Here is a 57,671-nt window from a genome sequence, read left to right on the forward strand (position 1 = left end):
TTACTCATCCCCATGGCCCTGGCTGCCTCTTTAACATGTAAATCGATACCGATAATGCCCGTATAAGTATTTCTGATGATCGGTAGCAAAGCATAAATCAGCAGGGCCACAATCGCTGGTTTGGCACCGATGCCCAAAACAGGAATCATAAACCCCAGAAGAGCAATACTCGGAATGGTTTGTAATATACCGGCAACACCCAAAACCATTCCTGAAAGTTTCCGCTTTCTCGCGATGAGTATGCCTAATGGTAAACCGACGGCAATAGCAAGGGTTAAAGAAATAAAAGTTAGCCCTACATGTTGTAAGGTTTGGCTGAACAATTTATCAGACTGCCCAGACATAAACTGCCATAAGGTCTGCTGTTGCTCATTCATGCTGTTGTGCGTTTCGATATTGGTTGAATGCCGTTGTTAACTGCCCGAAATTGACGGACTTGACCGTATTGCTCGCGTCTGATACAAACAGCTCATCCCCATCCTTTTTCCGTAATGATTCCATAGCTTCCCAGATACTTAAACCAGCGGTTTCACTTTTTCCCTCGTAATTTATTTCTTCAGGTAGATAACACCAAATATCCTGTATATTAACCACTTTAAATTCTAACACCAATCTTTGTCCGGCAAGAAAATTCTTTGCGATATCATTTATTGGCTGAAATAATAATTCTTTGGGCGTACCGATCTGAACCACCTCACCCTTATCCAACAAACAGATCCGGTCTGCAAGCTCAAAAGCTTCCAGTACATCATGTGTCACCATCACAATCGTTTTCCTTCTCAACTCTTCTAAAGCTTTAAATTCTTTTTGGATACTGGTTCGGGTAAGATTATCTAAGGCTCCAAATGGCTCATCCATCAACAATACCGGTGGATCGGCAATCAGCGCACGTGCCAGACCTACACGTTGTTGCTGTCCGCCACTTAATTCATGCGGATACATTGCTAAGGTACTTTCCGGAAGATGAAGTTTTTCAATAAGCGCTTTTGTGTGGCTTTTAGTTTTTGCCTTATCCCATTTCAACATATCCGGTATAAGTGCAATATTTTCAGCTATGGTATAATGTGGAAAAAGCCCGATATTCTGCATCACGTAACCGATTCCTTTTCGCAACACATCGGGATCCTGGTCGGTTACATTTTTACCATTGATCAGAATCTGTCCTGCGTCGGGTTCAATTAAACGATTGATCATTTTTAAAGTGGTGGTTTTACCACAGCCGCTGGTACCCAGCAATACCAGGGTTTCTCCGCTGGCTACATTAAAAGAGACTTGCTTTACCGCCTGGGTATTGCCAAATTTCTTGCTTATCTCTTTTAATTCAATCATATTATCTATCGAGTTTCATAAATAGGTTATTCAGCGATTCGGTATACGTAGGATGAGCAAGAACGCAGTACCTGATCCTGTCATAAGTGATATCTCCTTCCATGGCCATCTGCAAAACAGACATGATTTCACCGCCTTCCGAAGCCAGAATAGCTGCTCCTAAAATCTTTTTCGTCTCCGGATCTACAACCGCTTTCATCAAGCCCAGTGTCTCGTTGGTTTCTATCCCGCGTGCCACCTGCGACATTGGAATCACCGCTATTTCGTAATTTAATTTCTTTTCTTTTGCTTCCTTTTCCGAAATGCCGATTCTACCCAATTGCGGGTCGGTGAACATGCAATAAGGTACCGGGCGATCCTGAATAGAATATTTAGTCCCTTCAATCAGGTTACGGTAAACAATTGTGTAATCGTTATAGGCAATATGCGTAAAGGCAGGCCCACCTTTTACGTCTCCTAATGCGTAAATTCCTTTAATATTGGTTTCCAGTTTTTCATTCACCATTACATGGCCTTTATCATCCAATTTAACACCACAATTTTCGAGTCCCAGATCAGCGGTTTGAGGTACGCGTCCGGCTGCAACGAGCAAATGACTTGCCGTTATATCCTTTTTAGTTTTACCGGAACGGACTGTTATATGAAGCTGTTTTTTATCCTGATCGATTTTTTCAACCTTTACATCCGTAATAATTTCGATCTTCTCATCAGTTAAAATCTCTGTTAACGCTGAAGAGATGTCTTCATCTTCTTTTGCCAGTATACCCGCTGACTTTTCCAGAATGGTAACTCTACTACCAAAACGGCTAAACATTTGCCCAAACTCCAAACCAATATAATTACCACCAATTACAACTAAATGCTCCGGAACCGTTTCCAAATCAAGGATTGTTGTTGAGGTAAGATAATCAATTTGATCCAATCCTGCTATATCGGGTATAGCTGTTTTTGCACCGGTATTGATAAAAATCCAATCTGCAGTTACCTTTTCTTCTCCGCCATCATTAAGGGTAATGGTTAATTCCTGTTCTGCACTGAATTTTGCCGTTCCGAAAATAAGCTTGAGTCCATTTGTTTCAGTAATTCCTTTTTCTGATGAAGACCTGAATTGTTCTACAATATCATTTTTTCGTTGGACAATCTTCTTAAAGTCTATTTTAACAGATCCAATATCAACGCCTAAAGCTGAAGCTTTTTTAGCCTGGTGTACAGCCTTTGCAGAGGCAATCATTGCTTTGGTCGGTGTACAGCCATCATTGATACAGGTACCGCCAACCAATCTTTTTTCAATAAGAGCTGTTCTTTTACCGGCTTCGGCTAGTTTTTTAGCCAATGGTACACCGGCTTGCCCCGCCCCAATAATTATTGCGTCGTAATGTTTCATTGATGGAATTTGTTTTGTCGTAATAATAAACTACATAAACCAATCAATGTTTGCTAATTAATGATTTATTGTTGATTAACTATTGTAGATTATTTAAAAAAGTTACAAACTATCTTCGAAAATTAGCGTTAAATGAGGTAGGTAATTAAATTGACAAACGTAAAATCCCTAACTCATGCAAACGCAAACAGCAGAAAATACAAACCTTACCGTTTTTATTCAGGATGATACTTCTATTGAAGATAAAAGAGAAATTTTATTGAATGGTTTATTGGAAGATCTGAATAGCCAGACGGAATCTTTTAATTAAATTAGAAATAGCAGCCTGTGCTGTATTCCTTAAAATAGTCTTTCATATTAATTATGGATTTATATCAAATATTGAAATAACACATTTATTTCAGTAATCCTGAAACAAATGTGATTATTTCAGGATTAATAAAGCAGTTTTATTTTTCAAAAGAGTATTTGGAAATATTGTTTTCGGCAAATTAATTAAATAATGAAAAATAAAATGAAAAGATCTTTAATGATAGAATTGAGATTAAAATAACCATTAAAAAAGAAAAGGGCAAACAAATGAATGCTTACCCTTTTCAAATCTAAATTAACGCTCTCGCCACAAAGGTATAAAATCTTTTCGAATCTGTATACAACAAATTTAATTACAGAAAGCCTTAAGATTATTTCACGATCTGTTGTGCCCGCCGAAGGTTATCGGTTGCTTGCAAAATCTTATCTTTTAGATTTGGATTGTAAGCGGGATGAGATTTTAAGAAATCATTTACCACTTGGTTTGCTTCTTTACTGTTATAAGCAGAAAATGATGCTGCTAACCAGGATTGCGGAAAAAAGATGTCTCCTGTTTTCTGTATTTCGGCCAATAAATCCAAACTTTCTTTCAGGTAACGAATAGATGTTTTTTGCCTGATGGGATGATGCAAATAGGATAAAGCGGTGGTTACCCAGGCTTCTTTCTGGCGGTTTTTTCTATCTTTTAAGCCATTAAAAAAAAGATCCCTTTCATTAACATCCAAAGATAATGCAGGCATTAAATACATTAGCCTGTTTTTTCTGTCTTCGTTTTTAGTACGTGCCAACTGTTCTTTTAAGATGGTGTTTGCCGTATCTGTTTTAAGCGCCAGCGTTAAAGCAAGTGCGCTATAATCATCTTCTAACAATTTAACGCCATCTGGCGCTGTTTGCTTCTGCCAGATAGCATACATTCTTTTTCCAGCCTCAGCACTTAAATAAATATTTTGATAAGCATTAAACAAAATCTTCTTATTGTTCGGCATTTGCTGTTGCTCCATTGCGCTCCATATGTTACCTTCCATACTTTCGTACATGGTATTCCGTACTTCACCATTAAGAAAAACCCAATAAATATTCGTAAGATATCCGGTGATCAACCTTAGGTTCATTTCATTTTTCTCAACCGCTAATCCCTGCAGTAATAAGCCTAACAGTTCGTTTGGTTTATTGTCTTTGCCCGAAAGCATATTTTCATAGGCGTTGATATAAGCCGAGGCCCGTTCTAAAGGATCTTTGATGTGAAAAAGATTTGCCATCATCTCTTTCTCAATCGGGAAAAGGCCATATCCCGCGCCATTTGCATTAAATAAAATATATTGGGGTTTATGTAAACCTTTTGCCTCCACTAAATCTGTTTTAGCAGTTTTGGCATTTACCACAAGAATCTTATCACCAGTTGGGTAAACCAGCTTTACCGTAAAAGATTGCGGCCATACCCTCGGCTGTCCCATCTCAGTGTTTTGGCTCAGGCTAAAATGGCTTATTTTATCTTTCTCGTATTCAATATGATAACTAAAAACCGGTCTGCCAGGTTCATTTACCCAAACTTTATTCCAACTCAAGAGATCACTTTTACTGTGTTTGCTTAAAATGGCAATCAGATCGTTCCACGTAGCATTGCCATAACTATATTTTTTCAAATACTCCCTTATTCCCTTTTGAAAATCGTCTTTACCCATCAATAATTCCAACTGGCGCATCATAATCGGGGCTTTATGGTAAATGATATTTCCATACATGGATCCGGCTTCCTGTAAGTTATCCAGTTGCTGCCGAATGGGATTAGCCCCCAAAGTCCTGTCTACCCCATAAGCTGCAGGATAGTGATCCTGCAAAAACTTAAGGTCGAAGGTATTTTTTCCCATTAACTTTTCAGTAACCTTATCAGCCATAAAATTGGCAAAAACCTCTTTCATCCATACATCATTAAACCATTTCATGGTAACCAGATCGCCAAACCACATATGCGCTGTTTCATGCGAAATAAGATTAGAACGCGAAATAAACTGATCTTTAGTCGCACCTTGATCTAAAAACAATGAAGATGCTTTATATTGCACCTCACCCGGATGCTCCATTCCTCCAAACTGAAAATCAGGAATGCTTACAAAGCCAATTTTCTGAAAAGGATATTTAATTGCTGTCCAGTCTTCCAAAAAGTCAAGGGCATCACGGTGCGCAACGAAAACAGAATCTACACTAAATTTAATCTTTGTTGAATCGGTTTCACGGTGTAGAAATTCCATGTTGTGATTTTTCATTTTCCGATTGATGAGTGTGTATTTACCGGCTGTAAATGAAAACAAATAGGTGGGCAGTTTATCAGAACGATCAAAATGGTAAGTAATTGCTTTTTCCTGTACCACAGAATCTTTTTTGACCGCATTAGCCATTACTTTCCAATCTGTTGGAACGGTTAATGAGAGTAAAAAATCAGCCTTTAAATCGGGTTGATCGAAACAAGGAAAGACCGTCCTCGCATGATCAGGTACAAAAAGGGCGTACAAAAAATCTTTGTTTCTATTTAATGATTCATTGCCAGCTATGAATGCGGTTTCAATACGGTTGTTCCCAATCTTTAAATACTCCTTTTTAATTAAGATATGTTCTGCCTTAAAATCGATTGCGATGTTTTTTCCATTCACTGTTACCCGCTTGATATGATCTTCATTTGGCTTAAAGTCAACTTGCAGATGGAGTAACTTATTTAATTTAAAATCAATATTTTCAACTGCTTCAATTGAAGCTTTTTGTTCAGCTGGTATCGTAAAATGAAGCTTATAGCTAATGTTACTGATTGCAGCACTTCTGGCATTTGCCAATGCAAGCGATACCCCTGGTTCTACTATTACTGATTTTGGCTGTTGCTGCGCAAAACAGGTTGCAACCAGCAATGGTAAAGCACAAAAATATTTGACTATTGTATTCATTTTATAAAAATTTATTCTCCATTTATCATTTGTATAATCGTACCATAACTCATCCAAACCATGGTTAATACCACGGCCAGACCAGCCAAAGTTAACCATAACGGCTGCTTGTAACTTGCAATAATCCTGGTTTTGTAAGCTGCAATAAGCGTAATTCCCAATGCGATGGGTAAAATAAAGCCATTTATGGCTCCTACGGTAAGCAGCGTTTTAACCGGTTTTCCAACAAGGAGAAAAATAATGCAGGAGATGGATATGAAGATGGTGATAATTTCCCTGTTAAACTTTAATATCAGCGGGTGAAAACTCTTGATAAAAGAAATGGAGGTATAGGCAGACCCTACCACAGAGGAAATCCCCGCAGCCCAGATAACCACACCAAAAATTTTATATCCTATCTGGCCACTGGCCAGTTTGAAAACTGAAGCGGCCGGATTGGCCGGATCAAGCGTAAAACCTTTGCTTACTACGCCCAAAGCGGCAATAAACAATAACAAGCGCATAATTGAGGCGATGCCGATGGCACTTAACGCTCCTTTATTTACAGCATCCAAATTTTCAATACCGGTTTGCCTGGCATCAAGTAGACGGTGAGCGCCCGAAAAAGTAATGTAGCCGCCAACAGTTCCACCAACGATGGTTAATACAGCAGCAAAACTAAACTGTGTAGGGTTTACAGCCCTTAATGCAGCTTCTGCCAATGGTGGTGAGCTGGTGTAAGCTATAATCAAAGCCAGTATAATTTTAATCAGTCCCATGGTTTTGGCAAAAACATCCATCGCTTTACCAGCTTCCTTGTAAATAAAGATTCCTATGGCCATAATTGCACTAATGACAGCGCCCTGCCCTACACTAATGCCGAATAGCACATTTAGTCCTAAGCCAGCGCCGGCAATATTGCCAATGTTAAAGGCCAAACCGCCTAAAAAAACCAGGAAAGAAATAAAATAGCCTAAACCCGGAAATACCTTGTTGGCGATATCCTGTGCGGGTTTATCGGCTACGGCAATAATCCGCCAAATGTTTAATTGTGCAATAGCATCTAAAATAATGGATAGCAGGATAACAAAGGCAAAACTTGCACCCAACTGCTGGGTAAAAACGGCGGTTTGTGTTAGAAATCCGGGGCCTATGGCAGATGAAGCCATTAAAAAAGCGGCACCTAAAAGTACACTCCAATTGTATCTTGGCTTCATATTAGTGGCGCTTTAATCATAATTCCTTCTTTTTTTAGCATTCCGACTATCAAGCTGGCAAACGCTACCGCATGTTCACCATCGCCATGCAAACAAACCGTTTCTGCCTTAACGGTAATCAGGTTTCCATTTACACTACTTACTTGCTGTTTTAAAGCAAATCCTAACACCTGTTTAACAGCATCTTCATCATTGGTAATTAAAGCATGATCTGCACCGCGCGGGGTAAGTAAACCATTGTCCTGATAGCTACGATCAGCAAAAACCTCTGATGCGGTTGCAATCCCAACTTTTTCCGCTTCTTCAACCATCTTGCTTCCTGCTAAGGCATATAGCATTAAACCCGGGTCGAAATCCAAGATGGCCTGTACAATTGCTTTTGCCAAAGCAGTATCCTTTGCGGCCATGTTATATAATGCCCCATGTACTTTAACATGATGCAATTTACTGCCTGCAGCTTTTACAAAACCAGCCAATGCACCCATTTGGTATAAAGTAAGCTGATAGACCTCATCTGGCGTAATTTTCATTTCTCTGCGACCAAAACCCTGCAAATCCGGCAAACCAGGATGCGCACCTATGGCTACCCCGTTTTTTATGGCTAAACTTACGGTTTGCTGCATTACCGCCGGATCGCCTGCATGGAAACCGCAGGCTATATTTGCAGATGAAATATATTCCATCAGCTTTTCATCATTTGGCATGACATAACTTCCAAATGCTTCCCCCATATCACAATTAAGATCAATCGTTTTCATATTTGAGTATATTTAAGGTTTATGACCTTGGTAATCAATAACAAATCATGCTCACGTTCAAGGTAAAGTTCTTCTGCTTCATCTCTTGAAATTTCAGCAAACTCAATGGTATCACCCGGCTTAAGCTGTGCACATAAAGGCAAATCGACCGCTGCAACCTGCGCAATGCGCGGATAACCACCTGTTGTCTGGCAATCGGCCATAAGCATAACCAGATCGCCACTTCCGGTTACCTGGATAGTCCCCGGAGTTACTGCCGTACTGAGCAATTCTTTCGTAACTTTCCTTACCAATGGCTTTCCGGTTAACTGGTAGCCCATACGGTTACTTCTTAAGTTTACAGTATAAGCGTTCGTTAAAAATGAAAGAATAGATGTTGCATCGAACCAACAGATTTCATTGGCCAGCACAACCCTGATTTCTCGCTTTTTCACAGGTAGTAAACTATTGCGCGAAATGCACCAATTCGGATATATTAACGATCTTTCAACCAATTGCTTTAAAATTTTATTGGATATTTCGTTCAGGTTAGGTCCGCCGACCAAAACATCTGCTTTTTGCAATGCCCTTCCTTTATAACCTCCAAAACCTGCCGTAAGATACGTGCTTTTGCTTTCCATTACATCAGGCACATTCCATCCACCGGCAACAGCCAGATAAGTACGTGCCCCAATTGGATTACTGATCAATTTGATTACCGAGCCTGCTGAAAAAAACAATGGCTTTTCTGCTGGCATTAATTCACCTTGATAAACTAAAAATGCACCATCGCCGGAGTAAGAAATGAGAATGGACGTTTCAGCTTTAAATGATGCATCAGCATAGGTAAACTCAATGGTAGCACAATGATCATCATTGCCAACAGCTTTGTTGGCTAAACGATGTGCCAGCTCATCCATGGCACCAGAAACAGGTACAGCCTGCGAAAGATACCGGTACCTCCCCATGTCCTGAACGGTACTTAGCAGGCCGGGTTTAATGATAGTGATTTTCATATTCTTGTTTCAACATCGCATTAAACTCTTCCTGATCAACAGCTTTAAAACTCACGCGATCTCCACTCTTTAAAAGAGATGGCTGTTTACGGTTTACATCAAACATCTTTAAGGGTGTTTGGCCGATAATCTGCCATCCGCCGGGGGTTTCCATAGGATATATACCAGTTTGATTACCTGCGATACCAACAGATCCCGCTGGAATTTTAGCAGCAGGCAACTCTTTTCTCGGTGTTGACAATCTGTTATCCATCCCCCCCATATAAGCAAAACCCGGCACAAAGCCGATCATAAAGACAGTATATTGGCCAGCGGTGTGAATGTCGATCACCTCGGTTTCAGTAAGGTTATTGGTTTTGGCTACAGTTAATAGATCCTGCCCAAAATTACCTCCATAACATACCGGAATAACCAGGTGATGGGCTATTACATTTGATTTTTCTATTATTATCGCAGCAATTTTATTTAGATGTTCAGATACCTTTTCGAAACAATTCTCGCCGGGAAGATCGGATAATTTTACTGTTAATGGATCATAAAAAACAGTTAAGGTAGTATAAGCCGGAACAGTGGTAATCAGACCAGAAAAAGGATTTTCTAAGAGTAACTGGTTAAAACCGGTAATCAGATCCAGCAAATCATTATCGATTGATGTCCCAAATGTTACGGTTAGCGATTTTTCGCTCAATCCATAAATTTTCAGGGGAATGTTTGTCCCAGAATATCTTTCCTCCTTAATCATGCAAAACGGAAAGATCTATTCATTAATCATCTTCATCATACCGGTAAAATAATTAAACTACCGCTATAAAAATGGCTATATATTATCAAAATCACAAGAATTTCGGCAATGAGATCGCTAAAAATTGGCTGTTTGCAAAAAAAAATAATGGATAAAGCCTAATATTAGCTCATTTTTCTGTCGGTGCAAGGCCTTTTATCAACTGCAAGAGCTCCTGCTGCTCCTCAGCTTCCAATTCAATCACATTATTAAACATTTCAAAAATTTCATCGTGGAGATTAGCACGCATTAAGAGATCAATCAGGCGTACAATGGTTTTCTTTTGATCGGTATTTAAGCTGCCAAATAATTTAGGTTCCAGTTCATACAAAGCTTTAATGAAATCAACCAATGCGGGCTTTCTTAATTCCTTTTCTCTTTCGCTGCTATAAACCGGAAATATTCCATCCTGCTCATAACCTTGAATCAAGTTGTTGGCATATTCTTTTAAAAATGGTTTACGCTTGCTTTTGAGATACTCTGTTAGTGCCTTAACCAAAAACCTGTACTCCGGCGAAGATTTGGCAGCACCAAATATGGCTACCTGCCCTTCATTTTCGAAACTCTTAAAATCGAAATCAAGAAAAAAATCACTTTCGATATATACACTGTGAAAATAATCGTCGCTCTTTTTGTTTAGGGTGGTGTAATCTTTGTAAATTTCTTCTCCACCGGCCAAAAAGTAGTATTTAGACAGTTCTTTATGAAGATTTTCTTTCCAGTGCACATATTTGATCTTAAAAGTAACAGAAGTATCAGGATAAAAAAGCTTGAATTCTTCTATGCTTTTAATATTGCTGCTAAAATTCAATGCTTCGCCATTTACAATAATCGAATAATTTTTGTGTTTATTCAATTCGATAAACCAGCAGAATTCGTTGATTAGAAATGGAAGTACAATGGTTTCCAGGTCTTGCTGGCTGATCTTTAAATTGGAGAAAGATACTGTGGTACCAGTTGCTCCAACCTGGCTGGTAGCGGGAGAAAAATCGGAGCTGTAACTGTTTAAGCCACCTGTATTAATGCGGATCTCGCCATCGCGAAAGCCTTGTTCTGATTGATAGGTGGTATGCCAAACGGCGTCGTGCGCAAAGGTAAAAAAGGTTAGCCTACCTACCCCATTACGCCCATGCATTTTGGAAGTATGCTTTGGTGCTACAATCTGAACGGCTTTTTCTGATTCGAAAAAAGGATCGAATTTTTGTTGTAGGCGGTCGAAATTAATTCCATAACCATTATCAGCTATGGTTAAATGAGTTAAAAGACCTAACGGATTGGCCTCATAATCTAAACGGATGGTATTTGCATTGGCATCAAAACCATTCCAAATATATTCGGCAATCGCCTGTCTTTCATTATAATTTTTAAGTACCTTTTGTATTCCCTTTGAAGTGATATTAACTTTTACCGACATATTTACTAATGTAATTAGCAAATATATTATAAAATCTGATCATTAGCCTTATAATTTGTAAAGCACCATGGAAATTGCTTTCAAGCCATGTGTTAAATAATGGCCACGGAAACACAGAAATCACGGATGAGATTAAAGTTTTTCTGTGTTTTTCGTGCCTCCGTGGCAAACATAATGCTCAGGCATGCGTAGAAAAATTAAGATGATTTAAAAACCTTATAATTTTTGAAAGCCCCAGGGAGATTGCTTTTAAAGCATGTGTAGATAATTGGCCACGGAAACACAGAAATCACGGAGGAGATTAAAGTTTTTCCGTGTTTTTCGTGCCTCCGTGGCAAACATAATGCTCAGGCATGCTTAGAAAATGAAGATGATTTGGAAAAAGTTAAAGGGCATTTCTCCGTGGAAAGGGCACCTTTTAGCTGTTCAAATTATTCAAAGGTGCTGCATGCTTGTGTCAAAATAGTCCGGCAAGCTCAACGGATTATGTTCAACCAAATAGGTCGCTGCTTAAGTAGCGGTCTCCCCGATCGCAGGCGATAAAAACAATAGTACCCTGATCTAATTCACCGGCAAGCTTCAGCGCAGCTGCGCACGCACCGCCAGAACTCATTCCCGCAAACAAACCTTCTTCTTTAGCCATTCTCCTGGCCATTCGGGTTGCTTCTTCCTGCGCAATATCCATTACCCGGTCTACCCTTTTGGGATCAAATATTTTGGGCAGATATTCTTCAGGCCAACGCCTGATACCCGGAATGGATGAGCCCTCTGTAGGTTGGCAGCCGACAATCTGAATATCAGCATTTTTTTCCTTGAAAAATCTCGAACAGCCCATAATCGTTCCGGTTGTTCCCATAGAACTAACAAAATGCGTAATCTGTCCCTCAGTATCCCTCCATATCTCCGGTCCGGTTGTTTTGTAATGGGCCAGGTAATTATCCTGATTGGCAAATTGATTTAACAGATAATATCCTTTTGAAACCCCTTTTTCTTCTGCATAATCCCTGCAGGCTTCTATACTCTCCAACAAGGTTACTTTTGCACCAAAGGCCTCCATGGTTACCTTTCTTTCGCGTGTAGAGTTGGCCGGCATAACCAATTCAATATCTAAATTGTACAAACTTGCAATCATGGCCAAGGCAATTCCGGTATTGCCACTTGTAGCCTCCACCAATTTAGTATCAGGAGTAACTTCGCCACGTTCAATTGCACTTCTGATCATATTGAGCGAAGCCCTGTCTTTAACGCTACCACCTGGATTGTTGCCTTCCAGTTTGGCAAATACGCGAACGCCGGGGTTTACATTCAACTTTTGAAGTTCGGCCATTGGCGTGTTTCCGATCAAATCGATTATTCCTGCCATATTGTACTGTATTAATGGGTTTCTTTATAATTTCTTATGGTTATGATGGGCGAATGATAAGCGGTGGAAAATGCCGGGATACTCTCGGTAAGCCATACGTTTCCTCCGATGATACTATCGTGCCCGATGACGGTTTCGCCACCTAATATGGTTGCTCCGGAATAGATCACCACCCTGTCTTCTACCGTAGGATGGCGCTTACTGCCCGCCAGTGTTTTTTTAACACTCAACGCACCAAGGGTTACCCCCTGGTAAAGTTTAACATAACGACCAATGGTGCTGGTTTCTCCGATAACAATCCCTGTTCCGTGGTCGATATAAAAATACTCGCCTATACTGGCAGCCGGATGAATATCAATACCTGTTTTAGAATGTGCATACTCTGTGAGTATCCTTGGCACAAGCGGTATCCCAAAATTGTAAAGCATATGGGCAATCCTGTAGAAACAAATGGCATAAAAACCAGGATAGGTCCTGATTACCTCGAACCTGCTCTGTGCCGCAGGATCGCCATCGTAAATGGCCATGATGTCGGTATTTAGAATGCGATAAAGTTCCGGTAAACTTTTGAAAAACTGGCCTGCTGCATCTTTGCATGCGCTATTTTTAAGCTGACAGCTCGCTGATATGATGTCATAAAGCTCAAGCTCCAAAGCAGCCACGTAAACCTTTAGTTCGGCAATGGTTGAAAATACCTCAGCAGAATTTTCCGGAAAAAGTACCTGAATAAGCTTTTCTGCCCAAAGCGATATGACTTCATTGGGTGGAATGTTTTGTTGTTCAAGAGGATTCTTGAAAATTTGTTCAAAAAAATGGTCTTCCATAACTGCTGGCCGATCTGCTCATCGACTAAATATATAGATTTAATGGCTAAATGTAAGTTTTGTTTTTTTAAACTGAAACTACAGCCCGGAGTTTATGGATAAATATGGCGGGAAAATAACAAATTAGTCTGAAGTCCTTCGTCTGGAGTCCAGAGTATTTTATCGGTTAATGCTTAGGTAGAGTCAGGTCAATCATGTTGTTATTTTTACGGAATGCTCATGAAAGGGATTTAATCGAGATAAAAGACCCTGAAACAAGTTCAGGGTGACGACTTCCCCGGAATAAGAAAAACGTACTGTTGAAATAAGAAACTTTACTATTGGACTGAATCTTCCCTAAAGACACATAGCGGAGATTTCTATAAAAACAGAAAGCTCCGCTATGGCAGAAAAAGTTATTTAGATTGCTATTGCTTCTGTTCAGATAAGAAAGAAACTAAGGAAGCCAGCTCTTCATATGACAGCGAATTTGCCAAACCTTCTGGCATCATCGAAGTTTCCATTTCTTTTCTCGACAGGATATCGCCCGTTTTAATGGTAAAAACTTCACCGGCAATGTTACGTATTACCACTTTAGCAGCAGTTTCTTCTGTAATAAAGCCCATATAGGTGCGGTCGCCTTTGGCCGTAATCATTACCGAGGCAAAGCCTTGGGAAATGGAAGCATTGGGTTTTAATATCGATTCTGCAATTTGCTCACGATTCATAATAGAACCGATCTGTCCCATAAACGGACCTTTCATTTTTTCGCTTTTGCTTAAGCTATGGCAGGCCACGCAACCCTGGCTATTGAAAATATTTTTTCCTTTTAGCGGATCGCCCGGTAGTTTATTGATGGCCAACAATACATCTTCAATAGACGATTTACCCACCTGGCCTTTTTTGTTTTTGATTTTATTCAGATCAATTTTTGGTTCTTCAACTGCTGCAACCTTTTCTTCTACGTTGAATTCAGGAATATCCATCCTTTGGCGCTCATTTAAATCAACATAAAATTGTTTACCCTTCGCTCCTGCTTTGGTAGCCTCTTCCTTTATAAATTTCTCGATGATTGGAGAACCTTCCCAGGAAACGGCTTTAAAATATGGCCCGTGAGAATCGGGACGTGTACCCCACCACCAACTGGCGTCATAAGCAATTTCCTTTTTATACAAGCGGCCTAAGGTAACCAAAATCTGCTCTTTTAACTTTTCATCTGTGGCTTGTTTATAGTTCTCAATCAGCCCATTAACCGCTTTTTCGGTGTGTATATAACGTAAAGCCCAGAGTGCAAGAGTAGAATTTTCAGTTTTAACCGCAGCAAGCAGTGCATCTTCTGCCTGAAGATCAACCAATGCCCTAACCGCTAAATGCGGTAAAATGATCGCTGAGTTTGGTGTTGCATGAGGTCCTTCAGTACCTTTTGCAGGTGCGGTAAATGAAGCGGGAACTTTGGTTTGTAAAAGTACGTTGGCTACTTCAGCTCTGCCCAAACGGTTTAAGCCAATGATAGAAGCTGCCTGAACGCGAAGATCGGCATCTTTTAAACCCTCTAAAAAAGGTTCAACTGGTACTTTATCTATATAAATTTTACGATCAGCCAACGCCTTTAAAGCAAACTCTTTCATTGCTTTATCTTTGGTAAATTCAATCAGCTTTGCAATACCATTTTCTTTGGTCAGCTGTGCATAGGTGTACATAGCTGCTATACGTACATCAAGTGCTAAACCCTGATCAGAAGCAACTTTTAAAGCTGATGAAACGGCTTGTTTATTGTTACGCGAAATCAATTCTTGCGAAGCTGCCAATCGGCCTACTGCACTATTCGATTTAAGTAGCTCCGTTAGTTTTTTAACAGAAGCCTTTTTAACATCCGGAAAAGCTTTGTAAGTCCAGTTGTTGGGTACTGCGCGAACAACATAACCTTTATTCGGACTACCGGAATAACCTGCGCCATCCCAGGCCGAAAGGTATAACCTTCCTGATCCGTCTACGTCAAGATCTGTAATTTGCGGTAGTTTGATAAATTCTTCATCTTTCTGTGTAAAGGTTGGTCCGTCAGCAGTAACTCTATGAATATAAAGCATACTTCTGCCCCAATCTGCCATCATGGGCACATGGTTATATTGTTCAGGCCAGTTGGGTTCGTCCATAAATAAAGCTCCGGTACCCGATCCTCCACCTAAATCGGCAAGTGCCGGAATAATTTCTTCGGTAAAATTCTGAAATAAAACCGGGTAACCGTATTCGCCAGATTGTATATGGTGCGAGAAACGAACATTCCAGCCTCCGCCATCATTGGTATTTTCCCTGGTAAAAACATTCATATAAGGATCAATAGCCACATCATAAACATTACGTGTACCGTGGGTATATACTTCCATTTCGGTTCCATCCGGACGAACGCGCAAAATTCCTCCACCCAGCATGGTTAGTTTTTTACCTGAACGGTCTACCGCATCGTGGAATCCAAAATCTCCTACAGAGATATAAATCCAACCGTCAATCCCAATCCTGATGCCATTGGTGGCATGATCAGTACCACGCTCGCGGATGTATTTGGCGTTACTGATATGCTCGATGAGCGGTTTTTCGGGGCCATCAGCCTTTCCGTCGCCATCTTTATCTTCAAAAACAACCAGATTCATGCCGGTAGCCTGTTTTGTTTCTTTCGAAAAAGTGGTATGCAATACATAAACCTGGCTACCCTGTACAATAATTCCGCGTGGATTATCCACTTCGGCAAAATCCACGTGTTCGTCCATTTTGCCATCATTGTCTTTGTCAATTAATTTAAGGATATGGCCTTTGCCAGGATCTTTACCTAAAGATCCGATCATATCAACACCCACGTACACTTCGCCGGTTGGCGCTACCGCTAAACAGGCCGGGCTTGGTGTAACATCTGGTCCTGCGAAATTTGTAATGGTTAATTCAGGGGGTGATACGTGCTGTATCTTTGGTTCACTAAAGAAGTTTCTTAATCCAAAAAAAACTAGTGTAAAAGAAATTAAGCTTAAAGAAAATTTAATCATTTGTGTGTGTTATTAATTCTGGTTAGTTTGTGCCAGGTAAACTTACATAAAATATAAATTCCTTATTGCCACATTTTTGTGCTGTTTTGAGATATTTAATTACCTGTGTGGTTAAAATGTAGGTAATTTCTCCATAGAAATCCCAAAGTGAACTTTTTTAACAGCAAAACCCTCTTAAATGCCTGAGATCATAAGATAAATCTATAGAAAAACTGCCAAGCTAAGTAAGCTATGGACTATTTCAAACAAACTATGAGCATTAACATCATGTTCCGGTAAATTATTTCTAAAATAATTCGTTTTTAACAAAAATTTCGTTATATTTACTCAATTCAACATTCATAAAATCAGTACGTTATGAAAAATATCCTTTATTTCTTCCTGACTGCCCTGATCTCCTCCATTGCGTTGTTAACGACAAGGGATTCTTTTGAACCCGAACTGGTGTATAGCACGGTGGTGTTAATATGGATTCTGTACATCTGGTACCATGTTTATGCTGCTGATAAGAGGAATTACAGTGAGTAGTCTTTAACTAGTCAATTTTAAAATCCCTGCTTTAAATGGTTCGGGACGCAGACTCCTTGTGTTTAATTTTGCGATACATAAAGCCACCTGAGCCATTACAATTAGTCTATTTAAACAATTACCAGCTAAGCAGTTAAAATCTTCTAACTAAACGATCCACACCAAGTGACAATTTTATAGAAATTTACGATGAACAACCTGCTCGGGTATAACATGGAAATAGCAAAGATATTCCCTTATGATAGTGGAGTGGCTGGAGAAAGAAATTAAAACACTAAGTTTTGGCTTTTTCGGCACTGTGAATAAACAAACCACTAATGAACTGATAAACCGGTACCTGATAACACAAACTTAACACACCACACATTTCTTCAAGAAGCAGATCTTTATATCTTTAGCGATATGTACTGGTACGAAGAAGAAGTTAAACAACTGGAAAGAGCGCATCGCCTGGACCTTGAAAATCCCGGCGTTATTTTTTATGGCAGCTCATCTATCCGGTTATGGAATAGCCTGGAAGATGATTTCGATTACATGAAGGTAACTAATTTAGGCTTTGGAGGCGCTACCTTAGCGGCCTGCGTATGGTTTTTTGAGCGGATTATGACAGATTATAAGCCAAAGGCACTGGTGGTGTATGCAGGTGATAACGACCTTGGCGATGGCAGAAACCCAGAAGAAATATTTATATTTTTCCAGCAGCTGATGGTTAAAGTGAACCAAAGGTTTGGCATATTGCCCTGTTATTTTATTTCCTTGAAACCCAGTATTACCCGCTGGCAAATGGCCGATCAGTTCAGGTACACCAATAATCTTATTGAGAGCGAAATTATTAAACTGAACAGCCATTGGAAATTTATCGATGTTTTTAAGAAAATGCTGAATAAAGATGGACAGCCAAATCCTGCACTTTATGATCACGACGGTCTTCATCTAAGTGAAGAAGGTTATCGGCTGTGGGCCAGTACTGTTAAAGAGAAATTAGGTTAATTATCACGCTTAATTAATATTGCAATAACATAGACGCATTAATTTTCCCAAAAAGAATTAACGCGATGAAAAGGGAATATCACAAATGGTTCAGTCAAAATCTTCAGCGGGATATGGAGCTTCTCATTTTCGGCCATGCGGGAAGGGCAGTGATCTTTTTCCCCACTCGTATGGCGAGGTTTTATGATTACGAAAACTGGGGAATTATAGCCTCCCTAAATGCGCAGATTGAACATGGTGAACTTCAGGTTTTCTGTGTGGATAGTATAGATGGAGAGAGTTTTTATAACGCTGATGTATTTCCCTCTGTACGGATAGACAGGCATTTACAATATGAAAAATACATCCTTGAAGAAGTATTACCGCTTATCTATCAAAAAAACAATGGCGATTATGTTGAAACCGCCGGCTGCAGTATGGGCGCCTACCATGCCATAAATCTGGCCATGAAATATCCCTGGTTGTTTAAAAAGGCCGTTGGCATTAGTGGAAGGTACGACCTCACCTATAACATCGGCGATTTTAGAGACCTCCTGAACGGATTTCACAGTAATGAAGTTTATTTTAATATGCCCGCGCAATACATCGCGAACTTAAACGATGCCCGGTTGTTATCAGCAGTTAGAGAAATGGAAATTATTCTTGCTGTAGGAGAAACTGATCCTTTTTTAAGGGAAAATCAACACCTGAGCAATTTACTATGGCAGAAAAATATCCCCAACCAGTTTCATACCTGGGAAAGCAACGCACACAGGCCCCATTACTGGCGAAAAATGGTACCGATGTACATTTAGCGGTTTTATATGCGCCTAACTATTTTACTGCCAGGCTAAAATACTGTTTAATATGGATCGTATCTACCGGCGTTTTCGATTTTTCGGCTGCTAAAACAAGGTGGGCATCCAAAAGCCACTTTTCTGCCGAGTTATTGAGATCTGCAATCTTAATACCTTTAACAGTACCTGCGATAGGCAGTAAATTGAAATAGTCGCATGAAGGGCATGAAAAGAGATATTTCACCTTTCCGCCCTGAATATCAGCATCTGTTAGCAGAAACCTATCATCATCCTGCATTGGCACCTGCATGTAAATGCGCGTTGTACTGAAGCTATTACTCTTCGTAACTGAGAAAATCCGGTATTGCCCGGTCTTAATCGTGCCTCGCTCATCGGGCATTTCCGAATAATTCACATACTCAAACCGACAGTTTCCTTCTGTACAAGGGGTTAAATTTTGCGCATCAATAGAAAATTCCACCGGGTTGTTGGTTTTCTTTTTGCATGCACTCGCAATTGCTAATCCGATCAAAAAGATCGCGGTTAATTTAAAAGCGTTTCTCATTATCTATTTTTTCTACCAATACGATGAAAATCTGGCATACGCTACAGTTAGAAGATTATTTTCTAAATAAAATCAGAAACAAATACTATTTAGACATAATGAACAAGCTCATTGAATTTAGCATTGTTAGTCTTGGAAAATTTGTTCTACAATTTAATATAATTGAAGGCTTTTTCTCAGAACGTTAAACCATGAGCAACCGTTATTCCCAAAGGGATTGGGAATCTTAATGCAAGCGCTTTAGGTTTCCTGTGTGCACGAGAACGGTCTTCGATTACATCAGGCTAAGTTTAGATCAAAACTGGTTGTATAAAAACTGGCCTTAACATTAATTGAACAAGAAAATATTAAGTTTGCAGATAAACGGATTAACTTTTAGCACATGAAACAAGGATTATTAATCGATATGGATGGGGTGATCTATAGTGGGGAGGCACTCATCACCGGAGCAGACAAATTCATTAAAAAACTGATCGACGAAGCGATCCCCTTCGCGTTTATGACAAACAATAGCCAAAGAACCCCTTTGGAAGTGGTACGCAAATTAAAGGGTTTGGGAATAAAGGTTGAAGAAAGTCATGTATACACCAGCGCAATGGCTACAGGAAAATTTCTTTCCGATCAAAATCCGAATGGTACCGCTTATGTATTGGGTGAAGGCGGTTTATTAAGCAGTTTGCACGATCATGGCATTACTTTGGTGAATACCGACCCTGAATTTGTTGTATTGGGAGAAGGCAGAAACTTTACACTCGAAATGGTTCAGCGTGCGGTTGATATGATTTTGGCGGGCGCTAAATTTATCACCACCAACAGAGATCCATCGCCGAAAAAACCAGGATGGAATAACCTTGGGATTGCAGCCACCACCGCCATGATTGAAGAAGCAACGGGCAGAAAAGCCTTTGTTACCGGTAAACCGAGTCCGGTGATGATGCGTTCGGCACGTAAATTCTTGGGCTTGGAAACCAGTGAAACCACTGTTATCGGCGATACCATGGAAACTGATATACAGGGCGGCGTACAGATGGGTTACAAAACCATTCTGGTGCTCTCTGGCATATCAAGCAAGGATACCCTGGGACATTATGCCTTTAAGCCTGATATGATTGCAAGTTCAGTTGATGAGATAACATTTCCGCTAAACTGGTGGGAGAATAAATAGTTTGGAGTTGGGAGTTTGGAGTCGAGAGTCTTTAGTCCAGAGTCCTCAGTCAAGAGTCTTTAGTCCAGAGTCTTTAGTCTTAAACTATTTGGTAGTGGAAAAAAATGAAGGGGAACTGGGATTTACAGGCTTAAAAAAACTTAACCGATAGTCTGTTGAAGATACAAAAGGCGTCAGGTCAAACTTAGCAACTGCATCAGCCCGATCAAACCAATGTGATTGGGCTGAATCAATTGCAACCTGCTTATGCACCGGTATGGCCGGCGTTTTTTTATCGTTAAATTTATTTGAATTGATTAACAGCCCGGTTGCTGGTATAACCATCAATAGCGCTACGCAGGAAATCAGTCTCATATCATTTTGCTTAAATCATCATATTACTTGGTTCGCTCTGTTAAACAAATATGATATGATGTTATTAGCTGGATGATTAGCCAGCATTATGAAATTGTTAAAGTTACAATGCAGTTTTAATTCATTATTAAGTATTTAAGTTTTATAAGGTGAGATAATAATGGTTTTATAAAATGGTTCGTGTTGACACGAACCATTGCGATACGAACCAGGCGATTGTTTTATTATTTTACTTCCTCAAACTTCAGTACTACGCTCGTTCTGCTGGCAGTTAAAACCGGGTTGAACCCGATATTCATCAAAAAATCTCCTGTATAAATTCTGTTGGCATCAATTGACGATTTGGTGTCTGGAAATAAGTTAATTTCTCTGATCTGATATTTCTTTGCGGCATCTAATCCATTCAATTTAATGGGATATTTACTGCTTTCACCATAACGGTAATTTACCAGATAGTTAAAAATCACACCTTCCGTTTTTTGCTCATTTACATACAACATCGAAGCGACGCTGCCGGTACGCGGATCTGCCAACCGGTATTGTTCGCCATGCCAGATAATCTCCTTTACTTCGTTATAGTTTTTAATAGCCTCCTGGCAAAATTGAAGTTCTTTCTCAGGTAATTTGCTAACCACAATATCAAAGCCCAATTTACCCATCATGGCTACATCCGTACGGAATTTTATCGGTTGTTTACCCCAATCGGTTACATGATTGGAGGTACTGATTGCCGGATAGAAATAAGAGTATTCCCATTGCATAAATATCCTTTCCAATGGGTCGGTATTATCGCTGGGCCAAAATTCGGTAAAATACTGTAGCGCAGCATAATCTACCCTACCGCCACCGCCAGAGCATAACATCATAGGTACAGTTGGATATTTTGCACGGATGCGTTGTAATACATTGTACAAACCTTTTACATAATCAATGTAAAAATGCGACTGATTTTTCTGGTGAGCGGAATAGGCATTGTAAACTACTGCATTGCAATCCCATTTAATGTTAGCCAGTTTTGGATTTCTGGTAAATAACCCATCAACTACCCCAAATACAAAATCCTGTACCTTTGGGTTCGAAAGATCAAGTTCCAGCTGGTTCCTGAAATAATATTCAGGACGACCTGGCTGTTTCACCACCCAATCCGGATGTTTTTCATATAGTTCACTTTTCGGACTCACCATTTCAGGTTCAATCCAGATCCCAAACCGGGTACCGGCATTATCGGCTTCCTTTACCAATGAGGCAATCCCATTAGGAAGTTTCTTTTTGTTTTCCTGCCAGTCGCCGAGTGCTGCATTGTCGCTGTTACGCGGATATTTATTGCCAAACCAACCATCATCCAGTAAAAAAAAATCGACACCCAGTTTTTTGGTATCTTTAAGCAATTCAGCAAGTTTCTGTTCGTTAAAATCGAAATAAGTAGCTTCCCAATTATTTAAAAGCGTTAGGCGGTTACCTTTACCATCCAATATTTTATAGTTGCGTGCCCAGTTCTGCAGTTTTCTGCTCGCATCGCCCTTCCCCTGGTCAGAGAAAGTATATAAAAACGCCGGCGTGGTAAAAATTTCACCTGGTTTTAAGCTGTAAGGAGATGCATAATTATTCATCCCTGCAATAATGCGCAGGTTATCCTGATAATCGAGTTCCAGGTCAATCTTAAAATTACCACTCCACTCTAAAGCACCGTATAAAACATTGCCTGCATTCTCTTCGGCAGGTTTACCCATCGAAATCATAAAAACGGAAGGCTGAAAAAGATTGGTCCTTGTACCCAATTTGCTATCCAGGGTTTTAATGCCATGGGTAATTTCACTTTGCTCAGGCTGCATTTCCTTCGCCCAATCGCCATGAAATTGGTTAAGCCAAAAATGTGGTGATTTTAAGTGCAGGTTTGCCGAAGCATATTTATTTAATATCACCGTTCCTTTTTCGTTATGCTTAATTTCCGTCCACTGCTCTACCACATCCTGCTTATAAAACGATTTGTAAAACAGGGTTACTTCAAAATTGTATATCGGGTCTTTTAACCTGATTTTCAGCAGACTTACATTATCATCTATTTTAATAACAGTATGATCCACGTACTTCAGATCAAGTGAATTATTTCCATCGGCATGGGTAACGCTAATGGCCGGTTCAACCAGGTTTCTCGAACCTGATGGTGTATAAGCCGAATTTAACTGTCCGGTATAATCTTCTGTCTGTTTGTACTGGCTACTGATCTGTTCATATTCCTGTTTATCAGCCAGTTTTTTTCCAAAAAATATTGTGTTTACATCTTTTTTAGCATCTGCTTGCAAAACCAGCGCATTATGAGCCGTTTCGATAGGTATTATGGCTTGTGCATTAAGCTTGGTTAGCGCAAAAAGGGAAAGCGAAATCGCCAGCACCCCGTGCCTCATATAACCTTGAAATTGATCTGATCTGTTCATTTGTGTTAAATAGTAATTACTGATTTTTATAGATAGAGGATTGGTTAGTTGTTAGGGTTTGAGGGTAATTTAAAGATAAGAGCATCTTTTCCGCCCAGATTGATCGTTTGGTTGTGATGAAGAGACTCCACTTTTCGGGTGATCAGGTTTTCGGCTATATAAGTATCGGTTGGCTTCAAACCAATTCCGGTAAAGTCGATATGAAAAGCTTTTGTAGCATCGCTATAATTAAATATGGCCAGGTATTTTATATTACCAGCCTGTTTTACAAATAATTGCGATGCCGATTTACCCCTGTTGCCTTCTACCGGAACAAATGCCTTTCCATCCTGCAAAACCTTCAATATTTCAGTATTGTTCAATAATCGCTTTGCGGTACCTGCCCATTTGCCGTAAATTGAAAAATCATCGCCGGTAATGCAGGTACCCGTAACAATTGCCGATAAAAACCTGGCAGCATTCTCGCCATCTGACTGATCAGAAAAAACAACATGATCGGCGTCGATATAATCATAGAGGTAAGTTTGCCACCAGCCATTACTTACACTGTTTAAAGTATACTCGGTATCTTTAATGGACTTGAAGGCATCGCAGGCAATTCGTCGTACGTGTACATACCGGCCAGAAGCCAGACTTGGAGAAATTGCTGCATAAACCATCATTTTACCATCAAGCTGTTTTAACAAAAACTCCATTCCGGTTTTATAGGCCTGCATCCCTGTTGTTACTTTTGGGTCGAAAAAATGAGCAGACTCTATTGCCGCATGTCCTAAAAAATCAATCTTGATCATTTCGAAACCACATTCTTTAAATTTCTTAATTACGGATGCCATACGCTGCTGTGTGCCGGGGTGTGTAGGATCTAAAGCCCTGGCACCGTCCAGATCATGGTAACCTGCACCAACTTTTGTCCACATCTCGCCAAAAGTGTAATCTGTTCCTTCGGCTTTTCGGTTTCCACCACCCGCAAAACCCCAATCAACAAAGGGCGCCCAATAAATGCCTGGTTTTAATCCTTTTGATTTGGCATAATCAGCAAAGGCTTTCAGTTGGGCGTAATCGCCCGTTAAACCACCTTTTAAAAGCTTATCCCAATACGAATCAAGGTCGATATATGCTACGCCACCACTCCTGAACGACTTCAAACTATCGGCAAAAAAATTGACTACCTGCCTGGCCTTTTCGAGCGTAATTCTCTCCTGCATCACGCCCCAGCTGTTCCAGCCTACCGGAGTGGCATTATTCCATTTAAAAACAATGGGAGGTTCAGAAATCCTGTTCAGTTTGGCATAAGTTTCCATGCCCAAGCGCCAGTCATCAAAAGCGCCGAAAAATACTTTTGCTGAACTCACCGAATTGCCTTTCAGGTAACCATGTGTCATTTTATCACGGGTAATACTTTCATCCGTAAAACCACAGATCGTTTGTAAGCTGATCTTTTTATCGACATCCATTGCAGTGATGATACCGGTTTTCCAGTCACGGTGTTCAATAGAACCGATCACAAAACCTTTGCGCGACTGATTATGGTATAAAGCCGTAACCTCCGCACTTGGATTGTTCACATTTACAGTTAAAGGCACGGTATGATAAGAAATAAAAGTATCGTTATCGAAAGGCACGAATAAACTGGTAGGCACATCAGCATATTCCTGATTAATGAGGTTGCCATTTAAAGGGACAATGCGGTTAATGGATAAATCAGTACCAACTAATACCAAGTTAATGATAAAATAATTTTTACCATTGTAAGTATAAAAGACTTGTTGCATGGCTGGTAAACCAGGCTGCTTCAGCAGAAAAATGTGTTTGAGCCCATTGCCAAATCTATCATGGATAACTTTTTTACTATAGGTTATATTTTTATAATCCTTCGAGCTAAATAGCTTTTTCTGGTATTCAGCCTGAGAAAAACCTTTTAACAATAGTTGCTTCGCACTTTCTGATACATTGAAGGTACCAGTTTTAAGATTGTAAACTATTTTACCACTTTTACCATAAGGGATAATAACGGCAGAAGCCTTTGTAATGAAAAGGAACAACACACTGAAAATGAGGAGGGCCAGATATCTGAATAAAAATCTAAAAATCATGTGTTGCTAAAGTTTAACTGAAGTTATATTGCTCAATTTTCCATTTATTTTGACTTTCACTTTTTGTGGAATTGCTGAAGCTATTTTGTAAGATGTGATTTTTCCATCTTTCCAGTTCATATCAACAGTAAAGTTACCTCTTGCCTTTAAACCTTTAATTTCGCCGAATGCTTTCCATGCATCCGGAATGGCTGGTAGCAATTCAATAAAACCATCATGACTCTGAATCAGCATTTCTGCAATTGCCGCAGTGGCACCAAAGTTACCATCAATCTGGAACGGTGGTCCGGCTGATAACATATTCGGGTAAACACCCCCACCTGCTCCATAGTTGATATCGGTACGTAGAGTGGGCTTTAAAATCTCCCTGAACAGTTTAAATGCCCGGTTCCCATCCTGTAACCTTGCCCAAAATAATTGTTTATAAGCAATCGACCAACTTGGTCCATCGTCTCCCCTAACCTCAAGTGTTTTTTTTGCGGCTTCGGCTAAGGCCGGAGTCGAAGTCGGGCTGATCAAACCAGCCGGATAAACGCCATATAAATGTGAAATGTGGCGGTGTTGGGGGTCGGTTTCTTTATAATCTTCTAGCCATTCCTGTATGCGCCCGTCATTACTGATTATGCCCACTGGCGGGATCGATTTTAGTTTTTGTTGTAACGAGTCACTAAAGGCAGCATCAAGCTTAAGCAGTTTGGCCGCCGTAATCACATTAGTAAAAAGTTCCCTTACTATCTGGTTATCGATGGTTGGCCCCATTGAAATGCTTGCCGTTTTCCCGTTGGGCAGGTAAAACGTATTTTCCGGCGATACGGAAGGAGAAGTAACCAGCCAGCCTGTTTTTGGTTCCCTGATTAAAGCACTCTGATAAAACGCTGCAGATCCTTTTAAAACCGGATAAATACTTCTCAGGTATTTTAAATCGCGGCTATAAGCGAAATGGTCCCAAAGGTTGCTGCACAACCAGCCCGAACCGGCATTTGAGGCACCCCATGAGGCACTTTCTCCTGGTTCGGTAAAACCCCAAACGTTGGTAATCACGTGGGCAATCCAGCCATCGGCATTGTAATAAGCCCTGGCAGTTTTTGCTCCATGCCGGGTCAAATTCCTGACCAGTTCGGCTAAAGGAAGATTCAGTTCGGATAAATTGGTTGGCTCAATGGCCCAATGGTTCATCTGTACATTAACATCCAGGTGGTAATCGCCATTCCATGGCGTATTGATCTGGTTGGCCCATAAACCCTGAAGATTGGGTGGCAAAAGTCCGACTCTGGTACTGCTAATGCTTAAATAACGTCCAAATTGAAAAAACAAAGCGCTCAGCGAAACATCATTTTTGTAATCTTTGTAAAAACGATCCAGCCTTACATCGGTTGGTAAGTTAGCCGCTTCCCCTTCTCCCAGGTTAATTTTTAAACGGTTAAACAGTTTGCCAAAGTTGGCACTATGCCTGGCCAGTTCTTCACTATAAGCTTTCTTTTTTGCCATCTGCAACTCATTTTTTATCCTTAGCTCAAAATCAGCATGTTTGAAGTCGGTTTCGGCAGCAACATAAATGATGATTTCGGTTGCATCTTTTATTTTGAGGAGATTGCCATCACTGGTAACCGAGCCATCTTTCAGTTTGGTGGTTACGCGGCTCATATACCGCATACCCTTTCCATCGGTTCCGTTATCCAGCTGTCCGAACATCAACAATTCATTCCCCTGAATAGCTATGGTCGCTTTTTCAGGTCTGCTGATGGAAATGTTACAGTTTAATTTTTTAGGCTGATCGGCAGTAATGCGGATAATCGCTACGTCATCATCAAAGCTGCAATAATACGCTCTTTTGTATTTTACGCCATTGAGTGTAAATGCTGTTGTGGCTACTGCTTTATTCAACGACAAAGTTCTTTGGTAAGCCTCAGGTTTCACTTCTTTAAGGCCCGGATATTCATAATCGAGCTGCAGATTGCCCAATGTTTGATATTTACCCCAGGTTGCCCCCCCGGAGCCCTGCCCCTTACAAACGAAATCGCGGTTGACAAGTTCTTGTGCCTCATCATTTTTCCCTGTTAATATCAACTGCCTGATTTTTGGGAGGCTTTTATAAGCTTCATAATTATTGGCATCCTGTTTCCCTCCGCTCCACAGCGCAATATGGTTCAGTACAATATTTTCCTTTGTTATGCCACCATCAGGTGTCATGCCTAATTTACCATTGCCCAGGGGAAGGGTTTCTTCCCAGATTTTAGCAGGCTTATCATACCAGAGTGACAAAGGTTTTTGCTGGGAAAAAACGTTTTTACTGATGAAAAGCAAAAAAAATGCAATACCCGTCAGTTCTTTAAAATTCATTTTTCATTTGTATTTTGTATCTGATTAATCTAAAACCGTCATCTCGACCGGAGCGCAGCGGAGCGGAGAGATCTGCCCCGAGATAAATTTCGACTAGGTAGCACTCCGCTCAAAATGACGGTCCGTCTTGTTTAAATGCTCAATCGAGTCGACCATCCAATAAGCTTACTGTTTATTCCAGAACCTGATTTCGCTCATATTGCTATAATTGCCATCCCCGGTGGTTACATGTTTAATCCTGATGCGAATATAACGAATCGGTTTACCGCCGTTATCCAGATCTGTAGTAACGGCATTTTTACCATCATCAGTCCTGGTCACATCTTTTAAAAGCGTCCAGCCTTTACTCAAGGCTTCAGCAGGCCAGCCGCTGTTGCTTGCTGACAAGGTAGTGGTGGCGTTGGTTAAATCTGCTATTCCCCAAACCTCAAAACGATCAGGATTATTACAGCAATCGCGTCCGGTTTCTTCTATGCGGGATAAATTATTGTAGAGCCTGCCCAAATCAAAACTAATTACATGCGGCATACCGCTATTGCCTGCGCTATGAAAAATATTCGGATAACCCTGCGGGCCGACGCTCCCATCCCACAACTTACTGATACTGGTCCCCGATTCGTAGGTCTGTGCATCTCCCGGTAAATGCACTTCAGCAAAAAGTGAACGGTCGCAGAGTACATAAGTGAAAATCTGAGGAAATGTCGAAAAATCAGCTACCGGAAATACGTCTAAAGCGCCCTTACCTGGAATATACGATGACTTATACAATATGCTGGTCCCTGCTTTATAATCAGTAAGGGTAATGGCAGTATCCTTAGGCAAAAGGATTTTATCAATGCTGGTACCTGAAGTATTGGTGTATCTGACTACAGTATTGATATTAATGGTATCAGGCGTATTAAAATTTAACTGTACTGATCCGTTACTATTCACCACATAAGGGTTTGTGGCATTATATGGCCTGTTTAATAAACCTGATTGGTATAGTGGACCGAAAACCCTCACATTTCTGGCTTCAATTGGAATTGATTTATGTCCCTGCCCATCATAAGAATAAACGGTAAAGGTGTAAGTATATTCCTTTAAATTCGGGATAATTACTTTCATGGTATCAAGCGGATTATGCGTAGTGGCATTAACAACTACCGAATCTGCATTATTATTCCAATACACTACATATTTGGTTACACTCGGATCAGGACTCGTATTCCACCATAACCCGGTTCTTAAATTGCCAGGTTTAGTTATAATATTGGCTACACGGCCCGGATAAACAATCTCGCCATCTTTTAAATACTCTTTAAAGGCAATATCATCTTTGGTACAGCTTATGATTACCATTGCTAACAGCAGTAGCAGACCGCTAATTTTATATATACTTTTCATATCTGAAAATTTATCTTCTTAGATTATAATTAACTATCGGGGATCGCCATAAAAGGCCATTTCCATCGCATGTGCGAAGGTACCGTTAGACCAAGTTGTACTCACCGAAAGGCGGATATAACGCACTTTTGGGTTGGCTAGCGGGAAGTTGAAGCTTACCCCTGCTTTTACGAAATCGTTATCGGCTGTTGTATGCGCCACAGGGGTTGCGCCTGATGGTGGATTAGGATAGTTATAATTACCCATATTGATCCAGTCGCCAATGACAGTACCTTCTGGTGCCGATAAAGGAAGCTGCGCATCACGCGGAGCGACAGCATCAGAACCCCAAACAGAGAATACTTTCGGATTTCCGTGTCCGTAAGCAAATTTATCACTTCCATCCGGCCTTTCCCATAAAATGAAACGGCTTAATTTTGCACTCACACCCAAACCAAAAGTGGCAATAGCAGGCATTGCTCCGCCTGGAGCGGTATGCCAACCGTTTGAGTTACCATCAGTTTTCCCATCCCATAAATAAGGAAGATCCCAACCATAAGCAATTACACCATCCGTAGGGAGCCTGTATTGAAAAAACTTATTTCTATCCAACAGGGTTTCGAAGAAAGGAGTTATGGTTTTATAAGTCGTATCGGAAATATTCCCAAAATTATCAGTAACATAGTAACCAATTTTTTTAGGCACAGGAGCAAATCCCCTTACAGAATAAGCAATTACACCAGCTTTATCATAATGCTGATCAATTACATCGGAGGTATTGTTATCACTTAAGCCAAGCAAAATAATCCCCAGATTACTTTTCGCCGGATTTGTAGCGCTGATTTTAATGCCGCCAAAATCAGGGTCAGCATTAATAGTGGGTTTTGCCAGCAAATATGGCGGAGTATCAGGATTAACCCTCACAACAACAGGATCCGATTTAACTTCTGCTCTGCTTACTGCATACAATGTAACATCATAACCTTGCTTTTTAGCAAAGCCATCAACCATAATCGAATCAGAATAATAGCTGGATTTAGTTTCACGGGTGGTTACGCCATTTATTTTATACCTTGCCAACACATACAAAAGGTTTTTAGAATTTGGCAAAGTATACGTGATATAGGCACCACCGTTAAAATTATCAACTTTAATATTGCTTACTACGCCAGGCTTAGTCATATCTGAAGAAGCAGGATCGTTATAATTTTCCATTTTTTTACAGGCAGTAATACTGGCCAAAACGGAAATGATAAGGGCGAGGTAAATACTGTTTTTAATATGTTTCATATCTTTAATATTTTAAACTACCAGTAAGGATTTTGCACCAGATTAGGGTTCACCACCAGATCATAACTTCTAATCGGCCATAAATAATCTTTTAAGCCGAAAACGGGGATAAATTGTGTAGTTGGACGATAATAATTAATGGCTTCGGCATTATTAATGCTCCAACCTTGTATAGGCGCTGTTAAAACTGCCTGAAGTTCTTTCCATCTTCTTAAATCCCAGCCACTCTGGCCTTCAAAACATAGCTCAATTCTCCTCTCCTGGTGTATAATCTGCCTTAAGCCATCTTTGGTATTAAATTTATTCGGATTTTTAGAAAAGTTTGTCCATGCGGATTGTATGCCTTGTAAACCAGCCCTTTGCCTAACTTTATCTATATAAGTAAATACCTCTGCAGTCGGCCCATTTACTTCGTTTAGTGCCTCTGCATAAAGTAAGTACAAACCAGCCAGCCTGATTAAAGGCAGGCGGAACGAAGATGGCTGAAAGCCGTCGTCATAAACCGAAGCATAACTAACCAGTTTTTTTGGCCAATACCCAGTAATGTTCAGCCTGATGTTATCGCTTGGCGCCGCAAGCCCGCTTCCCCTTGCAGAAACATAATACAACGGATTAACCGGATCGTCCTGGTTATTCCTGCCATTGCCGAACCAGATACTTCCGTCAAAAGCCATGTCTGCATAAAAGCGTGTTTCTCTTGCAAAGTGGCCCTTAATGGTTTCATACCCTTGTTTAATGTAATAACGACTGGCATTATCACCTGTTTTAACCGTGTTCCTACCCGCGTAATCCCACGTTTTATCTTCACTGATCGGCACACCATTAACGGTATAAAAAAGTTCTTGCGTACTTATCGGTGCAGAAAAGGTAGAGGGGTTAGAAAAGTTGTTTACAGCCGATTTTGCGGTAAGCCTCGGTGTAGCAAACCCCTGATAGTTAAACTCCGGGTTTGAGGCCCAGATAATTTCCGAATTCAGTTCCCATTTTTCGGTAACGGCATTCTGTACATCCAACTCTCTTTTTAAAGAATCAGATAGTTTACCTACTGTGGTTGGTGATTGAAAGGTGTATAATTTAACACCCTGTGTTTCTGCCGCAGTAATAGCCGCCTTGGCCGCATCGGCCGCTTTCTTCCATTTCTGCGCATCATAAGCAGCCGGAAATAAACTCAGGCCATCTTTGTCTTTAAAACTGATATAATCAGAATTACCGTTAAAAAGCGGACTCGCTGCTGTTGCTAAAACATCAGCCTTAACCGAAAGTGCAATAACACTTGTTACCCTGCCCAATTCTGTTGCCTGACTGCTGATCACAGCAGGTAAACCTGGGATAGCTTCATCCAATAAGGAAACTATATAATCAACCGTTTCGTCAACCGGTGCTCTTTTTATACGCACTTCATCCGTACTGCTGTTAATTGCCAGATTGGTTTTAATTAACGGTATAGGCCCATACATTTTAAAAAGTACATAGTGATAATAGGCTTTTAAAAATTTGGTTTCAGCAATCCAACGCTGTTTTTCAGCAGCACCCAAATCAATCGGTTTATCAATATTTTCGAGCATGATATTACAGATCCGGATTGAACGCCAAAGGCTATAGCTACCTTCACTGCCATCCCATGCATTTAATCCAGGGTTAGCGGCAGTTTGTGTCCCCCTAAGGAGATTGAAGCCTGTGGGGTTAAAACCCTGATAGTTATCAAGTGTATTTGAATAGATAAGTTCGGATGAAGTGGTAAAACCGGGATTTGAAGCCACATCATTCATGCGCTGCAGGTAAGCATAACAGGAGTACAAATAATTTTCTGCTTCATTTCTGTTTCTAAATGCATAATCAAGGGTACCCAAGTTATCAGGTGTGATATCAAGGTACTTTTTACAGGATACAACAGTGAACAACACCGTCATGATGCAACCGAGTGTAAAATATATTTTTATCTTTTTCATTATAGGGTTACGTTTAGACCAACATTGAATACCTTTTGGATTGGATAGGCAAATCCGTTTCCGCCTTGTTCAGGATCCCACATTTTAAATGGACTCCAGGTTACCAGATTTAAGCCATTAAAATAAATGCGGCAAGAATTAAGCTTGATTTTACTGGAGATACGCTGAGGAAGGGTGTAGCCCAGTTCAACTGATTTTAGTCTCAATAAACGGCCGTTTCTCATCCACCAGGTACTGGTTTGCGCATTGTTTTCGAGATCTGCCGCATTTACTGCCAATCTTGGATAAAGCGCATAAAGGTTCTGGTTTTCAGGCGACCAATGGTTGTCGGAAAAATCTTTAAGCAATTGTGTATTGCCATAAATATATTGTTGGTTGCTTGGCACAAAAGGACTCACTTTAGTTGGATCAATAAAAAACGTCATCCTGTCCTGTCCGGTAAAAAATGCTGAAAGATCGAAACCTTTATATGAAGAACTGAAACCAAAACCATACACTATTTCCGGCGATTGTGGAAAACCAATGTAGGCTTTATCCGCATCGTCAATTTTACCATCATTATTTAAGTCGCGGTATTTGATATCGCCGGCTCTTGGCGGTTTGCCACCGGTTGAAAAAATCTGGGTAGGCGAATTCTGTACCTCCTTATCATCTACAAATAAGCGTTCGGCAATATAACCGTAATTTCTGCTGATTGGCTGCCCTGTAGTATAACGGTATGTTTCAGCCCATTGAGGCTCTTCGTAATTGATGTATTTATTTTTGGCAAAAGTTAAGTTAGAACGTACCGCAAATGAAAAGGCATTTACATTAAACTTATAATCGAGTGATAGATCAATACCTCTTGATCTGGCCTTGCCAATATTCGCGCCGATATCTGGTGACCCAGTATTGGGATCAATAGCCTCCAAACCCAATGTACTAGGTACATTTTTACGGATCATATAAATATTATAACGATCGTTATTATATACTTCTGCAATAATATTCATGTTTTTAAAAAGCGTAGCCTCCAAAGCCAGGTTTGTTTGCCGAGAGGTTTCCCAGGTAATATCAGTGTTTTCGTAACTGTTAATGTACACACCAGGACGCGTAACCCCACCATTATAACCAAATTGGGCATAATTACCGCCACCATTCAAGTTTACGTCAGATTGATAAAAAAAGCGTTGCGATCCGATGGCATCGTTACCTACAAGGCCAAAACTTCCTCTCAGTTTTAAGCGGTTAACGACATTGGCGATTCCACCTGTCCAGAATTTCTCGTTCGAAACAATCCACCCTGCACCTATAGTTGGAAAAAAACCAAACCGGTGGTTCTCCGAAAATCTCTCCGATCCGTTATAGCCAAAATTTGTCTCTAAAAAGTAACGGCTTCTGTATGAATAAGTTAGACGTCCTGCCAAACCTAAATTCCGGTAAGGAAGCGAATATTGTAAAGTGCGGACATTCGTTTTAGGATCTTTGGCATTATTATACAGGTTTTGCTGAGCAGTACCAATCAGTGCACCGCTAAAGGTATGATTCTGCCCGAAAGTATGGTCGTAGTTCACAGAAGCCTGTCCGTAAAGGAAAGTGCTGATGTTAGGATCGCCAGGGTAATAGCTTAAGTATTCCTGGGCGATATTGGGCGCCCCGCTGGTTACCGACGAGTTTAACCAGTTTAACACATAAGTGTTACTTGCTTTATCATATGAGCCAACATTGTAGTAAAATGGTGAGTAAGCCATCGACGAATCAAAATAAGAATACCTATTGGTACTAAAAATCGATTTGAACGAAAGACCCTCGGTAAAAAAATCGAGTTTCTGGTTAAGTTCCAATTGTGCCGACATCCGCGATTCCGTTGAGTTTTTATGTCCACGAAGCAATGCCGCATAAGGGTTATTGTATAAAATACTGTTTACCCCCGTACCACCTGTATTTCCGAATAAAATATGCTGTGCATTTTGATTCGCAGCATCAGCAGGAAAATAAGCAGGGAATAAAACCGGACTGGTGTGCACCGCAATATTATAAAGATCGGTAGAAAAACCTCCATCAGTAGCCAATGGACCATTGTATTCGCTAAAATTACCAGATAAACGCACCACCAGTTCAGTAGTTTTGCCTAAATCAATATTGATGTTGGAACGTAACTGGTAATTACGGAATTTCACGTTATTGTCGTTATTGTTCCGGTCATCCTGGTTAAGCACACCATTATCCAGGTTGTAAGAGCCTGCAATGTAATATCTGGCCACACCACCACCGCCGCTTACGCTCATATTGGCACGCTGTGTGTTGGTCCGCTTTTTGAACAAAAGTCCTAACCAATCAACCGCAGGATAAACATATTCATTATAACCAGGGCTTTTATTAATTGTAGCCTGTGTATTGATAATCTGGTTAGGTGAAAATTTAGGATCCATTCCCCTACCAATAGAAGCTTCATTGAAAAGTTTCATATAGGTAATCGGATCAGCAAGTTCCAGGTTCTGGGTCGATTGCGATGAAGAATTTTCCAATCGGAAACTGATTTTAGCCTTACCTTCTTTACCAGATTTAGTAGCGACCAAAATAACGCCATTTGCTCCCCTGGCACCATACAAAGCTGTAGCACTGGCATCTTTAAGGATCGAAAAACTTTCGATATCATCAACCTGTAAACGTGCAAGATCAGAACTGGTTAACTCAACATTATCGATCAGGATAAGGGGATCCTGTTTATAACCGAAGGTTGTTACCCCACGGATGAAGAACTGTGAGTTATCCTGTCCGGGCTGACCGCTGCGTTGATAACCAATTACACCTGCTATCTGACCAGAAAGTGCATTGGTTAAATTGCTGGAAGGTATTTTAAGGTTGCCCACTTTTACCGTGGTAACTGAACCTACTAGAGCTTCTTTACGCTGTTTTTGCCCCAAAGCAGTAATCACTACCTCTTCAGACAGCATATTTTCTTCGGTTAACCTGACGTTGATTATATTGGCCGTACCAACAGTTATCCTTTGTTCCCTGTAACCTACATAAGAAAACCGAAGTACCTCGCCGGAGGCTACATCAAGCACAAACTTTCCGTTATTATCGGTCTGTGTACCTACGTTAACCTTATTCACTACGGCCACGGTTACGCCGGGCAGCCCCGCCCCTAATGTATCGGTAACCTTACCAGTAATGGTTTTCCTTACAGCCTGGGAATATCCCTTCTCGGGCAATAAAATCAGTAAAAATACAAGCAGCGAACCTATCGTTACCAATGCGTTTCTTACCCTGCCAGACACCGAAAGGTGCCCGTAAAACAAAAATAATTGCTTCATTTGCTAATCAGCTTTTAAATGATGAATTAAAAAATTGTAGATAGATGTTGATCGGCAGGAATTATGCCTGCTCAAGATCATGTAAACCTGCCGTCCATGCTTCAACTACCGAAAGAAGGGTTTGCATTGCTGCACAATAAATGGTAAAATTTCTCATATTTTAGGATTATTTGGTTAATCAAAACTAGTTCAGCTACAGGAATGGTTTAATGTTGTTCATTTCCATTTTAAAGAACAATACGGATTAAATGGCCGTAGACCAACTATACTATCCTATACTATCCTATTTTTTCCGAATGCAATTATAAAACAAAATATTTAACAATCCAAATGGCATAATAAATATATATAAGCAACTGAAATACAGCGCTAAGCAAGCAGATAAGGAGAGAAAATTAAAAAGACAAGTGCCATCATAAAAATGAGTATCATATGATAGTAGTATCTATTCTGCCAGGGAATAATCTCAATTTTGTGATCAAGGACCAAATGGTAGGCATTTTGATTAGGGTATAATTTCGAAATGCCCAGCATCAATAAAACCGTAATGATAAATATGATGGCCAGGGTGTGAAGATAATGCAGATGGATAGAAAACACCCACTCGCTCATTACATAACAGGAAATAAAGAAAATCATCCCGATTTTTGCGGCAACGGGCGGCATCTTTTTTGTAATAAAACCAATAAAGATGATGGTGAAAATCGGCAGGCTAAAAATAGCACTGATTTTCTGCAAGTACTCATAAAAACCATGTTTGGAAAAAATAATAAAAGGCGCAAAAAACACCGCAAACAATGATACCGAAATCTGAAACAGGCGTCCGGTCCGTAGTAAACTTTTATCAGTTAACACCCGGCCCTTTCTCTCCATAAAAGGCTTATATAAATTGAGCAAAAACAAGGTACTTGAACTGTTCAGGCCTGCATTAAAGGTGGTAATGGCCGCACCAAAAAGCACACAGGCTGATAAGCCCATTAAAACAGGTGGCAATACATCCTTAATCAATAAGGGAAATACCTGGTTGGTATTGGTTAAGACCGGATATAAATGAACCGCAATTAAACCGGGAATATTGATCAGCAAGGGGCAGAGTAATTTGGCAAAGCAGGTTAATGCAATGCCTTTCTGGCCCTCCGCTAAACTTTTGGCCGCCAGTACCTGCTGAATAATATACTGCTCCATGCCCCAGTAATAAAGATTTACAATGAGCATGCCGGTAAATAGCGTAGAAAAAGGAACAGCATCCTGATTACTGCCAATAGCATTGAGGTGTTCTTTTTTGGTAGAAAGCACGGTTGAAAGTCCGTTGAAAAAATCGCCTCTCCCAAGGTAACGTAATCCGTAATATGGCAACGCGATAATGAGTACCAACATGCCTGCACTCAACACCGTATCTGAAATGGTAATGGCCTTAAAACCACCCAAAATGGTATAAACGGAACCGATTAATCCCATTATCCATACAAATATCCAGATACTCTCCCAATAAGAAAGGTGAAAACGGGATAGATCGAGCAGGTTGCTAAAGGCAACTGCACCACCATAAAGTACCGAGGGCAACAGGTTAATGATATAACTGAAAAGAAAAATCACCGAAACGAGTGTTTTGGTCTGTTTATCGTAACGTTTCTCCAGAAAATCGGGAATGGTGCGGATACCGGTTTTAAAATAAATGGGAATGAAAAATTCTGAAACAATAATCATAGCCAGAATAGATGAAATCCCCCAGCCAATTACCGACATGTTATTGATGTAAACCGATTCGTTTTCGCCGATAAACTGATTGGCGCTGATGTTGCTGAAAAACAATGAAGCACCAATAATAATGAAGCCGTTGGTTCGGTTGGCAAAGAAAAAACCATTGACGGTTGACCGCTGCGCCTTCCGGGTTTTGAAGTAAGAAATCATGGCGGCCAATACCGTGAACAAGATAAAACTGATAATGGCTAAGGTTCCCACGGGATGGTATTAAAGTGAATTCCTTCTGATCAGTTTATTCTCCATTACCTGCTTAATGGGCTTCAGGCTGAGTACAAATTCGGCAGCCAGGCGGCCCATGTGTGCAAAATCTATAGAAAAGGTGGTAATCCCATCAAAAATGATCTCTTTAACATTATCATCATTGTGTGAAAGAATCCCCAGATCCCTGCCCACTTTTAGCCCTTTTACCTTGGTATCCTTTAACATTTCCCAAAGTTCGAGGTTGTGTATGGTAAAATAAACCTTATCGGGTGCAATACTGCCGGCCTCGTAACTGTTTTTAACCACCCCGTTAATGTTAAATTCCTTAATAAAGCGCTTAAAAGAAGTCAATACTTCGCTGGGTTCGGCAGATGATGGTTTAAAAAAGAAAACAAATTCTGAAAATTCCTTAATTCTTGGTGCCAGTTCTAAAAAAGCATTGTAAGAAGCCTTTTCAAATTCCTGAACAATGTAGGAATACTCACCTTTCAGTTTTACATAACGGTCAACGATTAACAGTTTTTCTTTTGGCAACTGCTCCAGTACATCTTTAGCCTCTTTACTTTCTATTGGTGCAATTACATATAAGCCGTATTGCCCCTTATTGCTGTTGATGATGGATTCAAAAACATTAAAATTATTATGGTGGAAATATACATCAACCTGGATATTATCGCCTAAATGATTACGGAAATTCTGGTAAAAAGTTTCCTGAAAGGTATCGAAAGCGTAAATCAGTAAACATACTTTAAGGTGCTGTTCGGTATCATCAGTGGATACAAAATAGCCCATCCTATTTTTAGACTCTAAAATACCCCTGTTAATCAAATCTTTATACGCTTTACCAATGGTTTCTTTGGCAAAGCCGGTTTCGCGCATCATTTCGTTAACCGAAGGCAACATATCGCCTTTGGTAATTAATTTATGATTAAGGCTATTGATAATTCCCTGCACAAGCTGTTCGTGTTTCGAGAAAGAATTTATGATGCTCAAATCTTTAATTTCATTGAACAGCTTTTCCTTATTCATGTAGCGATATTTGGTTTAATCGATTTATACGCAGTTAATTTGCCCGAAATATATAAATTTAATGGAGATAATTGATAAAAATTTAAGAATGATCGCCCATTCTACTTTATTGTTATCATTAGCTGCTTCACCAACAGAAATTATTTAAGCATTAGTGATCTGCCACATGGTAACATCCGGCAGCACCTAAACAACAGTTATTTAGCATTGGCTAAAACTTTTAGCGACGTCAAAATGTTATTTAAAAAAACAGAAAAGAACATGGGAATTTTAAGAACAGCCATTATTGGCGCAGCAGTATATGCAGGCGTAAAATATATCACGAAAAAAGATCCAATTACCGGACAATCAATCGTTGACGAATTATTAGATCATGCTCCACAGTGGGCCGACAAAGCAAAAGGTTATACTGAAGACCTGAAAAGCAGGGTAAGTAACGCCGCTGAAGATTTGGCGAGATGAATACCTGAGAAAAATAAGGAGCCCGAAGAGGCTAAATATTTATTTCTCTGATCAATAAAAAAGTCCCGATTCAAAACCGGGACTTTTTTTTTAGTGTCAGATGGTAACATCTGACACCACAGATCGGGTGAGATCTTGGGATTAAAAAGCATCAAACCAAAGTTTGGTAGTTAATAAGTCTGCTCCCTGACTGCTTACCGCATTTTTATAATTCTGCCCGTTTAACGATTGCTCTGTTCCGGGATAGATAAAACGTACAGGAATTTTACCATTCAACACCGTATTTACAGAAGCTGTTAACTGTGGATAATCTAACCTTCTCTGTTCTGCCCAGGCTTCTAATCCCTGACCAAATAAGGCTAGCCATTTTTGCTCTCCAATTGATTTTTTATAATTGGTAGCATTATAAACTACTCCAGATTGCCTGATGTATTCTTCAACTACAGTGCCACCAATATTATACTGTAAAAAAGATGCCCTGATGGCCTGCTTGTATAAATCTTCAGCATCTTCGGCAGTGAAACCTCTTGCTGCTGCCTCTGCCCTATCAAAAAGCAATTCTGCATAACTAAAAATTACCGCCGGAGCCTTGGCATCTAAAAAGTAAGCACCAGGTTTAGAAGAATTTGCCAAACCTATTGCACTTGCTTCAGAGTTGGTAGAACCATTTGGAATCCCCACATAAACCTGCGGCGTAACGTTTTCCGTTTTACTGGCATAAACGGGTAACCTTGAGTCGTTTAGTGAAAACAGTTTATCAACAATGGTTTTACTGATCCGGTAATCATTCCTGGTTTCAAATGAAGCGGCTACCGGGTTCTGCTGAGGCGATGCATCATATTTAAATATGGCATTTTCTGAATTGCTGCTGATGTAACCACCACCTTCTGCCTGTATTTCATCAATTACCTGTTTAGCTTTTGCCGGATCTTTATCTGCAATACGCAAGGCGATACGAAGCCTCAATGAATTGGCAAACTTTTTCCACCTGGCAATATTGTTGCTATAAATCACATCACCGGCAATCACCTTTCCTGCAGGGTCTAGAGCCGCTTGCGCAGATTTCAAATCGCTTAAAATACCATAATAAACATCTTTTTGTTTATCGTAAACCGGGGTAACAAACTGTTTTATTTTCCCGGCCTGCGAGTAGGGAACATCGCCATAAGCATCCGTAAGCAATAGAAATGTCCATGATCTTAAGATAAGTGCAACACCTTTATAGTTCGAATTTCCCTGTGCATCTCCCAATTCGATAATTTTATTAAAACCGGCAATACTCTGGGCATAGCCTGTTGACCATAGTGCGGTAAAACTACTGTTTGAGTAAATAAAACGGTCTTCTTCTGTATACTGTACCTTGGCCCATTGCTGCGCAAACAGCAAACTGGAATTCATGTTATTGGTTACGCCCCAATAGGTATCTGCTGTTGCCTTGGTAGTTCCGGTAAGCAAATAATCTGGCTGCGCAATTTCTGGTGCATTGGGGTTAATATTCACCTCATCCAGCTCTTTTTTGCATGATACAAAGGCAATTGCCAAAATGGCCAGTATATATAGTTTTTTATTTTTCATGATGTAAATATTTTAAAATTTAACATTGAGGTTGATACCATAACTGCGGGTGCTTGGATTTGATAAGCTCTCTAAACCCTGACCATTACCAGTATTAAAGGCCACTTCCGGGTCGATATCAACCGTATTGCGATGGATAATCCACAGGTTACGGCCAACAAGCGATACCGAAACGCCTTGTAAACTTAACGGACGCAGCCATTTGGCAGGCAGGCTATAGCTTAATTTCACCTCACGGAGTTTTACATAAGACGCATCGAAAATATTTGCTTCATCTATATTTCTAAAGGTTTTGTAATACTGCTGAGCAGGTAATATCTTCTCGTTGCGTTTGCCATCAGCCGTTACGCCATCAAAAATAATCCCATCATCATACACCGTAACGCCCGTAGGAGCAGTTCCATTTACACGAACTGTTCCATTGGCTTTATTGTTATCTGGATAATAATATGAAATACCGCCATACTCAGCTGCCCTTCCCGGAAGTGTGTAAGCCAAAACGCCGGTATAAGTTCCTGTGGCGTAAGTTCCATTGTAAATAGAACCGCCAAAACTGGCATCAACCAATACACCTAAACTGATACCTTTATAACTAAAAGTATTGTAAACGCCCCCAATCCAATCCGGCGTATATTTGCCCAACACCTGCTTGGTTGGATTAGTGGCAGGTGCGCCCGTAGCGTTAACAATGATGTTGCCATTGCCATCTCTCAAAAACGCTGTCCCGAACAACGATCCATAAGGCTGACCTACCGTTGCAATTACCTGGGCCGAATTTGTGGCCACCACATAATTGGTCAGCAGTTTTTCAGCATCAAGTTCAATTACCCTGCTTCTGTTTGCCGCAAAATTGAAATCTACATCCCAGGTAAAGGCTTTTTTAACAGGGGTGATGCCTAATTGTGCTTCAATCCCTTTGTTGTTGATTTTTCCGGCATTCAATAATTTCGAACTAAAACCTGTACTCTGGCTTACATCAGCAGCTAAAATCTGGTTGTAACTATTGGTATTGTAAGCACTGAAATCAAAACGTAATCTTTTATTCAAGAAAACTGCTTCCAGCCCTAATTCTGTAGAAGTAGTTGTTTCAGGCTTTAAGTTAGGATTCAGGTCGATAGCACCAGTGGTAAGCTGAGGATTACCATAAAACGGCGCACTGAACACATAGGTATTGATTAAGCGGTAAGGATCTGCATCTTTACCCACTTTAGACCAACCACCTCGTATTTTTAAATAGTTAAGGGCTTCGCTTTTAATATCGAAAGCTTCTGTAGCCACAAAACTTCCATTAAATGAAGGGTAAAAATATGACCTGTTCTGTGCAGGTAAAGTAGATGACCAATCGTTACGTGCCGTAATGTTGGCAAAAAGGTAATTTCTGAAACCGATCTGTCCGGATGCATAGACACTGTAGGATTTTAAACGCGACAGGTTATTGGATGAAACCAGGGGATCGCGAGAGTTTTTTAGGTTGTAAAGTCCTGCAATAGCCAGTTTAGGCGCGCTCTGGTCGTTTTGCTCGATGTACTGTCTACGGATATTGCCACCTCCCAATAATTCTAAGCTAAAATCTTCATTTAATTGTTTATTGAAGTTTAAGGTTGCGTCGGTGTTATTTTCGTTTACGGTAAAGGCACTTTCGGTATAAGAACCAAAGGGTGTTCCATTGGTACCATAGGCGATTCTAACCTTACGCCTGTCATTGTAGTAATCCGTTCCAGTTCTGAAATTGAAATCAAGTCCATCTATAATTTTATAATTAAGCGCTAAACTCCCAATAATCCGGTTACGGTTTTGCGACACCGTATTTTCATAAGCTACCCAATATGGATTGCTATAATAGCTATTGTTCCAGTTAAATGTTTTTCCATTTTCATCCAGATAGTTTTTCAGCTGGTTAATATCCACCTGACGGCCAAACCAGGTAAATTGCAACATGGTACTGGTTGATCTTGAACCGCCTGTACCCGGCAAATTATCAGAACTCAACTTGCTGTAATTTGCATTAGCCGTTAAAGTAAGTTTTGGTGTTATTTTTAAAGAGGTATTTAATACGAATGAATTTTTGCCCTGTCCGGAATTAGGCACAATCCCAACCTGTTTCAGGTTATTGTAAGCAATACGGTAATCATATTTTTCGCCTGCATCTGCAACAGATATACTATTATTTAGCGAATATCCGGTTTGAAAGAAATCGCGGACATTATCAGGATGGGCTACGAACGGAACCGCTACGCCTTTTGAAAAAAACTGTGGAATTAATCTGCCGTCCATTTTTGGCCCCCAGCTCTCATCTACCCCATCATTAATGCCTTTACCAGCACCATCCACGTAACTGAACTTACCTTCCGATCCCTGTCCAAAAGCATTTTGATAAACCGGCAGGGTAAGCAAAGTTTCCAGTACGGCATTGGAGTTAACCTCAATGCCCAATCCTTTTTTCGATTTACCAGTTTTAGTTTTGATAAGAATTACCCCTGCGGCAGCCCTCGAACCGTATAATGCTGCTGCGTTTGGTCCTTTTAATACACTAATTGATTCAATATCCTCTGGATTGATATCTGAAATAGCATTTGCATAATCCCTTGCACCTGCAGAATTTAACTGCGAGTTATCTACCGGAATCCCATCAACCACAAATAAAGGCTGGTTATTTCCAGCTATAGAGGTTTCCCCTCTGATGACCACACGTGATGAGCCCATGCTCCCCTGACTATTGGTTACCCTTACACCCGCAATTTTTCCGGCCAGTGCATTGACCAGATTGGACTCTTTAGCTTCAGACAAATCCTGCCCTTTTAACTCCTGAACAGCATAACCGAGTGATTTTTTCTCTTTGGAAATGCCTAAAGCTGTAACCACCACTTCATCTAACGCATTATCGCTCGATTGAAGAATAACTGAAATTGGCCCGTTTTTACTGATCTGTATTTCCTGGGTTTTAAAACCTATGTATGAAAATACTAATGTGCCCTTTTCAGGTGCATTTATCGAAAAAGCACCCTTGGCATCAGAAATGGTGGTTTGTTTGGTTTCTTTGACGAATATGGAAACACTAGGCAGTGTTTCTCCATCTGCTGATTTTACTGTTCCGGTTATAGCGGTATTTTGAGCAAATCCCAGTTGTACAGCAAAGAGCAGTAAAATAAATGCTATTGATTTTAAAAGTCTGATCATGTATATGTTTAATAATTAGTTAATAGATAAAATTTGGGCAAAACGATTCCTAACGGTGAATCACCGTCTTTTATTAAAAAATGGAATGGTTAGATCAAAAACGCCTGTTAAAATGGAACCATCCTAACAGGACTGGCGCATTCGTAAGTATGCGGAAAGGTTTACAAAAAGTGATGCAGCTCGTCTGTTTTTTTCCATTTGAATGATTTTGTTTAATACATATTTCACTTTCAAGAAAGCATTGAGGCAATAAAAAAAGCACCCCTTAAATCAGAAGTGCTCCGTATATGTTAGATAAGGATTATGCAAACAACTGACTTAACTACCCCGGATTCATCCGGGATGGAATTAGCACCATTTCTAAAAATTAGATGGTTGCTAAGGCTTCACAGGGCCATTCCCTCCGCCTTTCTTGATAAGTATTTTAAAATAACTGGGGCAAAGGTATAATTAATTCCATTTATCCTATAGTTTTTATAGATATTTATTAAAATATTTTTTCTTTGACTATTCCATCCTTATATTTGTCGACTAAATTAGTAGATTAACATACATCCCAATGAATATAAAATCCTTATTAACTGCCGCACTGGCCATATCAACCTCCATAACCTTTGCTCAGGATCAGGCAGTTTTAGCCAATAACCAACAGACAAAGGCCAAAGAAAAAAAAACAAAGGCATTCGTTGCGCTGGGCAACTGGCGCGGTGTGGCGAAAGTAAAGGAGGGACTTGAAATCCCTTTCAATTTTGAAATCAATGAAAAAAGTGGTCAGCAGAAATTGTATTTCCGCAATGCGGAAGAAAGTTTTGAAGGTGGTGTGGTCAAACAAACAGCCGATTCAATTTTTGTTAAACTGGATCAGTTTGATAACGAACTGGCATTTGCAATAGATGGCGACCGGTTAACGGGAGCTTTACGCAAACAGGATAAATCCGGAAAACCATTAATCATTGATGCCGAACGCAAAAACTATCGTTTTAAAGCAGACAGACCTGCATCAGCCGACTATTCAGGAAGCTATGATGTAATTTTTACCGCTCCAAATGGCAAAGAAGAAAAAACAGTAGGCCTGTTTAAACAAAAAGGAAACAAACTCACCGGAACTTTCCTCCGTGTAACCGGTGATTCGCGCTATCTTGAAGGTATTGTAGAGGGGAATGGATTTCAGCTTTCGAGTTTCATCGGCTCCTCTCCTGCTTACTACAAAGGAACTTTCGGTGCAGATGGTACTTTAAAGGGCGAGGTTTTAAGCGCAAGAGGCAGCCAGCCTTTTAGCGGGAACAAAAATAAAGATGCAGCCCTGCCTGATCCTTATCAACTCACCTACCTGAAAAAAGGATACAAAACACTCGATTTCAGTTTCCCTGATGTAAATGGTAATAAGATTTCGTTAAAGGATGAAAAATACAAAAACAAAGTAGTGATTTTAACCATTACCGGAAGCTGGTGTCCTAACTGCGTTGATGAAGCTACTTTTATGGCGCCATGGTATAAAAAGAATAAAAACCGCGGTGTAGAAATTATCGGTTTGCATTACGAGCGTTCTACTGAACCTGAATATGCCAAAAAAGTAATGGGCCGTTTCCGCGAACGATTTGGTATCGAATACGATCAGGTTTTGGCCGGAACAGCCGATAAACAGGCAGTATCTGAATCATTGCCTGCACTTGATTCTTTTTTATCTTTCCCAACCACCATTATAATCGATAAACAGGGAAATGTGGCCCAAATCCATACCGGTTTCAACGGCCCGGCTACTGGTAATTTTTTTGATGAATTTGTGAAAGAATTCAATACTGAAATTGATGCGCTGTTGAAGAAATAAGCATCATAACTCACTCACTATATGCCATTCTGGACGAAGTGAAGAATCTTTTAATATAAAATATTAACATTGGTCGGTGAGACACCGACCAATAAAAGAAATTAATAGAATGATCGTCATTGCGAGAAGGCTTTTTCAGCCGACGAAGCAATCTTTTTAATAAGGATAGCCACTAGCTTGAAAGATTTCTTCGGCGATCCTTTACTCAGAACGATTTTTGAGATTTTGATCATTTTTTGGAAAGCAGTTGTAGTGTCTTTTGGTTCCGGCAGTCCTTCTTTTCGCTTCTATCTTTTTGTGAACGTAATTGTGTGATGATAAGCTCTGCAGCAAAAAGGATAGCCGCTACAATAAGGTTTATTGAACAAAGGTCTTTACAGGGAATAAAATAACGTTTCATACTTTGGTTTGTTCTTAACAGTAACCGCGTCTTTAGCCCCGGGCGAAGCGGCATACCTCAAGCGCAGCGAGGGGATATAGCGAAGCACGGGAACAATCTTTAATCGTCGCGAATGGCCCTGCGCTCCAAAAAATGTATCACTATTTCTATTTAAACATTGGTCGGTGAGGCGACAACTAATAGAAATTCTTAAATTATTTCTTAGCTGTCATTCTGAACGCAGTGAAGAATCTTTAACGTAAAAAGGCGTGAAGTTTCGTTTTTGGAAAGCAGGTGCAGTGCATTTCGGTACCGGCAGTCCTTCTTTCCGCTTCTATCTTTTTGTGAGCATACCTCTATAATAAAAAACCGCCGCAACAAAAAGGATAGCCGCTGCAAAAAGGTTTATTAACAAAGGTCTGTACAGGAAACAAAACAACGTTTCATACTTTGTTGGTTGTTCTTAGCACTAACCGCGTTTTTAGCCCCGGGCGAAGCGGCATCCCTGAAGCGCAGCAAAAGGATATAGCGAAGCACGGGAACAATCTTTAATCCGTCGCGAATGGCCCTGCGCTCCGAAAAATGAATGGTTTAGTCTTTGGTTGGTGAGACACCGGCCAATAGAAAAATTTAAATGAAGGTCCTTCGACAGGCTACCATTGACGTTATTTTGTAATTACCTATTAATGAGCAGAATGCGGCATCATGCATTTCCGTATAGCTAGGCCATAGCACCGTATCACCGTTCTACTTAAAACCGGCCTAATAAATTTTTCGGACTGCACTGTTCTAGCCATAACACTGGCTTTGAAAGAAAAATTTTCAGCCGGCATTTTTTGTTACTTTTTGATGCCAAAAAGTAAGAGCCCTTCGGCGGCGGTGAGCCGAGGCAAGAATTGTGCGAAGGAAAAAACGTCAATCATATTGATTTTTATATCATAAATTATCCCTCAGGATGACAGTTTTCAGTTAATTTAATACAGGCTATCTCACATGCTTTAAAACAAAATCAATAATTGTTTTCTTTGGAACCACAACCGTAGTTGTGCGACTAAACCTGGCAATATTGATTCCGTAAAAATGACCTTCCCAATCAAAAACAGGCGATCCACAATCGCTGGCTTGAATAGCGGCATCATGTGTAAAAATAGCATTGAAACCATCTCTTCGCTCTGATTTCCCTCCTTCAAATTTGTCTGCCGGGTGATTGGAAAGGGATTGTCCCCTTCCGTCAAGCTTGAATGTTTTGCTCATTTTACCAGATGCATGCTCCCATTCAAAGGTAACTTCGTCACCTGCCCAATATTTTAAGATTTCGGGAGCAAATTCATTCGCTTTTCTAATCATTTTTCCATTAATGCTGATGAGTTCATCGCCAACTTTTATCCCTGCTCTTTCTGCCGGGCTACCTTCTTTAATTAAGGAAAACTGTACAGGACTAGAATTGTATACCACCATGGCGCCTAAATAAGGCTGACTATTTATTTTTGGTAAGTTAAACAACTCACTACCTAAAACACTACGCATTACCTTGCCAGCGGGAGTCATACTATAAAGCAGTTTACCCATTTCTATTTTAAGGGTATCTGCACTGGCAAGATTCAAATCAATTCCTCCGTTTATATACTGTTCAAGCGCAAATAAGACCAGATCATTTTCCTGATCTTTTCCAATGACCTGAATGGGAATTTTGGTTCCATTCATCTCAAATTTTGCCTCTTCGCCAGCCATCGTATTTTTACTCAGCAAAAACTGTTTTTTAATGCCGCCTGCTGTTTTAACATTTAACAAACAGCCATCAATTTGCTGCTGTTGTCCCTTAAGTATGCTTGTAATAAGGAAACAGGCATTTATCAGTTTCGGAATACCAAAATCAGGATGTAAGGCTTTTTGTCTACTTTCTTTCTGCAGTTGCGGAGACAAAGAATCGACTTCAACAAAATTCGTTTCTTCAGGAAAAGAAGTGTAAAGCACTTCGCTTTTCAAGGCTGTCCAATAACGGCGATAGAGATCAACAGGAATTTCGAAATTCATATCTTCTGAAACATCAATGGCGCTGTGCAGCCCGATTACGCGGCCATGATAATCAAACAAAGGTCCGCCGGAATCACCCGGTTCCATTTTGCAGGTAGAGCGGATAAAACCATATTCATTTTTCACTTCTGCAACATGGCCCAATCTTAAGGTTGGCAGGGCCTGGTTCAGGCTTTCGGGGTAAGAAATACTGATGCAAGGTTCATTTTTGATTAAACTAGCCGAATATCCCATCTCCGCAAACGGATAGGTACCTTTTTCGGTAATTTTCATCAGACCGACATCGGGAATCCCCGGACTTTTTTTATCCTCTATTTTACCCAGTGCTATGGCGATGCATTCTTTTCCGGACGGAAAAAAAACTTTATAATTTTTACCTGGCAAAATGGTGTGTGCAGCCGTCAGGATGTAACCGTCTGCACTTACTACCACGCCACTAAACTGGGCACTTGTTCTTTGGTTCTGCTGTACATCAAAACCCCACATCCGCACGCTGGCCGGGTATGCTTTTTTAACTGCCCGGGTAATGGTACACTGAAATTTCGCTACCTGCTTCTTTTGAGCAGTAACATTTAAGCTAAACAGCAACCCGAAGGTTGCTGTTATGGCCATTAGATAGTTATTCATTATTTTTTATGATTTTGGGCGGTGGCTTAGTTGAAAATTTCAGCAAGCTTTTTGTTTAACGGTTCGCCACGAAGACCATTTCCGATAATCTTGCCCTGTGCATCTACCAGAAAACTGGCAGGTACTGCACGTACTCCATACAAACGGCCCACTTCGTTGTTCCAGCCTTTCAGGTCAGAGACGTGGATCCAGTCTAAACCGTCTTTTTCTATCGCTTCCAGCCAATTCTCTTTCACATGATCCAATGAAACCGAAATAATCTCAAAGCCCTTATCTTTATAAGTTTGATATTGCTTCACCAGGTTCGGATTTTCTGCCCTGCATGGACTGCACCAGCTTGCCCAGAATTCAACCAATACCACTTTTCCTTTAAAACTGGCCAACGAAACGGGCTTGCCAACCACATTGTTCTGGGTAAAAAGAGGTGCTGGATTTCCGATAGCAGTGATGCCACTTGCAGCAATGCGCTGTGCCAATTCTTTACCCATATCAGTTTCCCGGTATTCTTTGTTTAATGCATTAAAAATCGGTTGAACTTTGGCCACATCTACCTTGCTTCCTGCTGCTTCTGAAAGTGCCACCAACGCGAAATAGGAAGTCGGATGTTCTTTAGCAAATTGAAACTGTTTGTCGGTTCTGTTCTGAATATTTTTTCTGAAACGCAGATCTACCGCTTTCATATAGGCGGTATCTTTCTGCTGCTCGGGCGTTCCTCTGTTAAAATCGATATTAACCGCTTTGGTAAGCGCCATAATGGTACCGCCAATGGCTTTATTATAGGCATCGTATTCCTGGTATACCTTTGAACCCGTAAAAACAGCATTATCTAACGAATCTTTTGAACTAATGGTAACCTGCTCTTTCCCAAAGTAAAAGTAAATCACATCACCCGTATAAACGGCCTTGTTTTTACCCGCACCAGTATGATCTAGGGCCATGCGGGCATAGGCATTACCTGAAATATGTCCGGAAAATTTGAAACTTCCGTTAACCAGCGCCACAGAATCTTCATGACTGACACCATTATCCATGTAATCGATATAGGCTTTTGCCGGTGCACCGAGCGTTCCTATTTTGCCGGTTAAACTAAAGTTTGGCGTTTGCGCCCAGCTCAAAGCTGGGTATAAAAGGGCTAATAAAACTATTTTTATATTTTTCATTTGTATTTTTTTTATAATTCTGTTAGGTTGTATTGTTAATTTTAATCAATTGAAAGTGTTAGTTTGAGCTTAGCCTGTACTGAGTTTGACGAGGTATAGAAATGCCTAGAAATACATTTAAACATTTCCTTCGACAACATAACATTGACAGAAATCCAATAGAGTAGCCGTCATCTCGACCGGAGCAACGCGAAGTGGAGAGATCTTTGGAACAGATTATTTAATCAAATTTAAAAGATTTCTCCGTTACGCTACCGATGAAAATCGGTTAGCTTCAGTCGAAATGACGATACTATTCATTTAAATTTACCCGTCAATCATATTTATTTATATAATAAATTACTCAGGATGACAATGCTATATTATAAAACATCCTCAAGGACAAAGGTTATTTTCTAATTGCAACATCTACCGGGCTGCCTGGAACACCTTCAATCTTCTTAATAAATGCACCATTCATTCCAGTTGCGATATTCAAAAAAGTAACGGTTTCTTCTGTTCCTACCATTAAGCTTTCTTCATCCTCGCTAAGTTTTAACATCGAAATTGTTTTTCCTGCAAAACTGGTCGCAAGTTCCCTTAATTCCTCATTTACGGGGTTATAACGATAAACTTTACTGCCATTGGCCATATAGATAACACCATTTTTAGCGCCGCTCCATTTGGTATTTTCATTAATCAGGTCCTGGCGTACAAATAAGCGCTTATGTTGCGGGGTAAAGGTAAATGGCCCGTTAAACTGGACGTTAAACTTGAGTTCATAGATTTTACCATCTGTTCCTTTGCAATAAGCAAAACAATCAGCGTTGTTCAGTTGCTCCAAATGAACCAGGTCCATCCCCACATTCAGCGGATCAAAAACACTGGTAGTTACTGAATATTGGGTACCAAAATACACCGGGGCGCCATACAGATTAATCCGCACAAACTGTTTTCTATTGCGGTCAAATCCGATAAAATAAGTGGCTGACTGCGTGAAACTCATCACAAAAGATGGAGCAAGTTCATAATCACCATCAGCAGGTAAACCGAACATACCGTAAGTAGCTGCCTGATCCCAGGTGCTGGTGGTACCCCCATAAAATTTACCATTCACAACGCCCATCATTACGCCTTGCGGATGTGAGATCAGTGAACCCACTTCCAAATGGTCTGGTGACGTAAAGAAATTATCCTTTAACGTATTTGGATATTTAGGATCCTCCTGCATGGTATTGGGCTCCAGCCTGATGCCGCCGTTTTTGGTAATGATCCAATAACCTAACAAAGTACCGCCGGTAAATGTATTCCTTAGCAGGAACAAATTGGTAGGGTTTGTTGGCAAATCTTTCCCCTGCATGGCCCGGTACAAACGCGCCTGTACACTACCATCTGGCTTTACAAACGAAAACTGAGTGATTCCATTTTCAATGCTTAATACGGTTGTGCCTTTGGCAAATTCAGTTCCTCCGTCAATGTAAAATTTATGGAAATACTTCATCCCGTTTGCTTTGTTGTAAACCGTAAGGCGGGCAGGGTACCTTTTGGCCTGCAAACCGAAAATGATCCTTAACGCAGGGCCGGTATATAAAACATCATTCCCCTCAATTACGCTAATTCTCCATTGAAGCTCTACATTTGCTGCATCAACACCTTCTATTTTGGGTTTGATGATTAAACTGTCGCCAACATTAGCGGTGTAAACAGAATCGAGATTGGCCACTTCAGGCGCTATCGGCATATCGATATCGTAATTGCCCAGGTCTTTATGACATGCGGCCAAAGAAAGTACACCAGTGATGAGTATGATTAATTTTTTAATGTTCATGTTCTTCGAATTAAATAACCTCATTACCATTTTCATCTATAAAATAATATTTACCGTTCTGCATGTTTTTTCTTAAGAGCGTTTTTTTAGCCGGATTGCTTTTATTGTAGAAGTAATAGCTATTGGTATCGCCTGGGGTCACTTCTTCGATAACATAACCTTTGGTGGCATTTTTAACTACCCAGTTAAATGGATTGTTTAACATGGTGGTCAATAAACCGATATAATACAGGTTTTTCGGGGCATCAAGTCCATCGGTAGTAAGCGAAGTCTGCGCAGTTACCAGAATAAACAATTCGTGTTTGGTTCTTGAGTAAGGGGGTAACGGCCAGGTATCCCACCAGCCTGGTTTTTCCAATTTGGATGAGAATACTACTTTGGCCCTGATTAAGTAAGGGTTTTCGATACCCAGATCCGGCGTTCCGGTTAGTTTGATCAGTATTGAAACCGATCTGTTTTCCAGTTGCCGGTCTTTATTATAAATCACCACCGGAATATAACCTATTCCTTTATTCGGAAGAATAGAATATTGCGGTTTCAAAGCCTCATAATGTAAGCCCGGCGTAGCGGTAGAAGAATCGGCCTCTACGCGCGCAATGAATTTGCGATCTGAATTGGTTCTGATGCCAGATAGGCGTACCGGCAGCCATACGGTATCCTGCGCCAGTGTAGGGTTATAGGCAAATGTTCTTACGATGCTGTCTTTATCTCCGTTGTAAATATCGAAGTACACATTTGCGCTATGATCGAAACGCATTTCTTCTGCTTTCTTGCAGGAAGCCAGACAAATGATTGCGAATATTAATATGTATATTTTCATAATTTTCGATTAATAAAAATTCAAATTGTTTTACCTTCCTCCATAAACCACCTCATCGTTAGGGAGAGGAAGTACAAAAATGTTATCGGAAGCCGGAATGATTACCCCGGTCTGGCCAACAATACCTCTATTTAGCCTTTTATACATGTAAAACAACTGGCCTTCTGCCAACCATTCCTTACGTGCATCTTTAAGCAGTTCTTTTAATAGGTCTTCTTCACTATTGATGGATAAAGGATCACCAATCTGTCTTGCTTCGCGAACCTGCTTAAGGTAATTTACAGCTTCGGCTGGATTACCTGCATATGAACATTCGGCGGCGATATAATACATTTCACTAAGCCTGATGGCAGGAGCCATTAAATAATGTAGGTTTGCATTTGCTTCAGCGCTTAGCGGATTTCGACGGTATTTAACAATATCGTAAGATCGTGATGATTGGTTCGAGGTGGCAGACAACCAATATTTATAACGCGAGTCGCTTGCGCCAGCGGTAGCCTTTTCATAAATATAATCCGCAGCATCTTCAATAAGGTAAAAGCCCCTTGTACCACTTTGAAACCAATTATCTTTGATTTCTTTTGCAGCGCCCGGTATATACCATCCGAAAACAAGTTCTTTGTAAAGAATCCGGTCTTTTTTGGAATCTTCGAACGCCTCAAAATCACTCTTTGCCGTCCAGGGGAATTTTTTGGAGTCAATTACTTCTTTTGCATTCTGTAAGGCTTTAGCTTTATCATTTTTATAAAGATATACCCGGGCAAGCGTACCACATACGGCAAAATAATTTAAACGGTGCCTTCTGTTCTGTAAAAACAGACTTGGGTTGCGCTCTTCCGTATTTTTGAGTGTATCCGTAACTAAAGGATAGTTTACAATATATCCGGCACTGCGGATCGGATCGACCGTTAACAACTGTTTAGCCTGCTCCAGATCTTTAATAATGAGATCGATCGTTTCTGACACAGTTGAAACTGGCGTAATCTCTTTGGTATATTTATTTGCATACGGAATGCCTTTAGCGGTGGGATTTCTAAGGTAAGAAGGAGCAAAAAGACGTAATAAGTCGAAGTGCAGATAAGCCCGTAATGCAAGCGCCTCTCCTTTTACAATGGCATAATTATTGCCGCTAAAAATGTTCTTTTTTGCATCCACATTTTCCAGAATCAGGTTACAGTTTACAATTGCATTGTATAAACCAGCCCAAATTTTGTCCTTCCGTTTAATAAATTCGCCATGTTTATAGTTGTATAGCGAGGTTTGCCTGTAATCCTGACCATCATCACGCATCGAAAAATTTTGTGCCAGTACTTCTGTTGTACCAAAGGTAAGTTCCTTGCCATACAAATCTGATTCGGTACTGCGGTTGTATACGCCGTTTATGGCTTCCATAAAACCACTTTCGGTACTGAATAAAATGGGTGCCGCGATTTCTGATTCCGGCTCAACTTCCAGCCATTTTTTGCAGGAGCTCGCTAATCCTGCTATTAAGATGAGGCAGATCAACAATCTAATCTTCATATTTTTATATTTTAAATCCGTTAATTAATATCGCTTAGAAAGCTGCTCTGATAGAGAAGGTTAAACTCCGGGTAAATGGATAGTTAATCCCTCTTTCTTCTTTTACCGATGACCAACGCAGCACATCATTTGCGGTTACCTGGAACATCAGGCTCGACATCGACAATTTGGATGCGATTTTTTTATTCATATCATAAGAAAGGTTAACTGACTGCAGGTTGATCAGGTTATCAGGTTGTATGAATCTTGAGCTGACATCTGTTTCGCCGTTATCTGCTATGTTCTTATAAAAAGATAAGTCGCCGGGTTGCTTCCATTTCTCTTCAAACACCCTTTTATCTACATTATATCTTGGGTCGGCATTTTCAACACGTTCAACCAGGGTGAGGTTATATTTATCGCCTCCAAAAAACGTTTGGAACTGTACATAGAGGCTAAACCTCCTGTAGTTAACGGTTCCGCCAAAGTAGCCGCTTACTTTCGGGTTAGGATCGCCAATTACCACATAATCTCTTTTATCATAATCGTACGTTAGCGTGCCATCTTTTTTGATATATAATTCCCGTCCATTTTCCGGATCAATGCCTAATGAGCGTACCCCATAAATGGCATTAAATGGCTGCCCTTCACTAAACCGAAGCAATGGAATCCCACGGTAACCTCCGTCACCCGGCTTTAATGATTGCAGTTCATCTGCCCTGTCGTTGTATTTCTTTAAAGCATTTGAGATTCTGACAACCTTATTCTTATTGGTAACCATATTGGCATTCAGGTTTACCGACCACTCTTTGCTTCTTACCGCCTCAACGTTTATACCCAGCTCAGCGCCTTTGTTCTCCATGTCGCCAAGATTTTCTTTATAAGACAAAAACCCTGTTGACGGTGGCAATGTAATATCGGCCAGAATATCTTTGGTAAACTTTTTATATATCCTGGGCAAAATCATTACGCGGTCTTTAAACAAGCCAATGTCTACACCGATATCGGTCATCCTGGTTTTTTGCCAGCCCAGATTTTCATTACCATAACTGTTTACATTGGCGCCTATGCCTGATGAATACCAGTTTCCGGTGTTATACTTATAAATGGTTTTGGATAAATAAGGATCAAATTCTACCGAACCGGTTAGCCCTGTAGATGCCTTTATCCTCAGCTGGCTGATTACTGGGTTATTCTTCAGAAATTCTTCCTGATGTACGTTCCAGCCTAATCCGAACGACCAGAACGGAGCGAGTTTATTGTTTACACCAAATTTTGACGAACCATCAATACGAACGGTCCCGTCCATCAGATAGCGGTTTTTGTAGGAGTAGTTTACTGTAAAAAACGAACCGAATAAACGGGCCTTTTCCAGCCTGCTCTGTGGTTTTCCATCTTCAGCATAACCTTTGGCAAAGCCAATGCTGGTAAAACGATCGTTGGCAAAGCCTACAGCCGTGAATTCTTTCTGATCGCGCAATTCTGTACGGGCATTCACACCCACCAGGGCATTAAAATAATTTCCACCGATCTGTTTTAACCAGGTTAACCTGATGTTACTGTCCCAATAGGTTTCTTTCATTTCCCTGTTGGTATACTCCCCTTTTTCATCAATTTTATCGGTGGTATACAGGTAATATTTATTGGCTTGCGGCGAGGTGAAGATATCATCAGAATTAGCTCGTGTAGTTAAACTCATTTGCGCCCTCAACCTCAGGTCTTTTGCCACTTCTAAATCGGCGGAAAGGTTATCAATAATTTCGGTGTATTTGGATTTATTGAAACTGCTCAAACTGGCATCGAACAACGGGTTAAATACATACTCTTTTGATCTGTCCTGCTTTTCGTATACGTCCGAAATCCTCATGGCCATACCATTGGCATCTTTTAAGGGATAATAAGGATTCATCCTTACATAATTGGAAAAATCGCCATAGGGAGATTCTGTAGCACCCACTTGTGTTACGGATAATTCATTTCTGAACTGAAGTTTTTTCACATTGTATTGAAAACTCATTCCACCCGAATACTGATCTCTTTCAGATCCTTTCATCGCTCCGGGCCTGTTTTGGTAGCGAAGGTTTACATTGTACCGAAATGCCTGCGAACCGCCATCAAGATTTACAGCATGTTTATGACCTATAGTATTGCGCAGCGGTTGTGACAACCAGTAACTATTTACCCCACCAACAACATTGGCTTTTTTATGGTAATAAATTTCATCCAGCTGATCTTGGGGCACCTGTTGTTTAGAAGAGCTATATAACCCGGCCAAAACTTCGTAATCCAGTTTTTCAGCCGCATTTAAAACCTGGTAATCGGTCAGGTCTGCCGCAGTAAGATTCAGTTCGTAGTTATATTCTACACGCAGTTTACCTTCCAGTGGCGTTTTAGTGGTAATTACAATTACACCATTGGCCGCGCGCGAACCGTAAATTGCCGTTGCAGCAGCATCTTTTAAAGAGGTGACCGATGCAATCCGGTTCACGTCAAGATCAAATACTTTTTGCACGCTCACTTCATAGCCATCCAGCATAAAAACCGGCATGTTCGCCGTTCCAAGAATATCATCTCTTCGCAGCACCTGGCCGTCACCGCTGGGCAGCGCAGAAGCTCCCCTCACATTGATGGAAGGAATCCGGTTGGGGTTTGAACCCGCGAGGTTATTGTCAATCAGCTTAAAGGAGGGATCGAAAGTGCCGATACTTTGCAGCAAATTCTGTGGATTTACCCTTCTCAGCTGTTCTCCGGATATGGTTACTGCATTACCGGTGTAGTTGTCCTTTTTAATGGTTTGATAACCGGTAACCACCACATCGTTCATCTGGGTCATCTTCGAAGTAAGCTTAACGTTTAACGTTTTAGTACCTGAAACCTTGGTTTCAAATAACTCATAGCCTACATAACTGAAAACCAAAATGCTTCCATCATCAACATTGACTTTGAATTCACCTTTTTCATTCGTGATGCCTACACTTGCACCGTTTTTAACCGAAACGTTAACGCCAGGAAGGGTTTCGCCAGTAGCCTTATCAGCAACCACACCCCATACCTCGATTTTTACTGCTACCCGCGTTGCAACAACCGGTAAATTTTCTTTCGGGCTGATTACGATGGTTTTGTTAACAATGTTAAAACTCAGATTTTGATCTTTTAAAGAAGCATTCAGTGCATCGGTGAGTGATGTGTTATTAAACTCAACCGTTACATCAGGTTTATCCTGCAGCAATTGCCCCTTATAAAAGAAAAAATAGCCTGTTTGCTTTTTGATCTCTTTAAAAACCTGTTTAAGCGAGGTTTTTCTTCGAGAGAGCGTTACTGTTTGCGAATAGGTGGCTGCCGATAAATGTAAGGCACCTACCAATAGTAAGATTGCAGTCAATTTCATGACCAATAAAATTTTAGTCTTTACCCTCCGCATGTCGCACACGGGGTTGTAAAGGGTAGTTAATTTCATACCTTTGTTATGAATGAGGTTAAAAAATAGCAGCTGGGTTTCGAAGCAAGCTGCTTGTCCAAATTTCTACCGGAAGCGTTGCTGCGCTTTCGGTTTTTTTTAAGGTATTCCGTTTAAATTTCTGGTAGTTTTTTCATCATAAAGTTTAGTTAGTTTGTGAATTGGTTGGTTGATTTTTGTGGCTGTTTAAAGAAAAGCCATTCTTATTTAATTTCCTGTTATGGTTAGCACCTTGCCTCGAGCATCAATATGAACGTGGTTAAGTTCCAATATTTGAAAAACCTCCGCCAGGTTGCTGTTTCTTGGTATTTCTCCTACGTATTTTTCCGATGTAATTTTGCCCTGATAAACTACATCTACATCATACCAACGTGAAATCTGGCGCATAATGCTCTGCAG

38 protein-coding genes and 1 riboswitch (2 of these 39 only partly in view) are annotated in these 57,671 nt (G+C 40.4%); of the genes, 7 read left to right on the top strand and 31 right to left on the bottom strand.

What is annotated here, in order from left to right:
- The 3 genes in view from BM107_RS02020 to BM107_RS02030 are tightly spaced (at most 1 nt apart) and all read right to left on the bottom strand, a layout consistent with a single transcriptional unit that may run on beyond the window.
- Window positions 1–377, bottom strand: the 5' portion of a protein-coding gene (locus BM107_RS02020) for an ABC transporter permease/substrate-binding protein (RefSeq protein ID WP_090979721.1). Its footprint begins 1,195 nt before the window's first position; 377 of the gene's 1,572 nt are visible here — the first part of the coding sequence; its start codon is at window positions 375–377; its stop codon lies beyond the left edge, outside the window.
- The gene (locus BM107_RS02025; RefSeq protein WP_090979723.1) at window positions 370–1,329 is read right to left on the bottom strand and encodes an ABC transporter ATP-binding protein; all 960 of its coding nucleotides are present in this window, start codon (window positions 1,327–1,329) and stop codon (window positions 370–372) included. The genes BM107_RS02020 and BM107_RS02025 overlap by 8 nt, the downstream gene beginning before the upstream one ends.
- Before the next feature lies 1 nt (window position 1,330).
- On the bottom strand, window positions 1,331–2,713 hold the full coding sequence (locus BM107_RS02030) for a mercuric reductase (RefSeq protein ID WP_090979726.1): 1,383 nt from the start codon (window positions 2,711–2,713) through the stop codon (window positions 1,331–1,333).
- A 175-nt stretch (window positions 2,714–2,888) separates the two neighbouring features.
- Here BM107_RS02030 and BM107_RS25160 point away from each other — a divergent pair, with 175 nt between their 5' ends.
- Complete coding sequence (locus BM107_RS25160; RefSeq protein ID WP_262987370.1) at window positions 2,889–3,023, top strand: hypothetical protein; 135 nt, start codon at window positions 2,889–2,891, stop codon at window positions 3,021–3,023.
- A gap of 373 nt (window positions 3,024–3,396) precedes the next feature.
- Here BM107_RS25160 and BM107_RS02035 read toward each other — a convergent pair whose 3' ends face one another.
- The 9 genes from BM107_RS02035 to BM107_RS02075 form a co-directional block, all read right to left on the bottom strand.
- Entirely contained in the window at window positions 3,397–5,958 is a 2,562-nt protein-coding gene (locus BM107_RS02035; RefSeq protein WP_090979987.1) for a M1 family metallopeptidase, read from the bottom strand.
- A gap of 11 nt (window positions 5,959–5,969) precedes the next feature.
- Window positions 5,970–7,154, bottom strand: a complete 1,185-nt coding sequence (locus BM107_RS02040) for an NRAMP family divalent metal transporter (protein ID WP_090979729.1) — start codon at window positions 7,152–7,154, stop codon at window positions 5,970–5,972.
- Window positions 7,151–7,912, bottom strand: coding sequence for a 5-oxoprolinase subunit PxpA (locus BM107_RS02045; protein WP_090979731.1), 762 nt, complete (start codon window positions 7,910–7,912; stop codon window positions 7,151–7,153). Before BM107_RS02045 ends, BM107_RS02040 begins: the two co-directional genes overlap by 4 nt.
- Window positions 7,909–8,907: a 5-oxoprolinase subunit C family protein gene (locus BM107_RS02050; protein WP_090979733.1), complete on the bottom strand. Its 999-nt coding sequence runs from the start codon at window positions 8,905–8,907 to the stop codon at window positions 7,909–7,911. The genes BM107_RS02045 and BM107_RS02050 overlap by 4 nt, the downstream gene beginning before the upstream one ends.
- Window positions 8,888–9,649: a 5-oxoprolinase subunit PxpB gene (pxpB, locus tag BM107_RS02055; protein WP_090979736.1), complete on the bottom strand. Its 762-nt coding sequence runs from the start codon at window positions 9,647–9,649 to the stop codon at window positions 8,888–8,890. Before pxpB ends, BM107_RS02050 begins: the two co-directional genes overlap by 20 nt.
- A 169-nt stretch (window positions 9,650–9,818) precedes the next feature.
- Window positions 9,819–11,102, bottom strand: coding sequence for an ATP-binding protein (locus BM107_RS02060; protein ID WP_090979738.1), 1,284 nt, complete (start codon window positions 11,100–11,102; stop codon window positions 9,819–9,821).
- Between the two features lie 490 nt (window positions 11,103–11,592).
- Window positions 11,593–12,465 (bottom strand): cysteine synthase CysM, encoded by an 873-nt coding sequence (cysM, locus tag BM107_RS02065; RefSeq protein WP_090979740.1) that lies wholly within the window; start codon window positions 12,463–12,465, stop codon window positions 11,593–11,595.
- Window positions 12,466–12,476: 11 nt separating this feature from the next.
- Window positions 12,477–13,289, bottom strand: a complete 813-nt coding sequence (epsC, locus tag BM107_RS02070) for a serine O-acetyltransferase EpsC (protein ID WP_090979742.1) — start codon at window positions 13,287–13,289, stop codon at window positions 12,477–12,479.
- Window positions 13,290–13,696: 407 nt separating this feature from the next.
- Window positions 13,697–16,303: a DUF7133 domain-containing protein gene (locus BM107_RS02075; protein WP_090979744.1), complete on the bottom strand. Its 2,607-nt coding sequence runs from the start codon at window positions 16,301–16,303 to the stop codon at window positions 13,697–13,699.
- Between the two features lie 357 nt (window positions 16,304–16,660).
- Here BM107_RS02075 and BM107_RS24585 point away from each other — a divergent pair, with 357 nt between their 5' ends.
- From BM107_RS24585 to BM107_RS02085, 3 genes are all read left to right on the top strand, one after another.
- A complete protein-coding gene (locus BM107_RS24585; protein ID WP_159435178.1) occupies window positions 16,661–16,831 on the top strand; it encodes a hypothetical protein in 171 nt (56 codons plus the stop codon).
- A gap of 402 nt (window positions 16,832–17,233) precedes the next feature.
- Window positions 17,234–17,821 carry a GDSL-type esterase/lipase family protein gene (locus BM107_RS02080; protein ID WP_090979746.1) on the top strand — a complete coding sequence of 196 codons (588 nt, stop codon included), beginning with the start codon at window positions 17,234–17,236 and terminating at the stop codon, window positions 17,819–17,821.
- 65 nt (window positions 17,822–17,886) lie between these two features.
- On the top strand, window positions 17,887–18,615 hold the full coding sequence (locus tag BM107_RS02085; protein ID WP_166672296.1) for an esterase family protein: 729 nt from the start codon (window positions 17,887–17,889) through the stop codon (window positions 18,613–18,615).
- A gap of 19 nt (window positions 18,616–18,634) precedes the next feature.
- On the opposite strand, the gene BM107_RS02090 is transcribed toward BM107_RS02085, so the two are convergent.
- Window positions 18,635–19,162, bottom strand: coding sequence for a hypothetical protein (locus BM107_RS02090; RefSeq protein ID WP_090979748.1), 528 nt, complete (start codon window positions 19,160–19,162; stop codon window positions 18,635–18,637).
- Between the two features lie 382 nt (window positions 19,163–19,544).
- On the opposite strand from BM107_RS02090, the gene BM107_RS02095 reads away from it, so the two are divergent.
- Window positions 19,545–20,327, top strand: a complete 783-nt coding sequence (locus BM107_RS02095; RefSeq protein ID WP_090979750.1) for an HAD-IIA family hydrolase — start codon at window positions 19,545–19,547, stop codon at window positions 20,325–20,327.
- Window positions 20,328–20,905: 578 nt separating this feature from the next.
- Here BM107_RS02095 and BM107_RS02105 read toward each other — a convergent pair.
- The 9 genes from BM107_RS02105 to BM107_RS02145 form a co-directional block, all read right to left on the bottom strand.
- Window positions 20,906–23,116: an alpha-galactosidase gene (locus BM107_RS02105; RefSeq protein WP_244278701.1), complete on the bottom strand. Its 2,211-nt coding sequence runs from the start codon at window positions 23,114–23,116 to the stop codon at window positions 20,906–20,908.
- A gap of 44 nt (window positions 23,117–23,160) precedes the next feature.
- Window positions 23,161–25,209: an alpha-amylase family protein gene (locus BM107_RS02110; RefSeq protein ID WP_090979755.1), complete on the bottom strand. Its 2,049-nt coding sequence runs from the start codon at window positions 25,207–25,209 to the stop codon at window positions 23,161–23,163.
- A gap of 6 nt (window positions 25,210–25,215) precedes the next feature.
- The gene (locus BM107_RS02115; protein WP_090979757.1) at window positions 25,216–27,549 is read right to left on the bottom strand and encodes a glycoside hydrolase family 95 protein; all 2,334 of its coding nucleotides are present in this window, start codon (window positions 27,547–27,549) and stop codon (window positions 25,216–25,218) included.
- Window positions 27,550–27,714: 165 nt separating this feature from the next.
- On the bottom strand, window positions 27,715–28,935 hold the full coding sequence (locus BM107_RS02120; RefSeq protein ID WP_090979759.1) for a DUF4998 domain-containing protein: 1,221 nt from the start codon (window positions 28,933–28,935) through the stop codon (window positions 27,715–27,717).
- Between the two features lie 33 nt (window positions 28,936–28,968).
- A complete protein-coding gene (locus BM107_RS02125; RefSeq protein WP_244278702.1) occupies window positions 28,969–30,204 on the bottom strand; it encodes a DUF5000 domain-containing lipoprotein in 1,236 nt (411 codons plus the stop codon).
- 17 nt (window positions 30,205–30,221) lie between these two features.
- Window positions 30,222–32,153, bottom strand: coding sequence for a RagB/SusD family nutrient uptake outer membrane protein (locus tag BM107_RS02130; RefSeq protein WP_167543436.1), 1,932 nt, complete (start codon window positions 32,151–32,153; stop codon window positions 30,222–30,224).
- Window positions 32,153–35,452 carry a SusC/RagA family TonB-linked outer membrane protein gene (locus BM107_RS02135; protein ID WP_090979763.1) on the bottom strand — a complete coding sequence of 1,100 codons (3,300 nt, stop codon included), beginning with the start codon at window positions 35,450–35,452 and terminating at the stop codon, window positions 32,153–32,155. Before BM107_RS02135 ends, BM107_RS02130 begins: the two co-directional genes overlap by 1 nt.
- A gap of 369 nt (window positions 35,453–35,821) precedes the next feature.
- A complete protein-coding gene (locus BM107_RS02140) occupies window positions 35,822–37,414 on the bottom strand; it encodes a solute:sodium symporter family transporter (RefSeq protein WP_090979765.1) in 1,593 nt (530 codons plus the stop codon).
- Between the two features lie 9 nt (window positions 37,415–37,423).
- Entirely contained in the window at window positions 37,424–38,446 is a 1,023-nt protein-coding gene (locus BM107_RS02145) for a GntR family transcriptional regulator (RefSeq protein ID WP_090979766.1), read from the bottom strand.
- Between the two features lie 234 nt (window positions 38,447–38,680).
- Here BM107_RS02145 and BM107_RS02150 point away from each other — a divergent pair, with 234 nt between their 5' ends.
- Window positions 38,681–38,908 (top strand): YtxH domain-containing protein, encoded by a 228-nt coding sequence (locus BM107_RS02150; RefSeq protein WP_244278703.1) that lies wholly within the window; start codon window positions 38,681–38,683, stop codon window positions 38,906–38,908.
- Window positions 38,909–39,049: 141 nt separating this feature from the next.
- Here the strand turns inward: BM107_RS02150 and BM107_RS02155 are convergent, their stop codons facing one another.
- Both BM107_RS02155 and BM107_RS02160 read right to left on the bottom strand, forming a co-directional pair.
- Entirely contained in the window at window positions 39,050–40,483 is a 1,434-nt protein-coding gene (locus BM107_RS02155) for a SusD/RagB family nutrient-binding outer membrane lipoprotein (protein ID WP_090979768.1), read from the bottom strand.
- A gap of 12 nt (window positions 40,484–40,495) precedes the next feature.
- Window positions 40,496–43,660: a SusC/RagA family TonB-linked outer membrane protein gene (locus BM107_RS02160; protein WP_090979771.1), complete on the bottom strand. Its 3,165-nt coding sequence runs from the start codon at window positions 43,658–43,660 to the stop codon at window positions 40,496–40,498.
- Window positions 43,661–43,975: 315 nt separating this feature from the next.
- Window positions 43,976–44,082, bottom strand: a riboswitch (SAM riboswitch).
- A gap of 137 nt (window positions 44,083–44,219) precedes the next feature.
- Here BM107_RS02160 and BM107_RS02165 point away from each other — a divergent pair.
- Window positions 44,220–45,488: a peroxiredoxin family protein gene (locus BM107_RS02165; RefSeq protein WP_090979773.1), complete on the top strand. Its 1,269-nt coding sequence runs from the start codon at window positions 44,220–44,222 to the stop codon at window positions 45,486–45,488.
- Between the two features lie 1,363 nt (window positions 45,489–46,851).
- Here BM107_RS02165 and BM107_RS02170 read toward each other — a convergent pair.
- The 7 genes from BM107_RS02170 to BM107_RS02200 all read right to left on the bottom strand — a co-directional run.
- On the bottom strand, window positions 46,852–48,528 hold the full coding sequence (locus BM107_RS02170; protein WP_090979775.1) for a S1C family serine protease: 1,677 nt from the start codon (window positions 48,526–48,528) through the stop codon (window positions 46,852–46,854).
- Window positions 48,529–48,554: 26 nt separating this feature from the next.
- Window positions 48,555–49,688, bottom strand: a complete 1,134-nt coding sequence (locus BM107_RS02175) for a TlpA disulfide reductase family protein (RefSeq protein WP_166672298.1) — start codon at window positions 49,686–49,688, stop codon at window positions 48,555–48,557.
- Between the two features lie 388 nt (window positions 49,689–50,076).
- Window positions 50,077–51,495, bottom strand: coding sequence for a PKD-like family lipoprotein (locus BM107_RS02180; protein ID WP_159435179.1), 1,419 nt, complete (start codon window positions 51,493–51,495; stop codon window positions 50,077–50,079).
- A gap of 10 nt (window positions 51,496–51,505) precedes the next feature.
- Entirely contained in the window at window positions 51,506–52,315 is an 810-nt protein-coding gene (locus BM107_RS02185) for a DUF4843 domain-containing protein (RefSeq protein WP_090979781.1), read from the bottom strand.
- Between the two features lie 30 nt (window positions 52,316–52,345).
- Entirely contained in the window at window positions 52,346–53,836 is a 1,491-nt protein-coding gene (locus tag BM107_RS02190) for a RagB/SusD family nutrient uptake outer membrane protein (RefSeq protein WP_090979783.1), read from the bottom strand.
- 34 nt (window positions 53,837–53,870) lie between these two features.
- Window positions 53,871–57,203: a SusC/RagA family TonB-linked outer membrane protein gene (locus BM107_RS02195; RefSeq protein ID WP_090979785.1), complete on the bottom strand. Its 3,333-nt coding sequence runs from the start codon at window positions 57,201–57,203 to the stop codon at window positions 53,871–53,873.
- Between the two features lie 276 nt (window positions 57,204–57,479).
- Window positions 57,480–57,671: the end of a FecR family protein gene (locus tag BM107_RS02200; RefSeq protein WP_090979787.1), read on the bottom strand. The gene runs 927 nt beyond the window's last position; 192 of the gene's 1,119 nt are visible here — the last part of the coding sequence; the start codon falls outside the window, past its right edge — the gene reads right to left on this strand; the stop codon is at window positions 57,480–57,482.

The organism is Pedobacter suwonensis (assembly GCF_900111825.1).
Taxonomy (GTDB): Bacteria; Bacteroidota; Bacteroidia; order Sphingobacteriales; family Sphingobacteriaceae; genus Pedobacter; species Pedobacter suwonensis.

Bases quoted from the DNA above. Each gene is read 5' to 3' on its own strand.
- BM107_RS02025 (WP_090979723.1), bottom strand. From the start codon at position 1,329: ATGATTGAATTAAAAGAGATAAGCAAGAAATTTGGCAATACCCAGGCG.
- BM107_RS02030 (WP_090979726.1), bottom strand. From the start codon at position 2,713: ATGAAACATTACGACGCAATAATTATTGGGGCGGGGCAAGCCGGTGTA.
- BM107_RS25160 (WP_262987370.1), top strand. From the start codon at position 2,889: ATGCAAACGCAAACAGCAGAAAATACAAACCTTACCGTTTTTATTCAG.
- BM107_RS02035 (WP_090979987.1), bottom strand. From the start codon at position 5,958: ATGAATACAATAGTCAAATATTTTTGTGCTTTACCATTGCTGGTTGCA.
- BM107_RS02040 (WP_090979729.1), bottom strand. From the start codon at position 7,154: ATGAAGCCAAGATACAATTGGAGTGTACTTTTAGGTGCCGCTTTTTTA.
- BM107_RS02045 (WP_090979731.1), bottom strand. From the start codon at position 7,912: ATGAAAACGATTGATCTTAATTGTGATATGGGGGAAGCATTTGGAAGT.
- BM107_RS02050 (WP_090979733.1), bottom strand. From the start codon at position 8,907: ATGAAAATCACTATCATTAAACCCGGCCTGCTAAGTACCGTTCAGGAC.
- pxpB (WP_090979736.1), bottom strand. From the start codon at position 9,649: ATGATTAAGGAGGAAAGATATTCTGGGACAAACATTCCCCTGAAAATT.
- BM107_RS02060 (WP_090979738.1), bottom strand. From the start codon at position 11,102: ATGTCGGTAAAAGTTAATATCACTTCAAAGGGAATACAAAAGGTACTT.
- cysM (WP_090979740.1), bottom strand. From the start codon at position 12,465: ATGGCAGGAATAATCGATTTGATCGGAAACACGCCAATGGCCGAACTT.
- epsC (WP_090979742.1), bottom strand. From the start codon at position 13,289: ATGGAAGACCATTTTTTTGAACAAATTTTCAAGAATCCTCTTGAACAA.
- BM107_RS02075 (WP_090979744.1), bottom strand. From the start codon at position 16,303: ATGATTAAATTTTCTTTAAGCTTAATTTCTTTTACACTAGTTTTTTTT.
- BM107_RS24585 (WP_159435178.1), top strand. From the start codon at position 16,661: ATGAAAAATATCCTTTATTTCTTCCTGACTGCCCTGATCTCCTCCATT.
- BM107_RS02080 (WP_090979746.1), top strand. From the start codon at position 17,234: ATGTACTGGTACGAAGAAGAAGTTAAACAACTGGAAAGAGCGCATCGC.
- BM107_RS02085 (WP_166672296.1), top strand. From the start codon at position 17,887: ATGAAAAGGGAATATCACAAATGGTTCAGTCAAAATCTTCAGCGGGAT.
- BM107_RS02090 (WP_090979748.1), bottom strand. From the start codon at position 19,162: ATGAGAAACGCTTTTAAATTAACCGCGATCTTTTTGATCGGATTAGCA.
- BM107_RS02095 (WP_090979750.1), top strand. From the start codon at position 19,545: ATGAAACAAGGATTATTAATCGATATGGATGGGGTGATCTATAGTGGG.
- BM107_RS02105 (WP_244278701.1), bottom strand. From the start codon at position 23,116: ATGAACAGATCAGATCAATTTCAAGGTTATATGAGGCACGGGGTGCTG.
- BM107_RS02110 (WP_090979755.1), bottom strand. From the start codon at position 25,209: ATGATTTTTAGATTTTTATTCAGATATCTGGCCCTCCTCATTTTCAGT.
- BM107_RS02115 (WP_090979757.1), bottom strand. From the start codon at position 27,549: ATGAATTTTAAAGAACTGACGGGTATTGCATTTTTTTTGCTTTTCATC.
- BM107_RS02120 (WP_090979759.1), bottom strand. From the start codon at position 28,935: ATGAAAAGTATATATAAAATTAGCGGTCTGCTACTGCTGTTAGCAATG.
- BM107_RS02125 (WP_244278702.1), bottom strand. From the start codon at position 30,204: ATGAAACATATTAAAAACAGTATTTACCTCGCCCTTATCATTTCCGTT.
- BM107_RS02130 (WP_167543436.1), bottom strand. From the start codon at position 32,153: ATGAAAAAGATAAAAATATATTTTACACTCGGTTGCATCATGACGGTG.
- BM107_RS02135 (WP_090979763.1), bottom strand. From the start codon at position 35,452: ATGAAGCAATTATTTTTGTTTTACGGGCACCTTTCGGTGTCTGGCAGG.
- BM107_RS02145 (WP_090979766.1), bottom strand. From the start codon at position 38,446: ATGAATAAGGAAAAGCTGTTCAATGAAATTAAAGATTTGAGCATCATA.
- BM107_RS02150 (WP_244278703.1), top strand. From the start codon at position 38,681: ATGTTATTTAAAAAAACAGAAAAGAACATGGGAATTTTAAGAACAGCC.
- BM107_RS02155 (WP_090979768.1), bottom strand. From the start codon at position 40,483: ATGAAAAATAAAAAACTATATATACTGGCCATTTTGGCAATTGCCTTT.
- BM107_RS02160 (WP_090979771.1), bottom strand. From the start codon at position 43,660: ATGATCAGACTTTTAAAATCAATAGCATTTATTTTACTGCTCTTTGCT.
- BM107_RS02165 (WP_090979773.1), top strand. From the start codon at position 44,220: ATGAATATAAAATCCTTATTAACTGCCGCACTGGCCATATCAACCTCC.
- BM107_RS02170 (WP_090979775.1), bottom strand. From the start codon at position 48,528: ATGAATAACTATCTAATGGCCATAACAGCAACCTTCGGGTTGCTGTTT.
- BM107_RS02175 (WP_166672298.1), bottom strand. From the start codon at position 49,688: ATGAAAAATATAAAAATAGTTTTATTAGCCCTTTTATACCCAGCTTTG.
- BM107_RS02180 (WP_159435179.1), bottom strand. From the start codon at position 51,495: ATGAACATTAAAAAATTAATCATACTCATCACTGGTGTACTTTCTTTG.
- BM107_RS02185 (WP_090979781.1), bottom strand. From the start codon at position 52,315: ATGAAAATATACATATTAATATTCGCAATCATTTGTCTGGCTTCCTGC.
- BM107_RS02190 (WP_090979783.1), bottom strand. From the start codon at position 53,836: ATGAAGATTAGATTGTTGATCTGCCTCATCTTAATAGCAGGATTAGCG.
- BM107_RS02195 (WP_090979785.1), bottom strand. From the start codon at position 57,203: ATGAAATTGACTGCAATCTTACTATTGGTAGGTGCCTTACATTTATCG.